Origin of the sequence: Corallincola platygyrae (genome assembly GCF_039544265.1) — a bacterium.
Lineage (GTDB): Bacteria > Pseudomonadota > Gammaproteobacteria > Enterobacterales > Neiellaceae > Corallincola > Corallincola platygyrae.
This window is the reverse complement of record NZ_BAABLI010000016.1, coordinates 1-57,671: the sequence shown is the minus strand read 5'-3', so window position 1 is coordinate 57,671 and position 57,671 is coordinate 1. Positions and strand designations below refer to the sequence as shown.

Annotated in this window: 55 protein-coding genes (1 of these 55 running past the window's edge); 12 read left to right on the top strand and 43 right to left on the bottom strand. The window is 49.8% G+C overall.

Annotation, left to right across the window (positions count from 1 at the left end; translation table 11 throughout):
• A protein-coding gene (locus ABEA14_RS14280; RefSeq protein ID WP_345340710.1) for an Lcl domain-containing protein crosses the window boundary here: on the bottom strand, nt 1-707 show its 5' portion. The gene continues 2,944 nt to the left of window position 1, outside the view; only the first 707 of its 3,651 coding nucleotides appear in the window; it begins with the start codon at nt 705-707; its stop codon lies beyond the left edge, outside the window.
• An 86-nt stretch (nt 708-793) separates the two neighbouring features.
• Nucleotides 794-1,273 carry a nuclear transport factor 2 family protein gene (locus ABEA14_RS14275; RefSeq protein WP_345340709.1) on the bottom strand — a complete coding sequence of 160 codons (480 nt, stop codon included), beginning with the start codon at nt 1,271-1,273 and terminating at the stop codon, nt 794-796.
• A gap of 380 nt (nt 1,274-1,653) precedes the next feature.
• Between ABEA14_RS14275 and ABEA14_RS14270 the strand changes: the two genes are divergently transcribed.
• Nucleotides 1,654-2,055: a winged helix-turn-helix transcriptional regulator gene (locus ABEA14_RS14270; RefSeq protein ID WP_345340708.1), complete on the top strand. Its 402-nt coding sequence runs from the start codon at nt 1,654-1,656 to the stop codon at nt 2,053-2,055.
• Nucleotides 2,056-2,259: 204 nt separating this feature from the next.
• Here ABEA14_RS14270 and rpoS read toward each other — a convergent pair whose 3' ends face one another.
• The 14 genes from rpoS to rlmD form a co-directional block, all read right to left on the bottom strand.
• Entirely contained in the window at nt 2,260-3,249 is a 990-nt protein-coding gene (rpoS, locus tag ABEA14_RS14265; protein ID WP_345340707.1) for an RNA polymerase sigma factor RpoS, read from the bottom strand.
• Between the two features lie 61 nt (nt 3,250-3,310).
• Nucleotides 3,311-3,802, bottom strand: coding sequence for a peptidoglycan DD-metalloendopeptidase family protein (locus tag ABEA14_RS14260; RefSeq protein WP_345340792.1), 492 nt, complete (start codon nt 3,800-3,802; stop codon nt 3,311-3,313).
• Nucleotides 3,803-4,189: 387 nt separating this feature from the next.
• Entirely contained in the window at nt 4,190-4,768 is a 579-nt protein-coding gene (locus ABEA14_RS14250; RefSeq protein WP_345340706.1) for a YqaA family protein, read from the bottom strand.
• Entirely contained in the window at nt 4,768-5,409 is a 642-nt protein-coding gene (locus ABEA14_RS14245) for a protein-L-isoaspartate(D-aspartate) O-methyltransferase (RefSeq protein WP_345340705.1), read from the bottom strand. Before ABEA14_RS14245 ends, ABEA14_RS14250 begins: the two co-directional genes overlap by 1 nt.
• Nucleotides 5,406-6,161, bottom strand: coding sequence for a 5'/3'-nucleotidase SurE (gene surE, locus ABEA14_RS14240; RefSeq protein WP_345340704.1), 756 nt, complete (start codon nt 6,159-6,161; stop codon nt 5,406-5,408). The genes ABEA14_RS14245 and surE overlap by 4 nt, the downstream gene beginning before the upstream one ends.
• Complete coding sequence (gene truD, locus ABEA14_RS14235; protein ID WP_345340703.1) at nt 6,158-7,192, bottom strand: tRNA pseudouridine(13) synthase TruD; 1,035 nt, start codon at nt 7,190-7,192, stop codon at nt 6,158-6,160. Before truD ends, surE begins: the two co-directional genes overlap by 4 nt.
• Complete coding sequence (ispF, locus tag ABEA14_RS14230; protein ID WP_345340702.1) at nt 7,189-7,662, bottom strand: 2-C-methyl-D-erythritol 2,4-cyclodiphosphate synthase; 474 nt, start codon at nt 7,660-7,662, stop codon at nt 7,189-7,191. The genes truD and ispF overlap by 4 nt, the downstream gene beginning before the upstream one ends.
• Nucleotides 7,662-8,363, bottom strand: coding sequence for a 2-C-methyl-D-erythritol 4-phosphate cytidylyltransferase (ispD, locus tag ABEA14_RS14225; protein ID WP_345340701.1), 702 nt, complete (start codon nt 8,361-8,363; stop codon nt 7,662-7,664). Before ispD ends, ispF begins: the two co-directional genes overlap by 1 nt.
• On the bottom strand, nt 8,353-8,649 hold the full coding sequence (gene ftsB / locus ABEA14_RS14220) for a cell division protein FtsB (RefSeq protein WP_345340700.1): 297 nt from the start codon (nt 8,647-8,649) through the stop codon (nt 8,353-8,355). The genes ispD and ftsB overlap by 11 nt, the downstream gene beginning before the upstream one ends.
• Before the next feature lie 118 nt (nt 8,650-8,767).
• Nucleotides 8,768-10,069 carry a phosphopyruvate hydratase gene (eno, locus tag ABEA14_RS14215; RefSeq protein WP_345340699.1) on the bottom strand — a complete coding sequence of 434 codons (1,302 nt, stop codon included), beginning with the start codon at nt 10,067-10,069 and terminating at the stop codon, nt 8,768-8,770.
• Nucleotides 10,070-10,152: 83 nt separating this feature from the next.
• Nucleotides 10,153-11,790 carry a CTP synthase gene (gene pyrG, locus ABEA14_RS14210; RefSeq protein ID WP_345340698.1) on the bottom strand — a complete coding sequence of 546 codons (1,638 nt, stop codon included), beginning with the start codon at nt 11,788-11,790 and terminating at the stop codon, nt 10,153-10,155.
• A 139-nt stretch (nt 11,791-11,929) separates the two neighbouring features.
• Nucleotides 11,930-12,736, bottom strand: a complete 807-nt coding sequence (gene mazG, locus ABEA14_RS14205) for a nucleoside triphosphate pyrophosphohydrolase (RefSeq protein WP_345340697.1) — start codon at nt 12,734-12,736, stop codon at nt 11,930-11,932.
• Nucleotides 12,736-14,931 carry a GTP diphosphokinase gene (gene relA, locus ABEA14_RS14200; protein WP_345340696.1) on the bottom strand — a complete coding sequence of 732 codons (2,196 nt, stop codon included), beginning with the start codon at nt 14,929-14,931 and terminating at the stop codon, nt 12,736-12,738. The genes mazG and relA overlap by 1 nt, the downstream gene beginning before the upstream one ends.
• Nucleotides 14,932-15,241: 310 nt before the next feature.
• Nucleotides 15,242-16,606 (bottom strand): 23S rRNA (uracil(1939)-C(5))-methyltransferase RlmD, encoded by a 1,365-nt coding sequence (gene rlmD / locus ABEA14_RS14195; RefSeq protein WP_345340695.1) that lies wholly within the window; start codon nt 16,604-16,606, stop codon nt 15,242-15,244.
• A gap of 103 nt (nt 16,607-16,709) precedes the next feature.
• On the opposite strand from rlmD, the gene barA reads away from it, so the two are divergent.
• Nucleotides 16,710-19,448 carry a two-component sensor histidine kinase BarA gene (gene barA / locus ABEA14_RS14190; protein ID WP_345340694.1) on the top strand — a complete coding sequence of 913 codons (2,739 nt, stop codon included), beginning with the start codon at nt 16,710-16,712 and terminating at the stop codon, nt 19,446-19,448.
• Nucleotides 19,449-19,477: 29 nt separating this feature from the next.
• Here barA and acpS read toward each other — a convergent pair whose 3' ends face one another.
• From acpS to rpoE, 11 genes are all read right to left on the bottom strand, one after another.
• The gene (gene acpS / locus ABEA14_RS14185) at nt 19,478-19,858 is read right to left on the bottom strand and encodes a holo-ACP synthase (protein ID WP_345340693.1); all 381 of its coding nucleotides are present in this window, start codon (nt 19,856-19,858) and stop codon (nt 19,478-19,480) included.
• Nucleotides 19,859-19,860: 2 nt separating this feature from the next.
• Entirely contained in the window at nt 19,861-20,598 is a 738-nt protein-coding gene (gene pdxJ / locus ABEA14_RS14180; protein WP_345340692.1) for a pyridoxine 5'-phosphate synthase, read from the bottom strand.
• A complete protein-coding gene (gene recO, locus ABEA14_RS14175) occupies nt 20,595-21,290 on the bottom strand; it encodes a DNA repair protein RecO (RefSeq protein WP_345340691.1) in 696 nt (231 codons plus the stop codon). The genes pdxJ and recO overlap by 4 nt, the downstream gene beginning before the upstream one ends.
• Before the next feature lie 11 nt (nt 21,291-21,301).
• The gene (gene era, locus ABEA14_RS14170; protein WP_345340690.1) at nt 21,302-22,204 is read right to left on the bottom strand and encodes a GTPase Era; all 903 of its coding nucleotides are present in this window, start codon (nt 22,202-22,204) and stop codon (nt 21,302-21,304) included.
• Complete coding sequence (gene rnc, locus ABEA14_RS14165) at nt 22,194-22,871, bottom strand: ribonuclease III (RefSeq protein ID WP_345340689.1); 678 nt, start codon at nt 22,869-22,871, stop codon at nt 22,194-22,196. Before rnc ends, era begins: the two co-directional genes overlap by 11 nt.
• Before the next feature lie 2 nt (nt 22,872-22,873).
• Entirely contained in the window at nt 22,874-23,791 is a 918-nt protein-coding gene (gene lepB, locus ABEA14_RS14160) for a signal peptidase I (RefSeq protein ID WP_345340688.1), read from the bottom strand.
• A gap of 12 nt (nt 23,792-23,803) precedes the next feature.
• Entirely contained in the window at nt 23,804-25,597 is a 1,794-nt protein-coding gene (gene lepA, locus ABEA14_RS14155) for a translation elongation factor 4 (RefSeq protein ID WP_345340687.1), read from the bottom strand.
• Nucleotides 25,598-25,662: 65 nt separating this feature from the next.
• Nucleotides 25,663-26,151, bottom strand: a complete 489-nt coding sequence (locus tag ABEA14_RS14150; protein WP_345340686.1) for a SoxR reducing system RseC family protein — start codon at nt 26,149-26,151, stop codon at nt 25,663-25,665.
• The gene (locus ABEA14_RS14145; RefSeq protein WP_345340685.1) at nt 26,141-27,139 is read right to left on the bottom strand and encodes a MucB/RseB C-terminal domain-containing protein; all 999 of its coding nucleotides are present in this window, start codon (nt 27,137-27,139) and stop codon (nt 26,141-26,143) included. Before ABEA14_RS14145 ends, ABEA14_RS14150 begins: the two co-directional genes overlap by 11 nt.
• Entirely contained in the window at nt 27,140-27,763 is a 624-nt protein-coding gene (locus tag ABEA14_RS14140; RefSeq protein ID WP_345340684.1) for a sigma-E factor negative regulatory protein, read from the bottom strand.
• 19 nt (nt 27,764-27,782) lie between these two features.
• Nucleotides 27,783-28,361, bottom strand: a complete 579-nt coding sequence (gene rpoE, locus ABEA14_RS14135) for an RNA polymerase sigma factor RpoE (RefSeq protein ID WP_345340683.1) — start codon at nt 28,359-28,361, stop codon at nt 27,783-27,785.
• 186 nt (nt 28,362-28,547) lie between these two features.
• Between rpoE and nadB the strand changes: the two genes are divergently transcribed.
• Nucleotides 28,548-30,167, top strand: a complete 1,620-nt coding sequence (gene nadB, locus ABEA14_RS14130) for an L-aspartate oxidase (RefSeq protein WP_345340682.1) — start codon at nt 28,548-28,550, stop codon at nt 30,165-30,167.
• Here the strand turns inward: nadB and ABEA14_RS19365 are convergent.
• A complete protein-coding gene (locus tag ABEA14_RS19365; RefSeq protein WP_377776208.1) occupies nt 30,149-30,622 on the bottom strand; it encodes a protein YgfX in 474 nt (157 codons plus the stop codon). The genes nadB and ABEA14_RS19365 overlap by 19 nt on opposite strands.
• The gene (locus tag ABEA14_RS14125) at nt 30,609-30,854 is read right to left on the bottom strand and encodes an FAD assembly factor SdhE (protein WP_377776209.1); all 246 of its coding nucleotides are present in this window, start codon (nt 30,852-30,854) and stop codon (nt 30,609-30,611) included. Before ABEA14_RS14125 ends, ABEA14_RS19365 begins: the two co-directional genes overlap by 14 nt.
• A 179-nt stretch (nt 30,855-31,033) precedes the next feature.
• Here ABEA14_RS14125 and ygfZ point away from each other — a divergent pair, with 179 nt between their 5' ends.
• On the top strand, nt 31,034-32,008 hold the full coding sequence (gene ygfZ, locus ABEA14_RS14120; RefSeq protein WP_345340680.1) for a tRNA-modifying protein YgfZ: 975 nt from the start codon (nt 31,034-31,036) through the stop codon (nt 32,006-32,008).
• 9 nt (nt 32,009-32,017) lie between these two features.
• Here the strand turns inward: ygfZ and ABEA14_RS14115 are convergent, their stop codons facing one another.
• From ABEA14_RS14115 to prfB, 7 genes are all read right to left on the bottom strand, one after another.
• Nucleotides 32,018-32,257 (bottom strand): hypothetical protein, encoded by a 240-nt coding sequence (locus tag ABEA14_RS14115; RefSeq protein ID WP_345340679.1) that lies wholly within the window; start codon nt 32,255-32,257, stop codon nt 32,018-32,020.
• Nucleotides 32,258-32,440: 183 nt separating this feature from the next.
• Nucleotides 32,441-35,587 (bottom strand): efflux RND transporter permease subunit, encoded by a 3,147-nt coding sequence (locus tag ABEA14_RS14110; protein WP_345340678.1) that lies wholly within the window; start codon nt 35,585-35,587, stop codon nt 32,441-32,443.
• A 2-nt stretch (nt 35,588-35,589) separates the two neighbouring features.
• Entirely contained in the window at nt 35,590-36,831 is a 1,242-nt protein-coding gene (locus ABEA14_RS14105) for an efflux RND transporter periplasmic adaptor subunit (protein WP_345340677.1), read from the bottom strand.
• 405 nt (nt 36,832-37,236) lie between these two features.
• Nucleotides 37,237-37,731 carry an acetolactate synthase small subunit gene (gene ilvN, locus ABEA14_RS14100; RefSeq protein ID WP_345340676.1) on the bottom strand — a complete coding sequence of 165 codons (495 nt, stop codon included), beginning with the start codon at nt 37,729-37,731 and terminating at the stop codon, nt 37,237-37,239.
• The gene (locus tag ABEA14_RS14095) at nt 37,731-39,449 is read right to left on the bottom strand and encodes an acetolactate synthase 3 large subunit (protein WP_345340675.1); all 1,719 of its coding nucleotides are present in this window, start codon (nt 39,447-39,449) and stop codon (nt 37,731-37,733) included. The genes ilvN and ABEA14_RS14095 overlap by 1 nt, the downstream gene beginning before the upstream one ends.
• A 283-nt stretch (nt 39,450-39,732) precedes the next feature.
• Nucleotides 39,733-41,220 (bottom strand): lysine--tRNA ligase, encoded by a 1,488-nt coding sequence (gene lysS, locus ABEA14_RS14090; RefSeq protein ID WP_345340674.1) that lies wholly within the window; start codon nt 41,218-41,220, stop codon nt 39,733-39,735.
• Between the two features lie 36 nt (nt 41,221-41,256).
• Complete coding sequence (gene prfB / locus ABEA14_RS14085; protein ID WP_345340673.1) at nt 41,257-42,354, bottom strand: peptide chain release factor 2; 1,098 nt, start codon at nt 42,352-42,354, stop codon at nt 41,257-41,259.
• Between the two features lie 228 nt (nt 42,355-42,582).
• Here prfB and ABEA14_RS14080 point away from each other — a divergent pair, with 228 nt between their 5' ends.
• Complete coding sequence (locus tag ABEA14_RS14080) at nt 42,583-43,644, top strand: PLP-dependent cysteine synthase family protein (protein WP_345340672.1); 1,062 nt, start codon at nt 42,583-42,585, stop codon at nt 43,642-43,644.
• Between the two features lie 62 nt (nt 43,645-43,706).
• Here ABEA14_RS14080 and ABEA14_RS14075 read toward each other — a convergent pair whose 3' ends face one another.
• A complete protein-coding gene (locus ABEA14_RS14075) occupies nt 43,707-44,468 on the bottom strand; it encodes an outer membrane protein OmpK (protein WP_345340671.1) in 762 nt (253 codons plus the stop codon).
• 264 nt (nt 44,469-44,732) lie between these two features.
• Here ABEA14_RS14075 and ABEA14_RS14070 point away from each other — a divergent pair, with 264 nt between their 5' ends.
• The 4 genes from ABEA14_RS14070 to gltS all read left to right on the top strand — a co-directional run bounded on the left by ABEA14_RS14070 (nt 44,733) and on the right by gltS (nt 49,903).
• The gene (locus ABEA14_RS14070) at nt 44,733-46,034 is read left to right on the top strand and encodes an O-antigen ligase family protein (RefSeq protein ID WP_345340670.1); all 1,302 of its coding nucleotides are present in this window, start codon (nt 44,733-44,735) and stop codon (nt 46,032-46,034) included.
• A gap of 247 nt (nt 46,035-46,281) precedes the next feature.
• The gene (locus ABEA14_RS14065) at nt 46,282-47,292 is read left to right on the top strand and encodes an O-antigen ligase family protein (protein WP_345340669.1); all 1,011 of its coding nucleotides are present in this window, start codon (nt 46,282-46,284) and stop codon (nt 47,290-47,292) included.
• Nucleotides 47,289-48,353: a patatin-like phospholipase domain-containing protein gene (locus ABEA14_RS14060; protein WP_345340668.1), complete on the top strand. Its 1,065-nt coding sequence runs from the start codon at nt 47,289-47,291 to the stop codon at nt 48,351-48,353. Before ABEA14_RS14065 ends, ABEA14_RS14060 begins: the two co-directional genes overlap by 4 nt.
• A 350-nt stretch (nt 48,354-48,703) precedes the next feature.
• Entirely contained in the window at nt 48,704-49,903 is a 1,200-nt protein-coding gene (gltS, locus tag ABEA14_RS14055) for a sodium/glutamate symporter (RefSeq protein WP_345340667.1), read from the top strand.
• 65 nt (nt 49,904-49,968) lie between these two features.
• On the opposite strand, the gene ABEA14_RS14050 is transcribed toward gltS, so the two are convergent.
• Nucleotides 49,969-50,883: an ROK family protein gene (locus ABEA14_RS14050; RefSeq protein ID WP_345340666.1), complete on the bottom strand. Its 915-nt coding sequence runs from the start codon at nt 50,881-50,883 to the stop codon at nt 49,969-49,971.
• A 285-nt stretch (nt 50,884-51,168) separates the two neighbouring features.
• Between ABEA14_RS14050 and cspE the strand changes: the two genes are divergently transcribed.
• Entirely contained in the window at nt 51,169-51,375 is a 207-nt protein-coding gene (gene cspE, locus ABEA14_RS14045) for a transcription antiterminator/RNA stability regulator CspE (RefSeq protein WP_345340665.1), read from the top strand.
• A gap of 74 nt (nt 51,376-51,449) precedes the next feature.
• Here the strand turns inward: cspE and ABEA14_RS14040 are convergent, their stop codons facing one another.
• Nucleotides 51,450-52,328 carry a LysR family transcriptional regulator gene (locus ABEA14_RS14040; protein WP_345340664.1) on the bottom strand — a complete coding sequence of 293 codons (879 nt, stop codon included), beginning with the start codon at nt 52,326-52,328 and terminating at the stop codon, nt 51,450-51,452.
• Between the two features lie 94 nt (nt 52,329-52,422).
• On the opposite strand from ABEA14_RS14040, the gene ABEA14_RS14035 reads away from it, so the two are divergent.
• Nucleotides 52,423-52,869, top strand: coding sequence for a PACE efflux transporter (locus tag ABEA14_RS14035; protein WP_345340663.1), 447 nt, complete (start codon nt 52,423-52,425; stop codon nt 52,867-52,869).
• Here ABEA14_RS14035 and recJ read toward each other — a convergent pair.
• The 4 genes from recJ to ABEA14_RS14015 all read right to left on the bottom strand — a co-directional run bounded on the left by recJ (nt 52,860) and on the right by ABEA14_RS14015 (nt 56,918).
• On the bottom strand, nt 52,860-54,593 hold the full coding sequence (recJ, locus tag ABEA14_RS14030) for a single-stranded-DNA-specific exonuclease RecJ (protein ID WP_345340662.1): 1,734 nt from the start codon (nt 54,591-54,593) through the stop codon (nt 52,860-52,862). The two genes, ABEA14_RS14035 and recJ, sit on opposite strands and share 10 nt — an antisense overlap.
• Before the next feature lie 6 nt (nt 54,594-54,599).
• Nucleotides 54,600-55,301 carry a bifunctional protein-disulfide isomerase/oxidoreductase DsbC gene (dsbC, locus tag ABEA14_RS14025; protein ID WP_377776211.1) on the bottom strand — a complete coding sequence of 234 codons (702 nt, stop codon included), beginning with the start codon at nt 55,299-55,301 and terminating at the stop codon, nt 54,600-54,602.
• Nucleotides 55,302-55,509: 208 nt separating this feature from the next.
• Nucleotides 55,510-56,397, bottom strand: coding sequence for a site-specific tyrosine recombinase XerD (gene xerD / locus ABEA14_RS14020; RefSeq protein WP_345340791.1), 888 nt, complete (start codon nt 56,395-56,397; stop codon nt 55,510-55,512).
• Between the two features lie 32 nt (nt 56,398-56,429).
• The gene (locus ABEA14_RS14015; protein ID WP_345340660.1) at nt 56,430-56,918 is read right to left on the bottom strand and encodes a methylated-DNA--[protein]-cysteine S-methyltransferase; all 489 of its coding nucleotides are present in this window, start codon (nt 56,916-56,918) and stop codon (nt 56,430-56,432) included.
• Between the two features lie 85 nt (nt 56,919-57,003).
• Between ABEA14_RS14015 and fldB the strand changes: the two genes are divergently transcribed.
• Nucleotides 57,004-57,531: a flavodoxin FldB gene (gene fldB / locus ABEA14_RS14010; RefSeq protein WP_345340659.1), complete on the top strand. Its 528-nt coding sequence runs from the start codon at nt 57,004-57,006 to the stop codon at nt 57,529-57,531.
• Nucleotides 57,532-57,671 lie beyond the last annotated feature (140 nt).

Below are 57,671 nucleotides of genomic sequence, written 5' to 3'. Positions count from 1 at the left end.
TTATCGACATAGAGAGTGCTGGAGATGTATTGCGCGTCGATAAATCGTGACCCCGTTGATGCGTACTCCATGTCGAAATAATGGGTATTGATAAACGGGATGGCATCGACTGGAACATCGGTGCTGTCATGGCTGGAAGTGCCGGTTGCGCCACTGAAGTCGATCAGAGAATAGAGCTCTTTAATCGTGGGCACTCGCCAGTCAGAATAACCTGCCAGTGTTGAACTGCTGGCTGTCGCGTCGGCATTGTAGAAACTGACATTGGTTATGGTTACTTCGGCCCAAATAAGCCCGGTGTGATTATCGGTAATGGTGCCGTCACCGTTATTGGTGTAGCTCGGTGCGTTGCTGGTGTACTCAGCATCCTGACCTGTATATCCTGAACCGCAGGCAATAGTGTTTCCATTACCGTCGTAACATTGGGTTTGGTTGGTATCTACTGCGACAAACTGGGTTGGGTTAAGCGGCACATCGCTGTTATCAGTATCGTCGCCTTCATCGCTATCATCGCCTGTTCCAGTGTCATCACCTATATCGGTATCGTCACCTGTGTCGGTATCATCTCCCGTATCGGTGCCTTCGCCTGAATCCGGATCCGGTTCGGTGACAACCGAATCATCTGCTGGGGGTAAAGTCTCATCTGAGTCTGCGTTACAACCGGTCAACATCAGCGTCAGTAACGCCGTACCAACTATCAAGCGCATCATAGTAATTCTCGAATCCATGTTGTTTTGATTAGTTTTCCTGAGTGTGAGCTCTGCAACTACTGCCCAGTAAAATTGGAGCTTCCTACTTAGAAGATTCCATTGGTATTACGAAGCTGTCCGCCCGCAAACAATGAATACAGGCGCATGGCGAAACTAATGCCTTCGACGGCATCCCAGTGTTCGACCAACTTTCCATCTTGCAGGCGCCAGGTATCGATGATGTTCATCCCCTGCGATTGATCACCCCGGTGCTTGGCTTTGAGCGTGGCGTGAGAGTGCAGAATCACATGGTCACCATCAATAAAGATCTGTCTGACGTCATAGCTGAATTCAGGTGAGTTCTTCACCAGGCTGCTGACGGTTTTCACTACCCCCTCAATGCCATCGGCGATAGTTCTGTTGTGCTGTATGTAACGCTGCCCTGAGTAACTTCTGAGCACTTCTTCGAAGTTGTGGTCGTTCATTATCAGCTGCACAAACCGAACAACGGCTTCAGCTTTCTGGCGGTCTGCTTCGCTCCAATGCGGTTTGCTGAGCGAGTCGAGATCAATGATGGGTACTGCCATTTGGGAGCCTCGAAGGTAATTCAACTGCTGCAATTTAACTTGCTTTTTGCAAGCTTATTTAATTAACTTGCACTTTGCAACATAGTTGCAACTGTTTGAGATCAACCTTTCAACCTTTTTACTGCGCAATTGATAGCGCTAATCTGGCGTTAGTGAGGTTCAATGCAAACTATGGGAAGGCGAAAAACACGCGTCATTAACGACTCTCAGACTTCAGAGCCGTTGCAATCTGATATACCGCTTGAGTTGAATATGGTAGTGTTCAGACCTGTTTATATGTTGAGAATTGTCGCTCAAGCATGAGGAAATAAGGGGCTTTGGACGGCAAGGTTCCAGAAAAATGCAGCTTCATCTTTTTCCAGGCTAACTGAAAACCAACTATGCCAAGACGCTCAGACTGCCCTATTTCTTACATACTGGATCTTGTCGGTGACAAATGGAGCCTGCTGATCCTGCGTGACTTGATGTTTTTTGGAAAAAACACTTACTCCGGCTTATTGGCGTCGGATGAAAAGATGGCAACAAACATCCTCTCCAATCGCTTGGAACGACTAGAGCAAGATCAGCTGATTACCAAACAACCTGACGAAAAAGACAAACGAAAGAAAGTCTACTCCTTAACTCAGGCCGGTATCGACATGATGCCAGTGCTGTTAGAAATGATTGTCTGGAGCACCAAGTACGAACCCGAAACCAATACTCATCCAGAGTTTGCGGAAAGAGCAAAAAACGATCGCGAAAATTTGGTTAGGGATATGCGGGCAATGTTAGAGAGCAAATAGAGCCACAATCAAATAAGGTTCCCGGCTCTACCTTCCTCAGGTTGAATATAGGCATTGTGATGGCTTACTCGATGAAGGGAACAGAGCCGAATCAAACCAGCGACAGTCAGCCGATCTTGTTTATCTTAAAAAAATGCCAGTCAGTTTAACTGACTGGCATTTCTTCATTCGAATGGCTCTTACTATCTGCCCTAGTACCTGCTTTTACACGCGGAACAAGCTTTCCACAGACAATCCTTGACTCATCAAAATATCCCTGAGACGACGCAACGCTTCGACCTGGATCTGACGAACACGCTCTCTCGTCAAACCGATCTCATGCCCTACATCTTCCAGAGTCGATGGTTCATATCCCAACAAACCAAATCGACGCGCCAGCACTTCTCGCTGTTTAGAGTTCAACTCACCTAACCAGTGAACAATACTGTCTTGGATATCTTTGTCCTGAAGATTAACTTCGGGGCCACCGTCATTTTCGTCAGCAATGATATCCAGCAACGCTTTATCTGTTTCTCCGCCGATTGGCGTGTCTACCGAGCTAATACGCTCATTCAAGCGAAGCATCTTACGAACATCATCGACGGGGCGATCCAACTCTTCAGCTATCTCATCTGGGGTTGGTTCATGATCCAGTTTGTGGGCCAATTCACGTGCCGTTCTCAGATAGACATTCAACTCTTTGACTACATGGATAGGCAAACGAATGGTACGCGTCTGGTTCATGATGGCCCGCTCAATCGTCTGACGGATCCACCAAGTGGCGTAGGTAGAGAATCTGAACCCGCGTTCAGGGTCGAACTTTTCAACCGCACGAATAAGGCCAAGGTTACCCTCTTCGATAAGGTCCAGCAGGGCTAAACCACGGTTGTTGTATCGTCTGGCTATTTTAACAACAAGGCGGAGGTTGCTTTCAATCATTCGCTTACGCGAAGCCTCACACCCTCTTAGTGAACGCCTGGAGAAATACACTTCTTCTTCTGCGGTAAGCAGGGGAGAAAAACCAATTTCGCTTAGATAAAGCTGGGTAGCATCCAGGTTTTTCTGCAGGTCTTCTTGCGTCAGGTCATCACTCATCAGGGCGTCTTTTCCTTTGCCCTCTTTATCATCACCTGATTCGGCTTTCGCCGGGCTTTCCTGATCCTCTTCCATTGGATCCATCACCATCTCTTCTTCAGAAGCATTAACACGGCCCATACGCAGTCTCCCACTCTGTCTACTAACAAGACCAAACTACGGCTAAGTAACGCTTTTGGATTTAGCGCTTTTTGGGCAAATACCGCGTCGGATTAACCGACGCTCCCCGATAACGGATTTCAAAGTGCAATTTCACACGCTCAGCACCGCTACTTCCCATATCGGCGATATGCTGCCCGGCTCGCACCCACTGCTGCTCTTTCACACGCAGCCGACTGTTGTGGGCATAAGCACTCAGGTAGTCCTCGCTGTGCTTTATTATTATTAGTTGCCCATAGCCCCTTAACGCGCTGCCCGAATAAACCACTTTGCCATCTGCGGCAGCGTAAATCGGGTCACCCTTCTTACCTGCAAAGTCGATACCTTTGGTTCCTTGCTCCTTGCTATTGAACCAGGAGATAACCTTGCCTTTAGAGGGCCAGCGCCAACGACTTACCTTCGAGGGATATTTCTCTCCGGAAGCGGGCTTGGGTTTGGCGTTTTTTTCACCGCCTTTGCCAGAGTAATCCTTGCCTTTTTTCGGATCAACCTTCGCCGGGGGTGGCTGAGTCACAGTTTTACTGGTTGCTGGAGGTTTTGTCGGCTTTCTTGACACTTGGCCGGAGCTAGTGGGAGATGGCGCACGTAATTTGAGGGTTTGGCCGGGAAAAATCGTATAAGGCGGAGAAATTTTGTTTAATTTTGCCAACTCCCTCACATCACTACCTGCAGCAAAGGCAATGGCATAGAGAGTTTCTCCCTTTTTTACCTTGTAAGTGGACGCCTTGAGACGTCCACGCTTCTCTTCTGTATATTCAGACTTTTTACTGAGTTCGCTGACTGGCGCTGGCTGATGGGTTTTCGAAGAGCAAGACGCAAGCGCAACTACCGCTATGAGCGGTAGCCACCATCCACGTCTCTGTGTTTTAACTTTCCTATGCTCTATCACAAACTACCGATATCAGCGCAATATTAGGTAAGCCCCTACCGCGGCGATGACAGTTAACCAACCAAGCAGGTCGATATTGTCCCTGAGTTTCGCTTCCATTTTCGCGCCCCCCCATCGCATCAGCGCGCTAACCAGGAAAAAGCGCATGCCTCGCCCAAATAAAGAGGCAATCACAAAGGGCAGAAACACCATCTGCATCATACCTGCAGATACTGTAAACACCTTATAGGGTATGGGGGAGAAGCCGGCGAGAAACACTACCCACACGCCCCACTCTTCAAACCAGCTCACCGCGTGGGCAAACTTATCTTGATAACCTATCGCTGCGATTGTCGGCTCAACCAACACATCAAACAGAAAGAATCCCAACCAATAGCCAACAATGCCCCCCAAAACTGAGAATACGGTTGACCAGGCGGCGTAATGCCAAGCCTTGCTGGGCTTTGCCAGCGTCATCGGGGCCAGCATGACATCGACAGGAATAGGGAAAAAGACGGATTCGGCAAAGCTCATTCCGTAGAGATAAGCCGGAGCATGGCGATGTCTGACTTTCAACATCACCCAATCATACATCGGAGAAAACAGTTTCATTAATCTGGAATTCCTTTAACCAGCGGTACAAAGCGAACCGGTTCAATTTGTTCGCTATAAAATTTATCGCCCTGACGGGTAATACGTTGTAACACCTGTTCATTACTACCAACAGGGATAATTAAGCAGCCACCATCAGCCAACTGCTCAAGCAATGCGGTGGGAACATCGTCAGGCGCAGCCGTGACTAATATGCCATCAAACGGCGCTTTTGTTTCCCATCCCTGCCAACCATCGCCGAATTTCATTGAAACATTATGAAGGTCCAACTGCCTGAGCTTTCTTTTTGCCTGGTACTGCAATGTTTGAATACGTTCAATTGAACACACTTGCGGCACGACATTGGCCAATACTGCGGTTTGATAGCCAGACCCGGTGCCAACTTCCAACACCCTTTGTGGCATCTGATTCTCAATCAGCAGCTCGGTCATACGTGCCACTATGTAGGGTTGAGAAATTGTCTGACCTACACCAATGGGCAAAGCCGTGTTGTCGTACGCTTTGTGGGCCAACGACGGATCCATAAATATCTGCCTTGGCACGGCAGCTATCGCATCTAAAACGCGGGCGTCTCTAATGCCATCTCGCTGCAAAATATCCAATAGCCGCTGCAGCCCCGGCGAATTCACTTGTTCACTCATAAACGAATTGAAGAGACCCACTGACTGAGCGCATCACGTTGCTGATGCGCGGTTAAATCGATTTGTAACGGTGTCACTGACACATAACCCTGCCCGATAGCATTAAAATCTGTGCCCTCACCTGCATCCTGTCCTTTCCCTGCCGGTCCAATCCAGAATACCTCGCGATTGCCAGGATCTCGAGCTCTTACCACGGGCTCAGACCGATGTCGCTGTCCCAACCTTGTCACCTTGATGCCTTTCAACTGTTCATATGGCAGATCCGGCACATTTACGTTAAGGATCTGGTCGCTGGGCAAAGGGTGCTCAACCAATTGCTGAACCAAAGTGACAGCTACTTTCGCTGCGGTTTCAAAATGCTCCGGATGACGAGCAACACTGGATACCGCTATAGCTGGGCGTCCAAGAAATCGCCCTTCTATCGCAGCTGCGACAGTCCCAGAGTAGATGGTGTCATCCCCCAGATTTGCACCCGCATTGATACCCGCGACAACCATGTCTGGCTCTTGCTCCAACAATCCATTGACAGCCAGGTGCACACAGTCTGTTGGCGTGCCACGAACCGAAAAAAAACCATTATCTAAACGTTGCACCCGCAACGGCTCTTCAAGGGTTAAAGAGCTGCTGGCTCCACTTCGATTTCTATCGGGTGCCATGGTAACGACTTCGGCAATTTCACTTAACGAGCGATGTAACGCTTTGAGTCCAGGTGCATACACGCCGTCATCGTTGCTTAGTAGTATTCGCATCACGTGTTTTCCTGGATCTGTATTAACTCCCTGACCACCGCAGTCGCAAAACTGCCCGTGGGCAAAGAAAACTTCAGTAGTATCTCATTGCCCTCAACTTGCCAGGATAAGCTTTCAGGCCTCAATATCAGCGGGCGCCGCTCCTGCTTCAGACCCTGCCCTTCGAGCCCTTCCATCAAAGACTCACAACCAACTAACGATGCTCGCTCGATTTCTCCAGCAGAACCAATTGAGGGCAGTTCTCCCCGCCCCCATAAAGGTGCAGACAAAAGCACATCAGCGTTAGCTAATCTTTCAGATATCTCACCATCGATCTGCTCAGCAGTAAAGAAGCTACGGCTGCCACTCAGCATCAGGCTTTCACCGTCAAGTGGTTTAAGTCCTTGGGCAACGCGCTCGGACGCAACACGATTAAACAGGAAGCTTCGCGCTGACGAGATGGCCATGCTTTTCTGGTTTCGAGATTTGATCCGCTTACCTGCAAACAAAGACTGTGCAAGCGATAAATTCTTTCCTTCCCTGCCAAAACGTTGCTCACCAAAATAATTGGGTACACCGGTTTCAATAATGTTTTCCAAGCGCTCAACACATTCTTCTGGCTGTGTCAGTTCCCTTAACCGGATCTCAAAACAGTTGGCAGCGTGAGTGCCGGGACGAAGCTTTTTGTGGTGACGAGTTTGCGCAATCACTTCGACGCCTGGCGACAACTCGCCCAGCATATCAGGTGCATCCTGCCCCGGTAGCTGCACAGACAACCACTGCTGCGTAACCGCCCAGCGGTCCTTTAAGCCCGAGTGACCAATCACTTTCGGTGATACCCCTAAGCGACCTGATAAAGACTTAATGACATCTGCCGTATTGGCATCTCGTTTTCGAACTTGAAGCCAAAGATGTTCGCCTTCGCCAGAGGGTTCGAATCCCATCACCTCATCAACAAAGAAATCTTCTGGCTGCTTTTTCAGCTGGCCACTACCTGTCGGACACTGATGAAGGTAAGCCAGACCGTGCCAGCAAGTCGCTAAATCAAAATTCATGCGACCACCAAGAGCACAACGGCGTGTGTTGCGATCCCCTCTTTTCGACCAACATAGCCGAGTTTTTCGGTCGTCGTCGCCTTGACGTTCACCTGGTCAATATCACACACCAGATCATCAGCAATCAAAGCGCGCATCTGATCAATGTGAGGCCTTAACTTAGGCGCCTGAGCAGCGACAGTTACGTCAAGATTGCCTATGGCATAGCCCTTAGCTTTAACGCGGGAGAATGCCTCACGCAACAGCACTCGACTGTCGGCCCCTTTAAATGCAGGATCGGTATCAGGAAACAACTTGCCTATATCTCCCAATGCAGCAGCCCCCAAAATGGCATCGCACACGGCATGCAAAACGACATCACCGTCAGAGTGCGCCACCAGGCCTTGGTCATAGGGGATGGTGACACCACCCAAAACCAGTGGCTGATCGCTGCCAAATTTATGTACGTCGAAACCATGGCCTATTCGCATCAGAGGGTCTCCTCCTGTAGGAAGAATGCAGCTAATTTAAGGTCGCCAGGTCGTGTGACTTTGATATTGCTATCGCAGCCTGCCACTAACTTGGGGTGATAACCGGCCCACTCCATGGCAGAAGCTTCATCGGTTACCTGTATTTCTGCAGCAAGCGCCGCGGCAATCGCATCATAAAGGGTTTGGCACGGGAACAACTGTGGCGTCAAAGCGTGCCACAAACGCTCTCGGTCAACGGTATGGGCAACGGTACCGTCGGGAGCAGAACGTTTCATCGTGTCCCTGACGGGCACTGCAAGCAAACCACCATCGGCAGCATTGCCCACGTGCTCAATGAGCGCAGCAATATCTTGGTTTAATACGCATGGCCTTGCAGCATCATGAACTAAAGCCATATCTGCCTTAATCTCAATCGCTCGCTTAAGACCATTAAGCACAGAATCCGCGCGCTCTTTTCCCCCGCTCACTCGCAGCACCCGTGGATCTTTTGCCATTGGCAGGGTATCAAACCATTGGTCTTGCTCTGAAATAGCAACAATGACGGATTCGACACCCTCGACTGTGAGCAGACGATCCAGCGTGTGCTCCAGAATGGTTCGTTCATTGAGTTTCAGATACTGCTTTGGAATGTCAGCCCCCATGCGGCTGCCCACCCCGGCTGCCGGCACAATGGCCACTAATGAGGCGTTATTACTCGTCATTTACTACTTCGTCAGAATTTTCTAATACGCGATAGAAGGTCTCGCCCTCTTTGATCATGCCCAATTCGTTGCGAGCACGCTCTTCAATCGCTTCATTACCGCTTCTCAGATCTCTAATCTCCTCGTACATCAAACGATTGCGCTCAGTTAAGCGTTCATTGGCTTTTGCCTGCGCCTGTACCTGGTCCTGTAAATCCAGGGCATCACGGATGCTATTTTTGCCAAACCACAGACGCTGCTGTAGCAGAGCAAAAACTATCAACATGACAACCCAAAGAAAGCGCATAGAGAATCTGGTGGTTAACTTTGCACGCTATTATGCGTGAGGGGATGGGGATGGAAAAGAGCAGAAAACAAAAAGCCGCCCATAAGGGCGGCTTTTTAAGAGTTTGATCAGCTATTGATTAAGCTTGACCTTTAACCTCTTTCAGACCGTTGTAAGGTGCTTTTTCACCCAGCGCTTCCTCGATACGGATCAGCTGGTTGTACTTAGCAACACGGTCAGAACGGCTCATAGAACCCGTCTTGATTTGGCCTGCAGCAGTACCTACCGCCAGGTCAGCGATAGTTGCGTCTTCAGTTTCACCTGAACGGTGAGAGATTACTGCAGTGTAGCCTGCGTCTTTCGCCATCTTGATAGCAGCCAGAGTTTCAGTCAGTGAACCGATCTGGTTGAACTTGATGAGGATAGAGTTAGCAACGCCTTTCTCGATACCTTCTGCCAGGATCTTAGTGTTAGTAACGAACAGGTCGTCACCAACCAGCTGAAGCTTGTCGCCCAGCAGTTCTGTCTGGTGCTTGAAGCCGTCCCAGTCAGACTCGTCCAGACCGTCTTCGATAGAAACGATTGGGTACTGGTTAGCCAGATCCTGCAGGTAGAAGTTGAATTCTTCAGAAGTGAAGATTTTGCCTTCGCCCTTCATGTTGTAGTTGCCAGCTTCTTTGTCGTAGAACTCAGAAGCAGCACAGTCCATAGCCAGAGTAACGTCTTTACCCAGCTCGTAGCCTGCTTTTTCTACAGCTTCTTTAATTGCAGCCAGAGCAGCAGCGTTGCTTTCCAGGTTAGGAGCGAAACCTCCTTCGTCACCAACAGCAGTGTTCAGGCCTTTTGCCTTCAGAACTTTTGCCAGGTTGTGGAATACTTCAGCACCGATACGCAGACCTTCTTTCAGAGTCTTAGCACCAATTGGCTGGATCATGAACTCTTGGATGTCTACGTTGTTGTCAGCGTGCTCACCACCGTTGATGATGTTCATCATTGGCAGAGGCATAGAGAATACGCCAGGAGTACCGTTCAGCTCGGCGATGTGCTCGTACAGAGGCATGCCTTTAGCAGCAGCGGCAGCTTTAGCAGCAGCCAGAGAAACAGCCAGGATAGCGTTAGCGCCGAAGTTTGACTTGTTGTCAGTACCGTCCAGGTCGATCATGATCTGGTCAAGCGCAGCCTGATCTTTCGCGTCTTTACCAGCCAACGCTTCAGCGATTGGACCGTTTACAGCAGCAACAGCTTTCAGTACACCTTTACCCAGGAAGCGAGCCTTGTCGCCATCACGCAGTTCCAGTGCTTCACGAGAACCGGTAGATGCACCAGAAGGCGCAGCAGCCATACCTACGAAACCACCTTCCAGGTGTACTTCCGCTTCTACGGTTGGGTTACCACGTGAATCGATGATTTCACGGCCAATTACTTTGACGATATTAGACATGGTCTTCCTCGTTAATTTACGAATGTCAATTTTAAAACCACAAAGGCCCGCCGCTAGAGCGGACCCGAGAATTCTTGGTCAAATCAGTTTAGGTGGCGCTTCTGATATTCTCCAGCGGCAGCCACAAAACCGGTAAACAGTGGATGTCCATCCCTTGGTGTCGACGTAAACTCAGGGTGGAACTGACAAGCAACAAACCAAGGATGCTCAGGGATCTCGATGATCTCAACCAGCTTCTTGTCTGCACTTAGTCCGGTCACTTTCAGACCAGCTTTTTCCAACTGCTCACGATAGTTGTTGTTTACTTCATAGCGGTGGCGATGTCTCTCTTCGACAGTCGCGTTACCGTACAGTTCACGTGCACGGCTGCCTTCTTGCAGGTGACAAAGCTGTGAGCCCAGACGCATGGTTCCGCCAAGGTCTGATTGCTCGTCACGCTGCTCTACGTTGCCTTCGGCATCGAGCCATTCAGTGATCAGGCCTACTACCGGATGTGCAGACTCAGTATCAAACTCTGAACTGTGTGCACCTTCCAAGCCGGCAACATTGCGTGCATATTCGATCAGTGCAACCTGCATACCCAGGCAGATGCCCAAGTAAGGTACACCGTTCTCACGCGCATACTTAGCGGCCAAAATCTTACCTTCAACACCGCGCTCACCAAACCCGCCAGGAACCAGGATGGCATCTACGCCAGCCAGCACATCGGTGCCTTTGGTTTCAACATCTTGCGAGTCGATGTACTTAATGGTGACGTTCTGTCGGCTTTTCAAGCCGCCATGTTTCAAAGCTTCATTCAATGATTTATATGCGTCTGGTAGTTCAACGTATTTGCCCACCATAGCGATAGTGACGTCATTGGTTTGGTTGCTTTCTTCGTAAAGTACCTGTTCCCATTCAGACAGGTCAGCGTCGGCACACTCAAGACCAAAACGCTTCGCAACCAGATCGTCCAGGCCCTGCCCATTCAACAGCGCTGGAATACGATAGATACTGTCAACATCTTTCAATGAGATAACTGCACGCTCTTCCACGTTAGTGAAGAGTGCAATTTTGGCGCGTTCGTTTGCCGGAATAGCACGGTCGCTACGGCACACCAGAATATCCGGCTGGATACCGATAGAGCGCAGCTCTTTCACCGAGTGCTGTGTCGGCTTGGTTTTCACTTCGCCCGATGCTGCCAGATAAGGCACCAGCGTCAGGTGCATATACATGGCACGATCACGGCCAAGCTCAGTTCCCAACTGACGAATCGCTTCCAAAAACGGCTGAGATTCGATATCACCTACCGTGCCACCGATCTCTACGATAGCAACGTCGTGGCCTTCAGCGCCTTTAATAACGCGAGCCTTAATTTCGTTGGTGATATGAGGGATAACCTGGATGGTCGCCCCCAGGTAGTCACCGCGGCGCTCTCGACGTAAGACGTCTTCATACACACGCCCGGTGGTGAAGTTATTACGGCGGCTCATCTTGGTGCGGATGAATCGCTCATAGTGACCCAGGTCCAAATCAGTTTCAGCGCCATCTTCCGTGACGAACACCTCACCATGCTGAAACGGGCTCATCGTGCCCGGATCGACATTGATATAGGGGTCAAGCTTCATCATAGTGACTTTTAGGCCACGCGCTTCAAGGATGGCAGCCAAAGATGCTGCAGCAATGCCCTTACCTAGGGAGGACACTACCCCGCCTGTCACAAATATATAGTTCGTCGTCATTCTGAACCTGAGAAATTGAAAGTTGAAGGGATATCAAGACGGGGCAATAGTATAACAAAGGCACCGCTTCCACTCAACGAAACGGGATTCTAACGAGCAAATTAACTGTCAGCTTTGCGCCACATCAATGTGATCGCTGTCACGTAGACTGTTCGGTTTTTGCGCTTTGCCAGGCTTTTTCTAGCTCATCAAGTGAGTAATCACTTAGGGACATAGACTCATTCACCAACTGCCCCTCTACGGAACGAAAGCGCCGTTCAAACTTATCATTGGCTAATCGCAGCAATTGCTCTGGATCTTTTTTCAAATGACGAGCCAGATTTACCGCTGTAAACATTAAATCGCCGAGCTCTTCAGCGACATGTTCCATGTCGCCAGAACTCAACGCCTCAGTCAGTTCATTCTGTTCCTCTGCCAACTTATCGATGACACCACTGACATCTGGCCAATCAAACCCTTGGTGAGCAGCCCGCTTTTGCAATTTTGCGGCGCGAGAAAGCGCTGGTAACGCCACGGGCACATCGTCCAGCGCACTGGCTTTCCCGCTTTCAGATTTGGCAGCCCTTTCCTTCGCTTTAATGTTTTCCCAATTTTGTTTTATTTCCGCTTCACCAGCGACAGTCAATTCGCCAAAAACATGGGGATGGCGACGAATCAACTTTTCCGATACAGCATCGGCGATCTCTTCAAAATCAAATAGCTGCTGCTCTTTGCCAAGCTGAGCATAAAACACCACCTGAAACAGCAGGTCACCGAGCTCATTCTTTACCTCTGGCCAATCCTGCTGCTCGATGGCATGAGCCACCTCATACGCTTCTTCCAACGTGTAAGGCACTATGGTGCTGAAGTTTTGCTTCAGATCCCAAGGGCAGCCGCCATTCGGATCTCTGAGCTTTGCCATCACATCGATCAGTTTATTGATCGCTTGATTTTCGTCGTTAGCCATTACAGACGTTTCGCTTCCATCACATCAGGGAGTTGCGTTAGGCGAGCCAGCACACGAGACAGGCTCTCCTTGTTATATATCTCCAGCTCCATATCGATAATGGCTGTCTGCTGATTTACGTCTGAACGACTCTTCACACCCAGCACATTGATTTTGTCGTTGGCCAAAATTGTCGTGATATCGCGGAGCAAACCACTGCGATCCGTAGCTAACAAGCGAATAGTCAGCGAGTAACCTGATGCATAGTTCTCGCCCCACGCCACTTCAATACCGCGTGCGGGCTGCGCTTCAAGTAGATCCGCTAGCTGCTCACAGTCTTGACGGTGAATCGAGATCCCCCGCCCCTGCGTGATGTAACCCATGATGGGATCACCGGGCACCGGCTGGCAGCAACGCGCCATATGGGTCATCAAATTGCCGACACCTTCGACCAGTAACACGTCTTTGGGCGGTTTGCGGCTGACATTAGAGGTTTGCTGCAGAACCAGCGCATCCGCTTCTTCATCAGAAGGTTTCTGCAACTTACTTTGCAGGTGATTCACCACCTGATTCATCTTAACGTCGCCGGCACCGACGGCCGCCATCAGGTCATCAACGTGATTGACGTTAAAGCGCTCTGTCGCTTCAGAAAGATCGGACAGCTTTAATCCGACACGGGTCAATTCCGTGTCCAGCATCTCACGACCGGCAGCAATGTTTTTCTCACGGTCTTGCAACTTAAACCAGTGCTGAACCTTGGCTCTGGCGCGACCTGATTTGAGGTAACCCAGATTCGGATTGAGCCAATCTCGACTGGGATTAGGCTCTTTGGCAGTAATCACTTCCACCTGATCGCCGCTTTGCAGTTCATAGGTGAACGGAACTATCTTTCCGCCAATTTTGGCACCTATGCAGCGGTGCCCTACCTGACTGTGGATGTAATAGGCAAAGTCTAATGGCGTAGAACCGGTAGGCAGGTCTACCACATCTCCTTTGGGCGTAAACACGTACACCCGATCTTCAAACACTTGGTTACGCAGTTCTTCGACCAGGCTGCCGCTCTCAGCAACATCATCCTGCCAGGCGAGGATCTTACGCAACCAGGCAATGCGTTCTTCGTAGCCGCTCTTGGCGCCACCACCACCCTCTTTGTACTTCCAGTGTGCCGCGACCCCTAACTCCGAGTCTTCATGCATCTGTTCGGTACGGATCTGGATCTCAACGGTTCGCCCTTGTGGGCCGAGCACGACGGTGTGAATTGATTGATAGCCATTGGACTTTGGATTGGCGACATAATCGTCAAATTCACTGGGCAGATGATGGAACAGGGTGTGAACCACCCCTAATGCGGCGTAACAATCCTGCAAGCGATCAACCACGATACGTACCGCGCGCACATCAAACAGTTCATCAAACGCCAGCTGCTTGCGCTGCATCTTCTTCCAGATGCTGTAGATATGCTTGGGCCGCCCCTGTACATCGGCCTTAATACCTTCTTTACCCAACGCTTTTCTGAGCGTTGACAGGAAAGTCTCGATATATTGTTCGCGGTCGATACGGCGCTCATCGAGCATCTTGGCGATCTGCTTGTAGGTATCTGGATGTTGGTAGCGAAACGCAAAGTCTTCCAGCTCCCACTTCAACTGACCGATACCGAGGCGATTTGCCAGCGGCGCATAGATGTCACTGGTCTCGCGGGCAGCCATGACCCGGGTCTCTTCATCCGCGTTTTTGACTGAATGCAGGTAACAGATTCGCTCAGCCAGTTTGATTACCACGGCGCGTACATCTTCCACCATGGCCAGCAACATATGACGCAGGTTATCGACCTGCTGCGCGGTTGGTTGGCCTGAACTCACCGTTTGCAGCGACCGGATAGCTTCCATTCGCTCCACGTTATCCAGCAGTTGTGCGACTTTTTTGCCGTACTGGCTTTCTATCTGTTCACGGTCAATCAGCTGTTCCACAAACAACGGATACAACACGGCGACTCGATAAGCTGTCAGATCCATGCCCATGGTCGCCAGGATCGCGATCATCTCACGACTACTGACTAGCAGTACTTCCTGCTCGGGATGATCCGCCAATAGTTGTTGGCAGTGCTGATAGGTATCGAGGACACCTTTTCGCGTGTCTTTGGTCAATCCTAAGTCAACCAACCAGGCATCAACGCCCTGCCCCAACTTATCTTTTTTTGTGTCACGAACTGAAACCATGAACCTAAATTCCTTATCGCAGGGCTAGGGTCTGTTGACCTTTAGTGTATGGGTATTGTTCGAATGAAACACGTTTTGAGCAAGAAGTAAGCTACGTATCTTAGCGATCTAAGAAAGTAGTGAAGGACGCAGCTCAGAACGTGTTTCAACGAACCCCATTTCCTTCAGAAGAAGGGGCAGCATGTGTTGGCGATTTATACTTCGTTATCGGCTATTTATTGAGGGCCACTCAACTTCATAGCCTCTGCCTCGTCTAAATCGCCAACATATTGCTGCAAAAACAAACAGCAAAGGTCAACAGACCCTAGTATTACGCCCTTCTTTTTCCATCTTTGCGAAACAGCAGCATAGATTCAAGGTGAGATGTGTGAGGAAACATATCTAACACACTCGCTTTTTCGATCTGGTAGCCCTGTTCATGGAGAATGGCGGCGTCGCGCACTAAGGTCGCGGGATCGCAAGAAACATAAACAATACGGGACGGTGAAAGCGTATCCATTTGTCGAGCCACGTCCATTGCTCCTGCTCTTGCAGGGTCCATTAGCACAGCGTCAATAGGACCATACTGCTCAGCGAAGTCTGATAGATTTTTTGTCAGATCAAAAGTGACAAACTGGCACGAGTCTGCAAGTTCAAGCGCCTTGGCATTTGTGATGGCACGCTCAGTCATCTCTGCGACCCCCTCAACACCCACTACTTTTGCTCCTATTTCAGCGACAGCCAAACTGAAATTACCGACGCCACAGAAAAAGTCAGCAATGGTTTCATTCTGCTGCGGCGCTAACCATAACAAAGCTTGCTCAACCATCTGCTGATTGATGTCTGCGTTAACCTGAATAAAATGCTGTGGCGCAAAACCAATCGCCAGGGACTTGTTACCAACATCGAGCGAGTAATGAAACACTGACGGCACATTGGCAGTGACAGGCGTGACCAGCCCTTCGTTGTCTTCAAAAAGCAGATGTAAGGCATTTGTTTCGGCAAACTCACGAATGAGAGCAAGATCATCATCTCTCACGCCGTCAATGTTGCGCAGGATCCAAATGGCCCCTTCATTGGCCTCGCATACTTCAAGGTGAGAAAAGACTTTCGGACGTTTCAGTTTAACTAGCAGAGAACGCAGTAAGTTAAAGCTGGTTTCTAGCGACTCAACTAACAAGGGGCAGGAATCTATCTCGACCAGTGCCTTGCTCTGCTTCTGGCGAAATCCAATTTTGAAATCTCGCTTGCCTCTGCCCCACCAAATGCTAATTCGGGCCCTGCGACGATACTGTTGCGCTTCTCCGGCAACAACAGACTGCCATTCAGTGGGTTGTAAGCTCTGCTCCTGCAGCAAGCGCGCCAGTCGCTTCTGTTTCTGCTCTCTCTGGGCAACGATTGTCATGTGTTGAAGTGCGCACCCGCCACACTGGCCATAGTGTTGACAAAATGGCTGCGTTCGCTCGGCGCTGGACTCATTTACACTCAATAGCTCTGCTCGCAAGAACCGTTTCTGCTGCTCAACCGGTTTTACCTTCACTCGCTCGCCCGGCAATGCCCCCGAAACAAAGACAACTTTGCCATCAGCACGGCCAACACCCTCACCTTTGTGGTTCAGGTCGTCAATCTGCAACGTCAGCTGTTTTGCCTTGTTTGATCTCGCTCGCACTTTGTTTGGGCGATAAATCTGCACCATGAAACGTCTTCCTCGTCACGCCTGTAAAGTTTGGGCGGTACTCATTATCTCAGTAATATGACATTATTACCCGCATTGTAATGGCAGGGGTGAAGGAAACACCATGGCAACACTGGGCTTACGCTCATGGGTGCTCATTCTGACGTTGGCGCCGACCGTGTTGATCGGGGTGCTATTGGGCAGCTACTTTACGTTCCATCGATTCCAGGAATTGGACGAGGAACTGATCGAGCGTGGCAGCAATATTGTTGAACCACTGGCGATCGCCAGTGAGTACGGCATGCTGCATAACAGTCGAGAGATGCTCAAACGCCTGGTTGGCGTGTCACACCGTCGACATTCAGAAACGGTGCGGGCCATTGCCATTTTCGATACCCGCCACAAAGTATTTGTTACCAGTAACTACATACGTAACTTCAATACGTTGCGCTTGCCGCCGGGCTCTACAGTGCCCCCAAATACCATGCTGGAGTACACCAGCAACGGCGACCTGATCCTTCGAACACCGATCCACCAGGAATCCAACCTGTATGGCCTCAAGCCCGATGAACCCACCCCCATCATCGGCTATGTGGTTGCACAGTTAAACTCTGACGGTGCTGTGCTGGAACAACATAGGTCAGCATTGGCCGCCGGTATCATCGTGTTGGTAGGTGTGATACTCAACCTGCTATTCACCTTCCGGCTGGTGAAACAGGTAACCGAACCCATCTCTGAAATGGTTGACGCGGTAGACATGATCCGCCGAGGCCGATTGGACACACGTGTAGCGGGTCCACTTATTGGAGAACTGGATGAGCTGCGCCAGGGCATCAACGCCATGGCGAAGTCACTCGACGAATCTCACCTGGAGATGCAACAAAACATCGATCAGGCCACCTCCGATCTGCGAGAAACGCTGGAACAGATCGAGATCCAGAATATTGAACTGGATATGGCGAAAAAACGGGCACAGGAAGCTAACCGGGTTAAGTCTGAATTCCTGGCCAACATGTCCCACGAACTGAGAACACCACTCAATGGTGTGATTGGTTTTACTCGCCAGCTGCTTAAAACACCGATGACACCGCAGCAGAAAGACTATTTGGTCACCACCGAGAAATCGGCCAACAATCTGCTGACCATCATTAATGACATCCTCGACTTCTCTAAACTTGAAGCCGGTAAGCTCCAGTTGGAGCAGATGCCATTTATGCTCCGTGACACCATTTACGAAGTAGCCACCTTGCTGGCGCCAAATAGTCATGAAAAAGGGTTGGAAATGGTCGTCCGGGTTGCGGATAAAGTACCGGACAACCTGATCGGTGACGCTTTCCGAATTAAACAGGTTCTGACTAACCTGGTCGGCAACGCAGTTAAGTTTACTGAACAGGGTTCGGTTGAGATCAGCAGCAAGCTGCTGAAGGAGCATGAAGATAAAGTTACCCTGAAGATCATTGTTAAAGACACGGGGATCGGGGTCAGTGAAGAACAACAGAAGTCCCTGTTCCAAGCCTTTGGTCAGGGTGACTCCAGTATTACGCGTCGCTTTGGTGGCACAGGCCTTGGTTTGGTGATCTCGCAACGCCTGGTTCACCAGATGGGTGGTGAAATGGGCTTTGAGTCCACCCCAGGGAAATCTACAACCTTCTGGTTTACGCTATGTTGCACACGCAGTCCGCTGCCATTGGGTGAGCCACTACCACTTGATGAAGTGCATGACCGCGCAGTTCTGATTTATGAACCACAGGACTCTAGCCGACGCGCATTAGCTGACCCATTAATAAACTGGCACATGAACGTGGTGAGCGTCAGCGAGCCATTCGAATGGCAACACCAACTTAACTCCGGTCAGCATTTCCTCGCCACTTTAATCAGCTGTGCGTCGTGCGAAAAAGATATGTCGCAAATGGGACAACTGATCCGTCAAGCGAAGGTGTGCAGCGACCAGGTCATCGTGCTGACCAACCATAGCGATCCCAACGTGCACGAGATGTTGCGCGAAATGGGAGCAGACAACAGCATAGCCAAACCAGTTAACCCTTCCAGAGTCTGTCGCACCATAGGACATTTCAAGCCGCTGCAAACAGTGGCCCACAAGCCACAACCGGCTAAAGCCGCCAAACATGATGCACGGATTCTGGCTGTGGATGACAATCCAGCCAACCTGAAATTAATTGCGGCCCTGCTTTCAGATCTGGTGAACGAAGTTGAGACCTGTGAAGATGGAGAGTTTGCAGTCGAAAAAGCGCTCAAACAGAGTTATGACCTGATTCTGATGGATATTCAGATGCCACGCATGGACGGGGTCACTGCGACCAAAGAGATCCGCAAAACCGAGCTTAATCGTTCCACGCCAGTGGTTGCAGTTACCGCACATGCAATGCAAGGTGAACAAGAACGCTTATTATCTCAGGGCATGGATGATTATCTGACCAAGCCTATTGATGAGGAAGCACTGCAAAGATTGATTCTGCGCTGGGTACCAAAGCTAAGTGCTGATAGCAGTGCCGATCTTGCTTCTATTGATGGAATAGACTGGGATCTGGCTCTGAAGCGAGCTGGTGGCAGGGAATCTCTGGCTCAAGAGATGTTGCAGATGTTGCTCGACAGCCTGCCGGATGTAAGCGACTCTCTGAATAAAGCCTATCAGGAACAAGATCGTGCTGAGCTTTTGCACCACGTACACAAGCTCAATGGCGCTTGTTGTTACACCGGCGTACCGGCGCTCAATAAACTTGCCAATGAACTGGAAACTCTGCTTAAACAGGGCATTGAGCTTCCAGATATTGAGCCTGAATACCTCGAGATGCTGGATGAGATAGCTTTGTTGCAACAAGCAGCTAAAGCAGTAATGGCCTGACCGACCATCGCTGCCTTTGCAGTTTTCAACTAAGACTCAAGTATCACGGTAGCCACGGCGAAGTGGCGCTCATCACTTATCGACAGGTGCAGATGACTTGCACCCATTGCTGCAGCGCGCTCGCCAGCCTTATCAGTAAGCACTAATACCGGTTTACCAGCATCGTCATTGCTCACTTCGAAATGCTGAAAGCTGATGCCAGCAGCAATCCCGGTTCCTAACGCTTTGGCTGCTGCCTCTTTGGCGGCAAAGCGCTTCGCCAGATAGCGCACCGGCTGACCAGATTGAGTAAAGTACTGATACTCTCGCTCCGTCAAAATCCGCTGAGCAAACCGTTCACCAGTGCGCTCAATCGCCTTAGCGATCCTATCCACTTCAACAATATCAGTGCCTAAACCCAGGATGGCCATAATCAGATACCCAGGCGGGCCTCTTTCATCAAACGGCGCATATCGGCAACAGCAGTCGCCAAGCCATCAAAAGCAGCGCGCGCAATAATGGAGTGACCAATGTTCAGCTCTTCCAGCTCAGGAATTGCGGCGATAGGTTTGACGTTGTGGTAGTGAAGGCCGTGGCCAGCATTAACGTTCAAGCCAATGCTATCAGCATATGCAGCTGCTTCAGCGATACGCGCTAATTCTGCTTTTTGTTCTGCTTCGTCCGTTGCATCGGCATAGTGGCCAGTATGCAGTTCAATGTAAGGCGCACCAGATGCCTTAGCGGCATCGATCTGGGCCTTATCTGCATCAATGAATAGCGATACCTTGATATTCGCTGCGGCGAGCTTAGCCACCACATCGTTCATTCGCGCCTGCTGACCCGCAACATCCAAGCCGCCTTCGGTCGTCAGCTCTTCACGCTTTTCTGGAACTAAACAGACAAAGGTTGGCTTAGTATCAATGGCGATCTGGACCATCTCATCGGTCGCTGCCATTTCCAAATTCATGCGTGTCTTCAATGTTTCTTTGAGTACAGCGACGTCACGATCCTGAATATGGCGACGATCTTCCCGTAGATGGATTGTAATACCGTCTGCTCCTGCATTTTCTGCCACAGCAGCGGCATGCACAGGATCAGGGTAGTTGGTACCCCTGGCTTGGCGAAGGGTAGCAATGTGGTCGATGTTGACGCCCAGTAAGATCTCTTTCAACGTCGTTTTCCTCTTAAAAATTGTGCGAATAGTTCACGACTTTTCAGCGGTTTTTTACCCAAAAACCCTGACAATGCCTGCCTGCATAGCTGTTTTGCAACTCGTTGATTGGCTATATTATTTAGCTGACCAAAGCCAATTTCCAGCAAACTGTCACCAGAAATGCCGTTTGCATCCGAGTCATTACGACAAAACCCCTGCTCTGAGTACCAAACATAGCGCCCCCCCGATTCAATCGGCACACCATGGGCGTCATGTTGAAAATCAAATGCCACCCCCAGCTCAGTAAGTAATATGAACTCGAACTGGCGCAGCATGGGTTCAAGAGATGCAGACGCTTTGTCAGCTAATTTAATTAACGTACTTTGATATACAGAAAATAGCTCAGGGCAGGGAACGCCAATAGGTAGCAGTCTAACCAGCAATTCATTTACGTATAGGCCGGCATACAGCCTCTCGCTTGTCAGAGTATGAGGCATACCGCGTGGCTCAGTTTGCAGCAGAGTGACCAACTCTCCCTGGCCTTTGAAAGAGAGCGTCAGCGGGTAAAAGGGTTGCATAAGTGCCGCCAGAGACTTTCTTTGTCCCCCGCGGCATACCGCTCTGATATAACCTGAGTGTTCAGTGAATAGGTCAACCAGCAGGCTGGTCTCCCGATAGGGTCGACGATGCAGCACAAATCCGAGTTGCAACGCCTACTCCTCTAGTCTTCTCCGTAGCCCAGACTGCGTAGGGCACGTTCATCATCTGCCCAACCTGACTTAACCTTCACCCATAGTTCAAGGTTAATACGGCAGTCAAACAGTTTCTGCATATCCAATCTGGCTTCACGGCCGATGGTCTTCAAACGCTCACCACCTTTACCAATCACCATGGGTTTCTGGCTATCACGTTCTACCAGAATCAAGCCATTGATCTGGGCAACACCATTGGGTTGGAACTTAAACTGCTCGATCTCCACGGTGACAGAATAAGGCAGCTCCTGCCCGGTAAAGCGCATTAACTTCTCACGGATGATCTCTGCCGCCAAGAAGCGCTGCGAGCGATCGGTGATGTAATCTTCAGGGAAGAAGTGTTCACACTCTGGTAGGGCTCCCATCACGTAATCGCGCAACTCATCGACCAACTCCCCTTTTGACGCAGAGATAGGCATCACTCGTTCAAAATTGAGCTTTTCAGACAGCATCTGAATATGGGGCAGCAGGATCTCTTTTTCTTTAATCTGGTCAACCTTATTGATCGCCAGTACTACAGGGACTTTTCGGGTCTGGCGGATCTTGTTGACCACCATTTCATCATCTTCAGTCCAATGAGTGCCATCAACAACAAAGATGATCATCTCAACATCACCCAAGGCACTCGAAGCCGCACGATTCATCAAACGATTGATCGCTCGCTTCTCTTCAATATGCAGCCCTGGCGTGTCAACGAAGACAGCCTGTACGCTGCCTTCGGTCAGAATCCCGGTAATGCGGTGTCGCGTCGTCTGGGGCTTTTTTGAAGTGATAGAAACTTTTTGCTCGAGCAACGCATTGAGCAGGGTCGATTTGCCCACATTAGGGCGGCCTACGATGGCAACAATGCCGGCACGGGTATTATCCGTCATGAGACATTTTCTCCAGAACCTGAGCAGCTGCATCCTGCTCGGCTTTACGACGACTAGGGCCGGTTGCAGTGACGGCATCATTTAGTGGGCTGACTTTGCATGAAACAGTGAACGTCTGGTTATGCGCTTCGCCCTTGATGTCCAATACAGTATATTCCGGCAGCGCCAATTTGCGGCTCTGCAGTAGTTCTTGTAACTGAGTTTTAGCGTCTTTCTGGTGCTCGCCGGGTTTGATCGCTTCCAATCGGCTCTTATACCAAGCAAGGATTAATGGACGAACCACATCGATGCCATTGTCCAGATAGATGGCGCCAATAATCGCTTCGACCGCATCAGCTAAGATGGAGGCGCGGCGAAATCCACCACTCTTTAACTCACCAGAACCCAGTCGCAGGAAATCCCCCAGCTGAAAATCACGGGCGAGTTCAGCCAGCGTGGTGCCTTTTACCAACGCCGCTCTGAGGCGGCTCAAATCACCTTCACTGGCTTTTGGGAACTGGGCGTAAAGTTGCTCAGAGATCACCAGGCTGAGGATCGAATCGCCTAAAAACTCCAAGCGCTCATTGTGTCGACTGCCAGCACTTCTGTGAGTAAGTGCCTGCTCCAGTAGCGACACATCGTCGAACTGGTATCCGAGAGCGCGACTAAGCCGTGCAATGTTATCCATGGTCACTCAATACCGCCAATGCGGCTGAAACGAACATCTGTAGGCACCCAGCTGAAGAAGCTTTTAGGATCTCGACCAAACTCGAAGCTCATCCAGATAGCCACCGCTTTACCAACCAAGTGTGATTCTGGAACGAACCCCCAGAATCGACTGTCCTGGCTGTTGTCTCGGTTATCACCCATGACGAAGTAACTCCCCTCAGGTACAACCCACTCGCCCGGACGCAAACCACGCTGACGGTAGTAGTGAACCCAAGGTTCAGGGCGTCCTCGATAAACCAAAATGTCATGGCTAACTTCACCCAGTTGCTCTGACAAGCGTTCAACGATTCCACCATGAGGGTCTTTAAACTCATCGCGGTTGACCAGATCCCTGGCGACTAGCTCAAGCTCAGGACAGGGACGCTGCTCCTTACATGCTGGCTGCAGGTAAAGGTTTTTGTCTTTATAGATCACACGGTCACCGGGGAGTCCGATAACACGCTTGATGTAATCAATCTGCGGCTGCTTCGGAAACTTAAATACCGCGATATCGCCGCGCTCTGGCTCGCCAGTCTCGAGAAACTTATTTCTGTTTAGAGGTTCACGCAATCCATAGGCAAACTTTTCCACCAGGATAAAGTCCCCCACCAGAAGCGTGGGCATCATGGAACCGGATGGGATCTGGAATGGCTCATAGATAAATGAGCGTAACACCAATACGATGGCAATGACTGGAAACAGCGATTCAGAAAACTCAAAGATGCCAGGACGTGGGGCAACTCGCTCCTGCGCTTCTTCGTCAAGAGAGGTACCTGCTGCAGCTTCCGCAGCAGCAACCGCCTCACGACGCTTGGGCGCAAACATCACAGCATCGATAAGCCAAAGCACGCCAGTGATCAGCGTGGCAAATACCAGTATCGCGGAAAAAATCCCAGCCATTTTATTTCCTTATTACTTCTTGCCTACCTGCAATACGGCGAGGAATGCTTCTTGGGGCACTTCCACGTTACCGACCTGCTTCATACGCTTTTTACCCTCTTTTTGCTTCTGCAGCAGCTTCTTCTTACGGCTCACGTCACCACCATAACACTTGGCAATAACGTTTTTGCGCAGCTGCTTCACAGTGCTTCGGGCAATAATATGGTTGCCGATAGCCGCCTGAATGGCGATATCAAACATCTGGCGAGGAATAAGCTCACGCATCTTCTCTACCAATTCACGACCACGACTCTGTGCGTTGTCTCTGTGTGTGATCATTGCCAACGCATCAACACGGTCGCCATTAATCAGTACATCGACCCTAACCATGTCAGCTGATTCGAATCGGACAAAGTTATAATCCAACGACGCATAGCCACGGCTGGTCGACTTCAGTCTGTCGAAGAAGTCCATCACCACTTCGGCCATGGGCAACTCATAAGTCACGGCAACCTGTTTACCGTGATAGGTCATATCTTTTTGTACGCCACGCTTTTCAACACACAGCGTAATAACGTTACCCAAAAATTCCTGTGGCACAAGAATGTGGGCTTCAACGATAGGCTCATGTATCTCAAGGATATTATTTACTGGAGGAAGATCTGAGGGGTTATCGATGTTGACCCGCTCATTATCTGTCGTCACCACCTCATAACCTACCGTTGGCGCGGTGGTGATCAACTCCAGATTGTATTCGCGCTCGAGGCGCTCCTGGATGATCTCCATGTGTAGCATGCCAAGGAAGCCAATACGGAATCCAAAGCCCAACGCCGTTGAATTTTCTGGCTCGTAGAACAGAGACGCATCATTCAGGCTCAGCTTTGCCAGTGCATCGCGGAACGCTTCATAATCATCTGAACTAATCGGGAACAGGCCAGCATATACCTGTGGCTTGACCTTTTGGAAGCCAGGCAGCGCTTCAGGTGCTCCACCTTTCGCCAACGTCAACGTATCACCCACAGGGGCACCGTGGATCTCTTTGATACCACAAACGACCCAACCTACTTCGCCGCAATTGAGCTCTGTCGTGTCTTCACGTTTGGGGGTAAAGATACCCAGGCGGTCGATTCCCCATACCTGACCGGTGCTCATCACCTTAATCTTGTCGTTTTTCTTCAAGCTACCGTGCTTGATACGGACCAAAGAGACGACGCCGAGGTAAGAATCGAACCATGAGTCGATAATCAGCGCTTGGGTCGGTGCGTCGGGGTCACCCTCTGGTGGTGGGATCTGGTTAACAATGGTTTCCAGAACATTTTCCACACCCAGGCCTGTTTTTGCCGAGCAGGTAACAGCGTCGGTCGCTTCAATACCGACAATGTCTTCGATCTCTTCAGAAACACGCTCAGGGTCCGCCTGAGGCAAATCGATCTTGTTGAGGATCGGTACGACTTCCAGGTCCATCTCAATGGCTGTATAGCAGTTAGCTACAGTCTGGGCCTCAACCCCCTGCCCTGCGTCAACCACCAGCAAAGCACCTTCACAGGCCGCAAGCGAACGCGATACCTCGTAAGAGAAGTCAACGTGTCCAGGGGTATCAATGAAGTTAAGCTGGTAGGTTTCACCGTCGTTAGCTTTGTAATTCAAGGTGACACTTTGCGCTTTAATGGTAATGCCACGCTCTCGCTCCAGGTCCATAGAGTCGAGAACCTGAGCCTCCATTTCGCGGTCACTCAAGCCACCACATGTCTGAATCAGTCGATCAGAAAGGGTCGACTTACCGTGGTCAATGTGGGCAATAATTGAAAAGTTGCGGATATGCTTCATCTAAACAGAAACCAGTAGCTATCGAAGGTGTGCAGTAAATAGGCGGGCAATTCTACCTTGTTTAATCAGCGCCCGCTATCCTGCATTGTGTGACTAATTGCAACCGGCAGCTGTTCGTCCTGTAAAATCTGGATACGACACGCGGGATCCTGCTCAAGTTGCCTTGCTTTTCTTCTCGCAAAAAACCAGCCGATAATTCCTCCGGACAAGGCTGCGGCAATTTGCCAACCCTCGTCAGGCTGAGCACCCAGCATCGGCTGCAGCGACGACACCGCCACCGCAAAAACAATCGCAGCGATCAGGGGTAAAAGATAAATCAAGCTGGCGCCGCTCAACAGGGTTTGCTCAGGCAAGGCGATCTTAACCTCCTGTTCCAGCTTTAGATTCCCAGGGTCAGGCAACGACAGTCGATGTAACCGACTACCAAAAGCCTTGGCCACAACACCATTACCACAACCTTTCTGGCTACAGGCATCACAAGCACTGCGTTGAATCGCTTCTACCTCGATCCAACCGTCAGCAATCTTCTTGACGACAGCCTGTTCAACCAGCATTGGGGAGCCCTTTATTACGTGGTTTTTCCACGACGGGATAAACCGTTTCAGCGATCCGCTGAGCTGTTTCTGGTGGCATTCGACCAACGACGGTAATTTCAACGCCGGAGTTAATTAAGCTGAATAGGGAAAGCGCACCACGAGTCACTAAGCTGCCTCGCTCTTCCTGGCTCTCTACCTTATTGATATAAACCGAAAACTTGATCAACCCATCGCTGAACATCATGTAATCGACGACATCATTCGTGAGCGCTAAGCGATGTTGGTCCTGATTAACCAGTTCAAAGCCCGCAGGCATCCAGCCTACATTCCACTCCACCAGGTCCTCTGTGTCGCGTCGCTCTGGCTGCGGTACGGTTTGTGGTAACTGAGATGCAGCAATTGATTGCAAATGTTCGGAAGGTTCATCCATCAGTCGTATCGAGACAACCTGCAACTGTTCGACGATGTCACCTTCTCGGCTAATAACATCGGCACGGAGCAGGAAGCCGGTTTCAACATCCGACCATACCAGCAAACCGTAGCGATCAGGCTCTGTGGGCGTGATCCTTACCAGTTGGGCTATCCGGCCAGCGGTACGGCTTTTCCCTCCCATCACAAAGCGATAATTCTCGGAAATCGCACTGATATCACCAAGAAACGGCTTTGGAATTGGGCCATCCATCTGGCGAGCTTTCAACGAATAGGCGGGGCGCTCTGATTCCAAGTAAGACACTGTGCCATCTTTGCGAACAATGTCTCTCAAAGGACCGTTTAGATAGCTGAGATGGCTTATCTCATGGCCATCAACAAAGCCATGCTCCAGTCGCAAAGGCTCGATTCGCCCGCCAAAATTTTGAACCATAGAGATGACGTATGACTCTTGCCTGAATGCATCGGACATACGCTGTAGAAGCAACTCGGGCGCCTTATCGGCGCCCTTGGCATGTGAAATCGTCAGTAAAATCAGTAGGCCACCGACGACGGACCTAAACAGAGTACGCGTCATTTAACGTTCTTCTGTCCCTTCTAAGGTGTCAGATTCCTCAACAGCTGGTTGCTCCGCCTCAACAGGCTGCAAACGGCGCTGCTGCTCATGATCCTGCAAGTACGCATTAATACGTTTGCGCTGCTCCATAATGCGCTGTTGCTGAGCAACGGCTTCATCGTTTACCTGTTCCGCCGTAGGTGCGGCCAAGCTAACTGGCGCCGCTACACCGGTCAGTGGTGTTGTCGTTAACACAGGTGTTGGAATTTCGCTTTCACCCGGCTGGTTATACTGCTGAACACCCAGTACCGCGACTGCGGCGACGGTTGCAGCGATAGCGTACTGCCCTAGCTGTTTTAACAGTGAAACGACCTTGCCCGATTCCGCAGCAGGTTTAGATTCGGTCTGCGCTGGAGCAAGCACTGTAGGCTCTTGTTCCAGTGCATCCGCTATGCGGCTGGTCAGATCAATATCAACGACCGGAGGCATTTCGCCGCGAATAGCGTCACCAATAAGTTGGTATCTGGAGTAGGTGCTCTGCAACGCTTCGTCTTCTAGCAGTGCGTCGATCATTTCGTCGCTGATAGTCTCATCCGCTTGGTTATCCATCCATGCTGAAAGACGTTGCTGGTTATCTGCAGCCATTGTTTCTCTACCTCTGGCGTTAATGTTCTATTAACGGTTTAACTCGTTTATCAATCGCTTCTCGAGCTCGGAAAATGCGGGATCTCACCGTACCTACCGGACACTCCATTACTTCAGCAATCTCTTCGTAACTTAAGCCTTCCAACTCTCGGAGCGTGATGGCGGTTTTCAAGTCATCTGGCAGTGTCTCAATAGTATCGAACACCACCTGACGAATTTCGTCTGTCAGCACCAAACCCTCTGGCGTTGACACATCCCGCAATGCACTTGCACCTTCATAATACTCAGCCTCTTCCGGCTCAATATCGTTGGCTGGCGGACGGCGCCCCTGCGAAACCAAATAGTTCTTCGCACTGTTAACGGCGATCCGATACAGCCAGGTGTAAAACGCACTTTCACCTCTAAAGCCTGGTAATGCCCGATAAGCCTTAATAAAAGCTTCCTGCGCTACGTCGGCGACATCGCCTTGGTTTTTAACGTAACGAGATATCAGGTTTATCACCTTGTGCTGGTATTTTTGTACCAACACATTAAAGGCTCGTTTATCCCCTTGCTGGACTCGCTCGACCAGCTTCTGGTCGATTTGCTGCTCGCTCATTCGAGCTTCCACTCCATCTTTATACTGCTTCCGAACTGGAGGCTCTAAGCATGCACACTTCCATAGACTGCCGTGAAATTATTTAGTTCGAAAGAATGTTAAAAAATTTTACTTGATCTCGGAAAGTGTATCTCAGGTCACAGTTCGGCTAACATAGGTCTCTGAATTAATTGCCCATGATAACGTATGCCGGAGCAAATTGAACACAGCTATGACGTGTTGATTGTTGGCAGTGGTGCAGCAGGCCTTTCGCTTGCCTTGCAACTGGGACAACAAACCACGGTGGCTGTATTAAGTAAGGGTCCTGTCAAAGAAGGCGCCACCTTCTATGCACAGGGAGGAATTGCCGCAGTTTTTGATGCCAGTGACAGTGTCGACTTTCATGTAGAAGATACGCTGACTGCAGGTGCAGACCTGTGTGATGAAGAAGCGGTCCGATATACCGCCAGTAGCGCTCGCGAAAGCATACAGTGGTTAATCGACATGGGCGTTCCTTTTGATCAGGTGAATCGCAAAAAAGGCGAAGAACCCACTTATCATCTAACCCGCGAAGGTGGTCACAGCCATCGCCGTATCCTGCACGCTGCCGATGCGACTGGAAAAGCGGTGCAGACTACGCTGGTCGATCAAGTCAAAGCCTGCCCAAATGTCACACTACTCGAGCGGTACAACGCTGTTGATTTGATAACGGGTCGTAAATTGGGTGATGACAACGATCTTTGTTACGGCGCCTATGTATGGAACCGAAACAAAGAGCAGGTCGAACTTATTCGGGCCCGCTTTATTGTTCTGGCAACGGGCGGTGCAAGTAAAGTTTACCAATACACCAGCAACCCCGATGTCTCCAGTGGAGATGGGATCGCTATGGCGTGGCGCGCCGGATGTCGCGTAGCCAATATGGAATTCAATCAGTTCCATCCCACCTGCCTGTTCCACCCGGAAGCACGGAATTTCCTGTTGACCGAGGCACTGCGTGGCGAAGGCGCCGTACTTAAACGTCCGGATGGCTCACGTTTCATGCCTGACTACGACGATCGTGCCGAATTAGCGCCCAGGGATATTGTTGCAAGAGCGATTGACCATGAGATGAAAAAGCTCGGTGCCGATTGCGTCTATTTAGATATTTCCCATAAACCATCGGATTTTGTGAAAGAGCACTTCCCAACGATTTACAAGAAGTGCCTTGAGCTGGGTATAGATATTACCAGCCAGCCGATTCCGGTGGTTCCCGCGGCCCACTATACCTGCGGCGGTGTCATGGTTGACCTTAAAGGCCGCACCGATCTTGATAACCTCTACGCGGTTGGCGAAGTGACCTATACCGGACTGCATGGGGCTAATCGCATGGCGAGCAACTCCTTGCTGGAGTGTGTGGTGTTTGCCCATGCCGCCGCAAAAGATATTCTGAATCGCTTGGACAGTCAGCCGATGGCACCTTCATTGCCAGCATGGGATGAGAGCCAGGTGACCTGTTCTGACGAAGAGGTCGTTCTGCAACACAACTGGCATGAGCTTCGATTGTTTATGTGGGACTACGTCGGCATTGTTCGAACCACAAAACGCCTCGAACGTGCACTCAGACGTATTCAGCTGTTGAAGCAGGAAATATTTGAGTACTACAGTAATTTCCGCGTAGGGAATAACCTGTTGGAGTTGCGTAATCTGGTTGAAGTAGCAGAGCTAATCGTGCGTTCAGCGATGGCAAGAAAAGAGAGTCGCGGACTGCATTACACTTTGGATTACCCAAAAACGCTGGGAAAAAGCCAGCCGACAATACTCGACCCACATCAGGCTCCAGAATCCTGAGTAGAGACTTCAGCATCCGCTAGCCGCTGCCATTGTATTAGGCAGCGGCAAAGTCTCCGATAATCCTTATCTGACATACTGTCACGCCACAACCACCGCTGGTGCCACCCTTTAGGCAATGGCTCCTTGATTTCGGTACTCTTCAGAGATAGGCGACAGCACCAATCCGTTATTAAGTGCCGACCAACTGCTGTTACCGGAATGCGGGCATTGTGAAGGGTTATTAAAACAACCGAAGTATCGTATCCAACTTCAATGGCTCGAACGCCTTGAAAGCCGCTGCGGTGATACCGGTGAGCCCAGAAAAGCAAGGCCGACACCAGAGCGATGGAAATCAGCCAACCAACAAGTGAATTGGCAACCGTAAGTAACGCGCTACAAACTAAAACAACGGCAAACCAAAAGCTCCGGCTTGCCTGTTTTGAGTGAACTAACGAAATCTCAAATCGCGCCACTATGATCGCGAACTCGCTTGATCATGGCAGCCAATTTGCCATCTTCACAGGATTCATGCCCCATAAACCAGGCAAAAAGCTCTGGGTCATCACAGCTGAGTAAACGTTCGAATGTTTGTTGGTCTTCAGCAGTAAGATTTGGAAACTCAGGCACAAATGGCTCCAAAATCACATCCAGCTCCAACATTCCGCGACGGCAAGCCCATTTCAGGCGCGCCAGCTTTTCTTTCATTTCCACTTGTCGTTATCCCATCTTCTAGACGTGAAAAGTGCCATGCTAACATAGCCTATATAGGGATTGACGACTTGAAAGCCAAACTGTGAGCCCCCAAGTAGTAGCCATCGTATGGACATCATGTCGATGGCCTACCTGCATTGGTGAACAAGCATCGGCCAATTAGGATGTAAAAAATGCACACACAAATAACCTCGCTCTCAAATACAGATACAACAAACCTGCCAGCGCTCGTAGTGATGTCATTAGAACTCGGCGTCACTCAGCTTTCAGGTGAGGACAGGGTGAGCTATCTGCAGGGGCAGACGACCTGTGACGTCACCCTACTCAGCGATAGTAAGCCGTTAAGAGGTGCTCAGTGTGATGCCAAAGGCAAAATGTTAAGCATTTTCACTCTCCTAAAACACAAAGACAGCATCGTAATGCTGCACAGCAAAGAGAGTCAGCAGGTGGCGCTGCCTGAACTAAAGAAGTTTGCTGCCTTCTCCAAAGTAAAGATTGAAGATGCTGCTGCCAAATGGCAGATGATAGGTGTGGCAGGTAAGAACGCCACCGCAGCCATTGAGAGCGCCTTTGGAAAAGCCCCGAATGATGAGGCACCAATGCTCTCCGGAGAAGGGTTTACCATTTTGTACCAGGCAGATCCTGCGCCAAGGTTTTTGGTTTTATTGGCTGCCAGCCACGCAGTGCCGGACGCGCTCACGGAGGCAGAACAGGACTCGCCTGCACTCTGGCAGTTACTAGATATTGAGGCGGGTTATCCTCACCTCTCTACCCCTTTGATTCAGCAATATGTTCCGCAGATGCTTAATTTGCAGAAACTGGATGCGGTCTCCTTTAGCAAAGGTTGTTACATCGGCCAAGAGACAGTTGCGCGCATGAAATACCTCGGGAAAAACAAACGAGCGATGTACCTACTTGAAGGTGAATTCAATAATGAAACTCAGCCGGGTGACAATCTGGAGTTAGCTTTGGGTGACAATTGGCGCCGCAGCGGCGTCGTAGTATCCGCGGTAACCGTAGACAACTTCGGCAAGTTGCTTGCTGTTCTGCCAAACGACATTGAACCGGACGCTAAGCTGAGAGTTTCAGGTCAGGAGCAAAGTTCACTGACACTGGGTCAGCAACCTTACTCCCTGCTTGAGGAATAACTGAATAGACTAGCGGTGTGACACCAGTCTACGTTTGTCTGTGTGTCGACGCCGCGCGTTTGATTGGGACACTAGCTGCACGTTTTGGCGCTTCATCAAATATTCGATGCCAAGCATAAATGCTGAGAAGAGCAGTGCTGCACCGCTGATAAAAGCAAAACTCACTTCTTGACTCGCCTGGTAAACCCAAACACCGACAACAGGCGACAGCAATAAACAACAGATAGCCAGAACAAGTGGTGAACGCATGAATTATCCTCCATGATACTGCGTTGGTCTTTTTATCCAGCCTAGACCGAAAATTGCTAAGCCCCAAATTTCTTTTTCTAATTAGCGTCTTCTTAGATAGTTAAAGCCACCTCCCTCTGACGCCAAACAAAACACGGCGTTTATACCAATCCGCATAAATATATGGTCATATTCGGATTGGTATTAATCTGTCACCTCGGCAGGCTTTTCATCACTGACATATATTCGCTTGACCCGCCCAAACAATCCTTTGATGTCACTAAGAACCAAATAAAGGCATGGGATCAGGAACAGGGTGATGACAGTTGCAAACAGGATCCCAAAGGCCAGTGAAACAGCCATTGGAATAACGATCTGTGCCTGTAGACTCTTCTCCAGAATAATCGGGATCAGACCAAAGAAAGTGGTCAACGAAGTCAGCACAATGGCACGAAAACGTTTGGCACCGGCGCTTAATACCGCATCAGTGAGGCGATACCCTTCCGCTCTGGCCTGATTAATGAAATCCACCATGATAAGGCTGTCATTCACCACCACACCCGATAGCGCGATAATGCCGCATAACGACAACACACTCATCGGTAAACCCAGCAACATGTGCCCAAAAATGGCGCCGATAATGCCAAACGGGATCACTGCCATTATCACAATTGGTTGCGCATAAGACTTTAATGGGATCGCCATCAAAGCGTAGATAGCAAACAAGGCTAAAAAAGCGCCCTTAAGCAATCCAACCAACGCCTTCTGCTCTTCCAAGGTGGCTCCCTCCAGCGCCGATTTGACGCCAGGGTACTTGGATAGAAGCTCTGGAAGAATGTTTTCTTCCACCTCTTTTGAAATCTTTGAGGGCTCTACACGTGTTTTGTCTGCTGATGCAGTCACAGTGATGGCTCGGATACCATCAACGCGTGTGATTCGGGAGTAGCCCTGCGACATTTCAATCTCAGCGACTGCAGAAAAAGGAACTTCATCACCGGTTGCGGTACGGATCCGCATATTTTCCAAGTCGGTAATTGAGCGCCGCTCTTCACGAGGATAACGCACCATGATCTTTACTTCATCGCTGCCACGCTGCACCCGTTGCGCCTCGGCCCCATAGAACCCCTGACGAACCTGGCGCGCGAGATCCAGCAAGGATAATCCCAGCGCTTCAGCCTGAGGCTTGATCGATAGCACGATCTCCTCTTTGCCACCGCTGGAGTCATCGCTGATATCATAAACACCATCAAAATCAGCCAGCCTGAATTTTAACTCCTCTGCAGCTTGCCCCAACATGACCAAATCTTTTCCTATCAGCTTAAAAGCAATGTCCGCACCAGGGCCTTGGTTGATCGAGCCATCAAACTTTAAGTCACGGACACCGCTCACCTCGGGCATCTGCTCTCGCCACAGGTTGGCGATCTCATAGCCGTCAGTTTCCCTATCCTCACCTTTGCTCAGTTCGACCCATATCACGCCCGATGTGCCGCTACTGCGTAAAAAAGCGATATTGTGTTTGACCACCCCAGAGCCTGTCTCCTGCTGAACCTCCTGATCCATGCGATACAAGGCATCGGTCATCACGCGCAATGCCGATGCTGTCGCCTCAGAGGGGGCACCATCAACCATATTCACTTCCGCACGGATAAAGTCGCTGGGCAAGTCGGGGAAGAAAACCGACCTCACATAGCCACCCGCCACCGAGGCACCAATCAACATCAATCCGCTGATAAACAGCGTCATAGTGACGTATCGATATTCAACGGCACGCGCCAGCACTGGCAAGTAGACGGATTTAACAAATCTCGCCATCCAACCACTGCAGAAAAGTCGAAAACGCGTTATCGGATTACGTGTATGGGGATTGTCTTCGGTCACCTTCATATGGACTAAGTGGGCGGGCAGGATCAACTTGGATTCCACAAGCGAAAATACCAGGCACAAGATCACCACCAGCCCGATAGTTTTCCAAATCACGCCGAACGGGCCTGCCACCATCAGCATGGGAGTGAAAGCAGCGATGGTAGTGAGTACACCGAACGTCGCTGGCATCGCAACACGTTGCGCACCGCGAATAACATTTTCGGTGTTATGCCCATACTTTTCGATTTCAGAATAGGCGCTTTCACCAATGATGATGGCGTCATCAACCACTATCCCCAGCACCAAAATAAAACCAAACAAGCTGAGCATGTTGATGGTGACACCAATGGGCTCTACCGGCATCAGTAACATGGACCCGAGGAAACAGACAGGTAACCCCATCAATACCCAAAAGGCCAGGCGCAAGCGCAAAAAAGCAGATAACACAATAAACACCAGCAAGCCGCCCCACACCATGTTGTTGACCATAAGGTCGAGACGCCCTTGCAGATAAAACGCGTTATCTCCCCAAGTCGCTATTGATATCCCCTCTGGCAACGACTCGCGTTTCTCCTCGACATACTCATTGACGACTTTGGAGATATGCAGTGCATCCTGATCCCCCACCGAGTTAACCGCCACGCTCATACTTGGCATGCGGTCAAACTCAGAAAAGCGTTCAATTTCAGTAAATCCGTCATTGATCATCGCAACATCAGAAAGCAGCAAACGACTGCCGTCAGGGCGGGTCATTAGCACGAGATCATTGAACTCATGCCCGTAATACGCTTGTCCTTTGGCACGAAGAAGAATGTCGCCCGTCCGGGTTTTGATTGCGCCACCGGGCAGATCTAAACTGGAGTTTCTTACCGCTCTGACAACATCATCAAAGGTGAGACCGTATTCACGGAGGCGCCCCTCAGAAATCTCGATAGCCACCTCATACTCTCTGGCTCCCCAAATCTCTGCCGACGTAATTCCAGGCAACGCGATGATCTCTTCTCGGACCGATTTGGTGAGTTCTTTCATCGCGATCTCATCCAGGTTGCCGTAAACCTGAACAAAAATCACCTGCTCTTCAGCCTGTTGCTTATAGATGATTGGCTTTTCAATATTCTCTGGAAACGAACTGATCGCATCTATGCGCAATTTCACTTCATCCAGCACTTCACCGATATCGAAATCATCTTCGACTTCAATGGTGAGTGAGCCGATACCCTCGCTTGCTCTGGAGGTGATCTTCTTGATGCCAGTGATATCTTCAATCGCCTCTTCGATACGGATATTGATCCCCTCTTCCACTTCCTGTGGCGCGGCACCGGGGTAAGGAACTTCTACAGATATGAGATTGAGAGTGATTTGTGGAAAGACTTCCCGCTGAATGGTAAACGCCGATACCAACCCACCAATGAGCAACACCGCCATCAACAAATTGGCTGCGACACTGTTTCGGGCAAACCAGGCGATAATCCCTTTACGCGTATCCATAGCTACTCCTGGGTATCGCCGTCGTTAGCAATAGCGATCTGCTCTGGTTCACTCTCGAGCCCTTGAGGGCCAGGAAGTGAAGGCGGGATAGTTCGTACAGCCATACCATCGAGTGGATTACTGATCGGCGTCAGCGCAACTTGTTCGCCGTCCTCGATACCCGCGCTAATATAAACCGAATCTCCATCCGTTCTAAGCACTTCCACATCACGCAATCGCAAATGGTTTTCACTGTCTACAAGCAAAATCTGATTGCCACGTCGTAACACATGGCGAGGGAATACATAGATGTTCTCGGCACGCTGCCCGGCGATATCAGCCTGAACAAAGCGACCGAACTTGAGCGGAAAGTAACCATCCGTGTTGGCAAGATTTCTACCGTAAGGATCATCCACTTCTGCGACCAGATAGATCAGACGTGTTTTTTCATCGATGACTTTTTCACTGCGTCGCAGTTGAGCCGACCATTCTGCTTTGGTACCTGCGATGTGGGCTGACAGAGTGACATCCGGGATCACTGCACTATCCCGGTCCATAACAAAGGGCAGCTCCAAATAAGCCAGGTCATTATCACTGAGTGGTAAACGCACCTCGGCAACATCTGTACCGTACACAATGCCTATCTGGGCGCCCACAGTAAGGTATTGCCCCAAATCCACATCCTTCTGATAAACCATGCCATCATAAGGCGCTCGGATCATGGTGCGTTCCAAGTCGCGATTGGCCTTTTCCAGCTCAGCTTCAGCGTATGCCACGTTAGCCATCTCTTTGGCCACTTGCGGCTTACGCAACCCCAGTTCTGGCGCGGTTTCGAGGTCAAACTGCTTCCAATCTGTCTCAGCCACTTTGGCGCGAGCTAACTCTTCTTGGAGATTGGCTTTGGCGCGGGCAACTTCGGCCTTCGCAGCTATCAATGCGGTCTGGTAGTCTGCTGGTTCAATACGAACCAGAAGGTCGCCCTTATTGAAGTAACCGCCGTTAACAAATTTGGGGGAGATTTCGATGACGCGCCCACGCACCTCTGAAATCAGGTCCGTTTCAACTTTGGGGCGCACTGTTCCCTGTGCTTTTACGGTGAAACGCACCGTTTGCGGAGACGCAGATAAGGTATCCACCAGCAAGGCTTTTTTATCGTCTTCTTTTTGCTCGGGCGGCTTTTTGCTGGCAATGATGAGCTGGGCGGCACCGGCGGCGACCACCAGGATCAGTATCGGTAAACCAGCTTTCAACAGAATTGATTTCAAAGCCATTCTCCATCTATATGACGTTTAATCTCTATTTACTCTCTCTGATATTAACTGCTTAAACGCAAAAAGAGATTAAAGCCCTTATTAAAAGTGTTACAAATTTGTAATTCTCAGATGCCAGCCAATAAGCAGCCTTTAGCACCTGAACTCTACTCCATGCAGGACGAAAGATGCTCCGTACAGCCTCTACACAGCGTGCCCCGCGAAGCGTAGTGGGTATCGCCGCTCCCGCACATTAGCATGCCCCACGCAGTGTTTTGGGTACCATGTGCCCGCGGCATACCGTACTTCCTGTACATTGCCGCTCCTGCACATCCATGTGCCCGCGGCATACCGTACTTCCTGTACATAAAAAAACCGCCCGAAGGCGGTTTTATAGGTATTCACGAGTAGAGGCAGAATCTACGGACGTAGTGCACGCTCGCCACGAGAGATCCCCGAAACGCCACTGCGAACCACTTCAATAATCTCGGTGGATTCACGTACCGCTTCGATGAAAGCATCCAGCTTATCCGAAGGCCCAGTCAATTGAACCGTGTACAGAGTCGGCGTTACATCGACGATCTGGCCGCGGAAAATATCACTGGTACGTTTGATCTCTTCTCGAGTCTCGCCAACTGCACGCAGTTTTACCAACATCAGTTCACGCTCAACATGCGCCGCTTCTGACAGGTCGGTGATCTTCAACACGTCGATCAGCTTGTTCACCTGTTTGGTGATCTGTTCAATCACCTGATCATCACCGTAAGTCGTGATGGTAATGCGCGACAGGCTACGGTCATCGGTTGGCGCAACTGTCAGCGATTCAATGTTGTAACCACGCTGGGCAAACAAACCGATGATACGACTTAATGCGCCAGGTTCATTTTCCAGCAGAATAGAAAGAATACGCCGCATTAGGTTCGCTCCGTCTTAGATAAAAACATTTCGTCCATGGCACCGAACTTAATCTGCATCGGGTAGACGTGTTCAGCTTGGTCAACATGAATGTCGAGGAAGACCAACTTATCTTTCATTGCGAACGCTTTTTCCAGCGCAGGCTCCAGCTCAGATGGCTTAGTCACCTTGATGCCTACATGGCCATAGGCCTCAGCCAACATAACCCAGTCAGGCATCGACTCCATGTAGCTGTGGCTATGACGATTGCTGTAAAACATATCCTGCCACTGCTTCACCATACCGAGCTGCGCATTATTCAGTGAGATGATTTTGACAGGCATGTCATATTGCATACAGGTAGACAGCTCCTGAATATTCATCTGGATACTGCCATCACCCGTTACACAGGCCACTTCCGCATCAGGAAACGCGCGTTTAACGCCCATCGCTGCAGGGAATCCAAAGCCCATGGTGCCAAGACCACCGGAGTTGATCCAACGGCGAGGTTTGTCGAATGGATAGTAGAGCGCAGCAAACATCTGGTGCTGGCCTACGTCTGATGTGACATATGCATCGCCACCCGTCACTTTGTATAGTGCTTCAATCACCTGCTGAGGCTTGATCACCTCATCACTCTTGGCGTAGTCCAAACAGCGAGTCTTACGCCAACCTTCGATGGTATCCCACCAGCCAGTCAACGCTTCCTGATCCAGCTTGGCACCACTGGTGTCCAACTGTGAGAGCATTTGACGCAAAACGGTATCTGCGGCACCCACGATAGGTACATGAGCCATCACTGTTTTGGAGATAGACGCGGGGTCGATATCAATATGCAGAATCGTGGCATCAGGGCAGAACTTGGCAACATTGTTGGTCACACGGTCATCAAAGCGCGCGCCAACGGCGAGGATACAATCGCTATGATGCATCGCTTTGTTGGCTTGCAGCGTACCGTGCATACCCAACATTCCGAGGAACTGATCATGGGTACCGGGGAATGCACCTAACCCCATCAGGGTGTTAGTCACAGGCAGGTTTAATCGCTCAGCTAGCTCTGTCAGTGCCTGAGCCGCTTCACCAATCACCGCACCACCACCGGCATAGAGAACCGGACGTTTGGCTTGCAACAGAATATCCAGCGCTTTTTTAATCTGACGGCCATGGCCTTTGGTCGTCGGATTGTAAGAGCGCATCTTAATTTCTGTTGGCAAGTTGTATTCAAACTTGTTGGCGGGGTTTTGACAGTCTTTTGGCAGATCAACCACAACGGGGCCAGGGCGACCGGTTGAAGCTATATAGAAAGCTTTGGCAATCGCTTCTGGAATATCTTCCGCTTTTTTGACCAGGAAACTGTGCTTAACGATTGGGCGAGAACAGCCAAACATGTCTGTTTCCTGGAACGCATCCATACCGATCAGGCTCGTTGGTACCTGGCCAGAAAGCACCACCATAGGGATTGAATCCATGTAGGCTGTCGCAATACCGGTCAGGGTATTGGTTGCACCAGGGCCAGAGGTGACCAGTGCGACGCCGACATCACCGGTAGCACGAGAATAACCATCAGCCGCATGCACTGCAGCCTGTTCATGGCGCACAAGAATATGCTCCATGTCCGGTTGTTGGAACATGGCATCGTAGATATCTAATACAGAGCCGCCAGGGTAGCCAAATATACACTTCACGCCGAGGTCCTGAAGGCTTTGGACCACCATTTCGGCGCCAGAGAGCATTTTCACCGTCTCATCCTCTTAGGTTTGAAGTAGTCAATACAACCGTTGTCAATATTAGTTATGAAATTCACTGAAATCGGATCAGTAAAGATGGCTGTACGCAGGTTGACAGACTCGGACAAATGGCCCCGAAAGTCAACCGATTATCGGCGCCAAACCGCATTAGCACCGGGATTTAAACAGCATACTTAGTAAGGATATCTGCAAATAAAAACGGGAGGCTAAGCCTCCCGTCTCTCATATTCCAAAAGCGATGGTAATGAACGCCCCGTTTAAAACGGGTGTGTAATTAGCTTTGCGCCTGGGGACGCATCGCTGGGAACAGCACCACATCACGGATAGTGTGGCTGTCGGTGAACAGCATCACCAGGCGGTCGATACCAATGCCCTGCCCCGCCGTTGGCGGCAAGCCGTGCTCCAATGCCGTGATGTAGTCTTCGTCGAAGAACATCGCTTCATCGTCACCGGCATCTTTCTGCTCTACCTGATGACGGAAACGATCAGCCTGGTCCTGGGCATCGTTAAGCTCAGAGAAACCGTTCGCGATCTCGCGGCCACCCACAAAGAACTCAAAGCGGTCAGTGATGAATGGGTCTGCATCGTTACGACGCGCCAGAGGTGATACTTCCGCCGGGTACTCAGTAATAAAGGTTGGCTGGATCAGACGGTGCTCAACGGTCTCTTCGAAGATCTCGGTGATCACTTTGCCGAGGCCCCAAGACTTCTGAACTTCAATCTTCAGGTCTTTTGCCACTTCACAAGCTGTTTCCAACGTCGCTAACTGCTCCATGGTAACTTCAGGGTTGTACTTGAGGATCGACTCTTTCATGGGCAGACGAGCAAACGGCGCGCCGAAGTCGAACTCTTCTTCACCGTACTTGACGACACTACTACCCAATACCTGTTGAGTAACGGTGCGCAACATCTCTTCGGTCAGGTCCATCAAGTCGTTGTAATCCGCATACGCCATATAGAATTCCATCATGGTGAATTCAGGATTATGACGAGGCGACAAACCTTCGTTGCGGAAGTTACGGTTGATCTCGAATACACGCTCAAAACCACCCACAACCAAGCGCTTCAAGTAAAGTTCAGGGGCAATACGCAGATACATATCGATATCCAGCGCATTGTGATGAGTGATAAACGGACGTGCAGAGGCACCACCTGGGATCACCTGCATCATAGGCGTTTCCACTTCCATAAAGTGGCGTTGATTCATGAACTGACGGATCGCTTCGATGATCTTCGAGCGAACCAAAAAGGTCTCGCGCGATTCCTGGTTCATGATCAGGTCAACGTAACGCTGACGATAGCGTTGCTCTTGATCCGTCAAACCATGGAATTTTTCTGGCAGAGGACGCAGCGCCTTCGTCAGCAGCTTGTACTCTTCCATATTGACGTAAAGGTCGCCTTTACCTGACTTATGCAGCGCGCCTTTTACACCGATGATGTCACCGATGTCTAAGCCACCGATCTCTTTCAGTTCTTTTTGAACATCTTTTGCTGCATACGCCTGGATACGACCACTCATATCCTGTACTGCCAGGAAAGGCCCTCGCTTAGCCATGACTCGGCCAGCAATAGCAACCTGCAAGCCAAGTTCTTCCAGCTCTTCTTTCGATTTATCACCATGAGCTTCCTGCAGGTCTTTGGCCAGCGCATCGCGACGCCAATCGTTAGGATGACCGTTCGCTTTACAATCGCGGCGGATCTGATCGAGTTTGCCACGCCGTTCGGCGATCAATTTGTTTTCGTCCTGTACCTGCTCAGTCATGTTTCAACCTTTGCGAATTAATAATGTTCCCGGTCTTTACAGACCAGACTTCAAACTTGCTTCAATAAATCTGTCCAGATCACCGTCCAGCACGGCTTGCGTATTGCGATTTTCAACGCCGGTACGAAGATCTTTAATACGTGAGTCGTCCAATACATAGGAGCGGATCTGACTTCCCCAGCCGATATCGCTCTTGGCGTCTTCCATCGCCTGCTTTTCAGCGTTTTGTTTCTGCATCTCCAGCTCAAACAGCTTAGCTTTTAGCTGCTTCATTGCCTGATCTTTGTTCTTATGCTGAGAGCGATCATTCTGACACTGCACTACTGTGTTAGTCGGCAAGTGGGTAATACGCACCGCCGAGTCAGTTCGGTTAACGTGCTGACCACCGGCACCCGAAGCTCGGTAAGTATCGATACGCAAGTCAGACGGATTGATATCGATCTCAATCGAATCATCAATTTCCGGGTAGATAAACGCTGATGCAAACGAAGTATGGCGACGACCACCGGAGTCGAATGGGCTCTTTCTTACCAAACGGTGCACACCCGTTTCGGTGCGTAACCAGCCGAAGGCGTACTCGCCTTGAACTCGGATTGTGGCACTTTTGATACCAGCGACATCACCATCAGACAATTCAATAATTTCGGTTTTAAAGCCTTTGGCTTCTGCCCAGCGCAAGTACATGCGCAGCATCATGTCACACCAGTCCTGGGCCTCAGTGCCGCCAGAACCAGCTTGAAGATCGATGTAGGCATCGGAGCCATCCTGCTCACCGGAGAACATACGGCGGAACTCCAGCTTGTGCAGTTTGCCTTCCAGTTCATCCAATTCGGCAACCGCTTCGTTGAAGGTGTCTTCATCTTCGGCTTCAACCGCGAGTTCAAGCAGGCCTTCGACATCTTCCAATCCCTGACGCATCTGATCGACGGTATCGACCACGGCTTCTAAACCAGAACGCTCTTTGCCTAGGGCTTGTGCGCGCTCAGGCTCGTTCCAGACATCCGGCTGCTCCAATTCGCGCGACACTTCTTCGAGACGCTCTTTTTTCTGGTCGTAATCGAGATAGCCGACCAGGGTCTCTGTGCGCTCGCGGAAATCGTTGATCTTGTTGTGAACCGGATTAATTTCGAACATGTGACTGGTTTACCGTGGAAATTTAACCGCGGGATTCTAACTGAAACTCCGCTGAAGATACAGTTATTTGAACCGGATCACAGGGGCATTTACCTCCTCGCCGTAGCCAGATCAAACTGTCTCTATATTGCTACAGACCATGATGAATTTGATAACCCCGTAGACTGGAAAAGTCACAAGGCATATCAGTATGCTTGATGTGGTCTGACACCATCAAAAGATCAAAACATGTCCTCAGAGATCCGAGCCTGGGCAAAACAGGCCGTCGCCCTTATCGATGCCGACTTCCAACGCAGCGCAGATACCCATCTAATCAAGCTGCAAATACCAGCAGCGCCCGGCGTAGACCTGTACTTAAAAGATGAATCGACCCACCCTACCGGTAGCTTAAAACACAGGCTTGCACGCTCACTGTTTTTATATGGGATTTGCAACGGTTGGATAAAACCCGGAAGGCCAGTAATTGAAGCTTCCAGCGGAAGTACAGCGGTATCAGAAGCCTACTTTGCACGGATGCTGAACCTTCCTTTTATTGCTGTAATGCCTTCATGCACATCTCAAGAGAAGATCGACAAGATCAGCTTTTATGGAGGTCAATGTCACCTGACAGATTCGGCCGGAGATATATCAGCAGAAGCGAATAGGCTGGCAAAAGAGACTGGGGGCCACTTCATCGATCAATTTACCTACGCCGAGCGCGCAACCGACTGGCGCGGAAACAACAACATTGCCGAAAGTATCTACCAGCAGATGGCACACGAGCCTCATCCTGTTCCTCGCTGGTTGGTAATGAGTGCTGGTACTGGTGGCACCTCAGCGACACTGGGCAGACACGCCAGATACCATAAAACCGATACTCAGCTCTGTGTGGTCGACCCTGATTTTTCCGCGTTTTACCCCAGCTATCAGTCTGGCGACACCAGTTTCAATACGGGCAAAGACTCCCGTATCGAAGGTATTGGCCGACCAAAGGTAGAAGCTTCCTTTGTGCCCGATGTTATCGACCGCATGATGCATATTCCTGATGCGGCATCTATCGCAACCATTCGTTTTCTGGAACAAGTGTTGGGCAGGAAGTGCGGAGGATCTACCGGCACCAATCTATATGGCAGCTTACAACTCGCCAAAGAGATGTATGAAACAGGCGAACAAGGCTCCATTGTTACCCTTATCTGTGACGGGGGGGAACGCTATCTAAACACTTACTACAATGATGATTGGTGCCAGCAACAAGACCTCGACCTGTTAAGATACCAACCGGAGCTCAATTCATTGTGGTTTGGCGACTGAGCCTCACTGTCTGAGCAATAAAAAAGGCGCCTACGGCGCCTTTTTTATTCGACAGCTAATGATTAGAAGTGATACTTCACAATAGCTGAAACAGCATCTTTCTGATCGACTTCGATAGGCAAGTCGTCACTTAAACCGTACTTGTTGCTCCAGTAGTCATACTCGATACCAATGTAAAGCTGGCCTTTGCTCTCTTCACCCCACAGGCTCATACCCAAGTCATATTTGATCTGTGGGTTGATGTGAAGGTTTTCTTCATAGTTGTCATTGTCTGACTTGAACACCCAATCAATGAAACCGTCAACAACCAACTCAGACTGACCCACGGGGAAGGTTACCTTCCACACCGGCGTCAACTGCCAGCCTTCGCTGTCATTGTTATTAGGATCACGCTTGTATAGGTTCAACTGAAAGAAATCGAAGCCAGGCAAAGCAAGGTCTACCGCAGGACCATAAAGTACACTTTCAACATCACCTTTACCGAACTCATAGGTAAAAGTTGCCAAAACGTCGGTAACGATACCGAACGACATATCATTGCCGCTAATCTTGCTAGCGCTGAAACGAGGAGAAATCTCACCATACTGGGCGTCATTATCAGGGCTATCGTGATAAGTGATGTAATCATAGAACATGAAGAAGTCACCGTACTTGTGACCATTTACATGCTCAAAGGTAACCGTGGTTTGATCTTCTGCATTAACTTCAAAGTTCGTACCGTGAAGCAGTGTCAGGCTGGTATCTGACCAGAAGAAGAAATCTTCAGCACTGGCTGGCGCAGCAAATACCAACGCCGCACCACATAAAGCGGCTTTATAGTTCATAGGTGGCCCTTTCAAGAATATTGGTTATCGACCAACGTATCTTATTTGAATTGTGTTATACGCCGGTCTTTGCGGGCGCGGATTGTACATACCCACTAACCTGACAGCCAGCAAAAATCGTCAAGTTACTGATCTAAATTAAACCACAAGGTTAAAATTTAGCCACCAATTGTAACTAACTACTAACTTGGGAAGTTGAACTTATAACAAGCCATCGAGTAAGGTAAACAACCTCAAATTACACCTTTTCAGAGTGAGGCTTCCATGCAAATCAAAAGCTTAGCTTTCGCCTCGCTTTTTCTGGTTCCATTTATCGCACTTATCCCCGACAGGAATGGCACGGTACTTACTTTGATGCTGCTCGCCATGGGACTTCTGGCTTGGGCACAAAAAGGTTTTGCTCTTCCAACCCAAAAGGCTGCTCAACTCTTCTGTATCCTGCTGGCTGTCTACCCCTTAGCACTTCTGATTAACGTTTCTCAGTTATCGGTTCAAGAGCAAATAGAGCCTTTAACACAAACCTTGAGAGCTGGAACCTACCTGGCTCCTTTGGCTGGTGTCGCTCTCGTTCTAGGACTATCAGACCATAATCTTAGCTGGCGCCAGGTTACACTGGCATTCCCCGTAGCAGCCTCTATTTCGGGAGTAGTGGCAATTGTTCAACGGCTTGTGTTTTCAATTCATCGCGCGGAGGGGTTTACTAACGCTATCCTATTTGCCGATATATGCGTCATATTGGTTGCAGTTTCATTCGCCACCAAAGGGCTCTGGCCAATAAAAGAAAGACATCGAACACTTCTCATATGGCTGACTTCCGTTCTGGGTTTAGTGGCTATAGTGTCCTCAGGGTCTCGAGGTAGCTGGGTCGCGATACCGGTATTGGCTCTTATCCTGATTCATGCGCAATTTGCTCATCGCAAAAAGCCGCTCCGTCTGAGCCTTTTGGGGCTTATGGTTGCTTTGCCTGCCTGCTACCTCTTTCCAATGGTCAACCAACGTATCAATTTGGCCATCGTTGAAATACAAAGGTTTTTTGTTGAGGGGCATATCCACTCGTCTGTAGGCGCCCGACTTGAAGTTTGGCGAATTTCTTTGACAGAGCTATTCCCTCAAGCTCCCTGGTTTGGCGTTGGCGTTCATCAGTTTAAGCCCAGCCTGGCAAAACTTGCAGCAGAGGGGCGCATAGACGAGCGTTTTACTTGGATTAGCCACCCTCACAACGAATGGTTGTATGTAATAGTAGAGCAGGGTGTTTTTGGCTTTGTAGCGCTGGCCTCATTATACGGAGGTAGCTATTGGGTCATATCCAAAACGTTGATAAATCACCCCAGTGAATCTGAACTCAGATTAGCAACCCGGCTTTTGATTATTGGAATGCTCACCTTTGGCCTAACCGATGTCATGACAGGGAACCTGATTACGGCCACTTTTTTCTGTGCACTATTGGCCTGGTTGCAAATAGCCGCGTCAAAGCCAATGGCATCAAATGCGGATCAATTAAGAACGAACAAAGCATTCACTCACCCACCTCAAACTCTCACAGGTTCTAAGCGATATGCCAACTAGCAAGAATGCTCTTGGACGGGAAGGCGGCTCGATGATGAGAAGTTCTTTTTTTCCTATCTCACTCGCTGTTTTCTTAATTTCTTTGCTTCCCGTACTTCCCGACAGAAATGGAACACTACCACTTTTATTAATACTCATTTTCGGTTTGGCGAGCTTATTAACCTCGTCACCGACTGGCTTAAGTCGACTATCCATCAACTGGATCTTAGTTCTTTGCTCTTGGCCTTTGTGGGTGATAATCAACGCGATGACCTCAGGCCATACAGAGGCATTGTTTGAAGTCGATAAAAACCTGCGCAGTTTGGCTTACCTGGCTCCTGTTGCAGCAATGCCTTTACTTTGTTTAGCTCCCTCTTTGGCTCGAAAGTTAGCTGTTTGCCTTCCGCTCGCAGCAATATGCGCGGGCGTAGTCGCCATCTATCAAAAACTAGGGTTGGACATAGAACGCGCACACGGCGGTACTCATCCCATTTTGTTTGCTGATATGACGCTGATGCTGGTGGCGCTAAGCTGGGGCACTAGGGCTTTTTGGCCATTGACTGGCAAACTAAAAAACCTGCTTCTAATCGCTTCAACACTGCTGGGAATAATAGCCATCGTATTTTCCGGTAGTCGAGGAAGCTGGATCGCCTTGCCTGTTCTAGGCTTAATAGCTCTTCATCATCAATGGCGGGGCCAGCCTAAACGATTTACTCTCGCAGTTGTTATCATGATAGCCGTGACCCCTACCCTTTATCTGGTACCACAAGTCAAACAACGAGTAGATGTTGCCGTGACGCAGGCATCTGATTTTTATGCTGGTAAAGATTTTGGCAGTTCGGTCGCTGCTCGATTAAACGTATGGCATATCACCGCGCAACAGATGCTGCCAAAAGCTCCTTGGACCGGCTTTGGGTATCAAGGGTTCAAGCCTGAGCTGAAAGCAATGGCAAAGTCAGGTGAAATCAATCGCCGTTTTAACTGGATTAGCCACCCCCACAACGAGGTACTTCACCTTTGGGTTGAGCAAGGTTTGGTGGGCCTCAGCTTGATGCTCTCAATTTGGGTTCTAGCGTATCGGAGCATTGTGCGTACCGCCCGCCAAAACGAACATGCTGACTCAGTCATATTATCTCTTCGCTTTTTGGTCGGTGGACTCGCCGTTTACGGGTTAACAGACACGATGACAGGCAATTTGATTACGCACACCTTTTTTGCTGGCATGCTGGTCTGGATTTCGAGGATGGCCATAGATGCTGAAGGAAAACCAAATAGATGAAACATGCACTAAGAGTGCTTGTTGGTGACAACGCACGAAAACAGATAGCAAACAACGGATTCGCCGCCGATGATTTCAAGGTCCTGGTAGGCGCTAGCGGAGGCCCCAAGTGGTTTGTTCTCGCCCATATCGATCAGTTTCTGGCTGAAGACTATTTTAAGGACCGTCAAACCCCGCTACACCTTCTGGGCTCCAGTGCAGGTGCTTTTCGATTCAGCTGTTTGGCGCAACATAACGCCCCTGCGGTTACCCGTCGCTTTCTGGATGGCTATACACGGCTCACTTACCCAGAAAACGCCTCGACCAAACAGATAACTGAGATCAGTCAACAGTTGCTAGACCATGTCTTCGATGACACTAGCGTTGATCAAATCCTCAACCACCCCTACATGCGTTTAAACGTGATAGCCGCACGCGCAAAACATCTTAACGCCAGCGAGAGGCGCGCTATCCAAATGCTAGGGTTGGGGCTCACTGCATCTGCAAACATGGTAAGCAGGCGTTTTCTTGGCGGCTTTTTCGAAAGAACTATCTTTTATCATCCAAAAGATCAGGCTGATTTTCTCTCAGCTAAAGATTTACCAACACAACGAGTACAGCTTACTCAACAAAATCTGATCAGTGCGGTGATGGCAAGCGGATCGATTCCACTGGTAATGGAGGGTATTCGCAACATTAAAGGTGCACGTCCTGGCAACTATCGAGATGGCGGTATCACCGACTATCATTTCGATATGCCTTTCACTGAAAAGGGGCTGGTGCTTTATCCCCATTTCTCACATCGTACAATTCCAGGCTGGTTTGATAAAAGCCTACGCTGGCGAAAGCCAAGTCCTGAGAACTTCAGCAATGTCGTTTTACTTGCGCCAAGCGAAGACTTCATACGCCGATTACCCTACGGCAAGATTCCCGACCGAAAAGATTTTCAAGCGCTAGAAGATAAAGAGCGCCTCAAGGTTTGGCAAAGAGCCATTGCGGAAAGTGAGCTGTTGCGAGATGAGCTGGCAACATTGCTAAATTCACCAGACAAATTGCAAAATGTCATGGAACCGCTTTACTAATGCTTAGGGTCTGTTGACCTTTGTTGTTTGTTTTTGCAGCAATTTGTTAGTGATTTAGACGAGGCAGAGGCTATTCATTGAGTGGCCCTCAATGAATAGCCGATAACGACGCATAAATCGCCAACAAATGGTGCCCCCTCTTTTAAAGGAAGTGGGGTTCGTTGAAACACGTTCCGAGCTACGTCATTCACTACTTACTTAGATCGCTAAGCTACGTAGCTCATTTCTTGCTCAAAACGTGTTTCATTCGAACAAATTCCAAACACGAAAAGTCAACAAACCCTAATAAACGGAACAAATTAAAACAAAACCAATCGGATATCTGATTCATCATTTTGGGAGAAGCACGAATGGGCGAAATTCAGGTACATGGATTCGTATCCTTTACCTTGGCAATTATGCTGCTGTTTATCGGTAAAGTGGCACTGATGCGGAGTGAAACGCTGCGTAAGTTCAGCATTCCAGAGCCCGTAATTGGCGGCTTTCTCTGCGCCATAAGTGTTGGCCTGATTTATTGGCTTTTCAGCATAAAAATTGGCTTCACGCTGGATGTCGCTGATTGGCTACTGCTTTATTTCTTCGCTGGCATTGGTCTGAAGTCCGACATCAAAACCCTACTCTCAGGCGGCAAGCCACTGGTGATTTTAACCACCTTGGCTGCAGTTTACATTGTTCTGCAAAATGTCGTGGGTATCAGCGTGGCGCAGGTATTTGGCATGGATCCCAAGGCTGGGATGATGGCCGGCTCAATCTCCTTGATTGGTGGCGTGGGCACCACCGTCGCCTGGGCACCGACCTTTGTTGAAGACTTGGGGATCAATAACGCCGCAGAAATCGGTATCGCGGCAAATACCATCGGCCTCATCAGCGCCTGTTGTATTGGGGGACCGATTGCGGGATACCTGATTAAACGTCATAAATTGCAGACGGGTGAACACGGCACGCTAGACATCGGTGTCACCCATGATGCCAATCACACACCCGTTGATTACTACGGCATACTTTGGGCTTGGCTCTGGTTAAATATCTGTCTGATTATAGGGCACTTTTTAGACATGGGCCTAGCTGATGCAGGCGTTAATTTACCCAAGTTCGTTAGCTGCCTTATCGCAGGTATTATCATAAAGAACGGGCTTGCACCGTTGCTCCCTAAGCTTCGCTGGCCAGGACAAGAACAGGGGTTGTCTCTCATCTCCGATATTTGCCTAGGTATGTTCCTAACCATGGCGTTGATGAGCCTTCAGTTATGGGAACTTAAAGGCGCCCTAATGTTTTTGGGTTCAGTGATGACACTTCAAATCTTAATGTCAGTGCTATTCACCATCTTTATCGTGTTCAAGGTGATGGGCAAAGACTATGAAGCCAGCGTTATCTGCTCCGGTTTTGGTGGTATAACACTTGGCTCAACAGCCACAGCCATTGTGAATATGACCGCGGTAAGTCAGCAGCATGGTGCAGCGCACAGGGCATTTATTGTGGTGCCTTTGGTATGTGGTTTCTTTATCGACATCATCAATGCACTGGTCATCAACTTCTTCGTGACGTTTTAAGCCAAAGTAAAAGGGAGCTTGGCAGCTCCCTTTTTTCTTTTCGTTTTAACATTTTCAAAAGTCGACTAACGCTCGTCATTCCAAAGCCAAGCCGCTCCTCTGACGCCACTGGAATCCCCATGCACGTTCTTCAACACTGGCGTCGCGCATTCTCCACCAAACACATAGGCAGATAACCTATCGGGCAGGTTGTCGTATATCTGTGGAATGTTTGATACACCGCCCCCCAACACGATGACCTCTGGGTCTAGCAGATTGATCACCTGAGCCAAGCCTTTCGCCAGATATTCCAAATAGTTGTCGAATACAGCGGTGACGTCAGAGTCTTGACCAATATGCTGAGCAAGTTCATTAGTAGGTAGGTGCCGTTTGTTCGCACGAAAAAGCATTTGGGATAGCCCTGGCCCACTCAAGAATTGCTCTGCACAACCTTGCTTACCGCAATAACAGGGACCTACAGCTTCTCTCTCTTTATCACTTATCCACGGTAATGGGTTATGGCCCCACTCGCCTGCCACACCATTGGGTGTCGGTAGTAACTGTTGATTTACCCATACACCAGCACCAACCCCCGTTCCCAAAATCACGCCAAAAACACTGTTGAAACCTTTACCTGCACCATCGATGGCTTCGGAACAAGCGAAACAATCCGCGTCATTGCGAACCCTGACCTCCCTTTCCAAACGCTCACTCAGATCTTGCTGCAGAGGTTGCCCAATCAGCCAAGTGGAATTCGCGTTTTTCACCAACCCCGTGCGAGCAGAAACAGTTCCGGGGATCCCAACGCCAACCGTTCCCTCTTGGCCCAATTGGTGCTCAGCAGCCTTAACAAGCTGGCAAATGCCTTCCAAAGTCGCTTTGTAGTCTCCGCGAGAGGTTGATGTTCGCTCCCTCAAAAGAATGCGACCATCATCACTTAATGCAACAATCTCTGTTTTGGTACCACCAAGATCGATTCCAAGCCTGATTTTCCCTTTCACCGCACTGCGCCTCTGGTTCTGACCACTTTTTGTACACCGCTAACATCAGGTATTACCTAAATGTAACAAAAATATGGATAAATTTTATTCATTGTTTAGTTGACACGCTCAAGGATTGCTTTAGTATCAGATTTGCGCTCGGATGCGCAGTTACATTATTTGTTACGTTAGATGCCAAGTCTGTAGACTCCTGTCCTGACACTCGTCTTGTGTTCAACTAGTGAACTTCGCAAACAAGCGGTAAGCCAAATTTGGCACTGTTAATTAATGTTCTAGGATAGATTTATGTCTACTGTTACTGGCACTGTAAAGTGGTTCAACTCTGACAAGGGTTTTGGTTTCATCCAGCAGGAAAATGGCCCGGACGTTTTCGTTCACTTCCGCGCTATCACCGGCACTGGTTTCAAAACTCTTGAAGAAGGCCAGAAGGTTGAGTTCAGCGTAACTCAAGGTCAAAAGGGTCCACAGGCCGAAAACGTAACTGTACTATAAAGCGGCATCCGCTGATTTAGTAAAAGAAGCCGGTGAGCTATTTGCTACCGGCTTTTATTTTGCCTGAAATTCGGTTACACACTGCACAGTCGGTTGATGACCCATTCCATCACGCCATCAATCCTCGCATCATGACGCCAGATAAGATCACTGGGTAATTCCCATTCAGGTGGATCTAACTTGGTTGTCAGTACAGCGAGCTTGCCCTGAGCTATCCCATCCTTTGCGGCAAAGGCTGGCACAATCGTCCAACCCACACCTGCCTTAGCTAACTCGACAGCCCCCCAAATACTGCTGACCCGCCAGCACAGAGGTGACAATTGCCATGGCGAGTTCTCTTGAATGGTGCCACTCACCAATACCTGTCGATAGCGAGCGAGTGCAATGGTATCCAATGTTCCCAACTCAGTTAACGCATGACCCGTTTCTACAATCACTACCATCTTGGTCGCACCCAAGCGCGCAAATGCAAGATCGTCATATACATCAGACATTTGTACCGTCAATCCAATATCAGCTCGGCCCTCACGCACCATGGTCGCCACATCTTTTAAAACTGGATGACATATTTCAACAGAGAGGTGAGGGAAGGTTTGAGACAACGCCAGCATCGACGGATCGAAACGCCCATCCAATGCCATCTCATCCGCTGCAATGACCAACTTTTCGCGTTGATATTCCTGCAAAGATTTGGCGACGCCCGACAGATGATCTGCCTGTTGCAGTAAAAATTTAGCCTGCTCAACAACGGCCTCTCCGGCTGGCGTCAACGTCGGGTAGCGGCCAGAGCGATCAAACAAGATGATATCCAGATCGATTTCCAGGTTTTGAATATGATGGCTCAATACCGACTGCGCCTTACCCAAATGTCTGGCAGCGGCAGAGAAAGAGCCTTTTTCGACAACAATCAACAGCGCTCTTAACTGGTCTAGTGTGAAGCGGTTTTGTTCCATACAGAAAAACCCGTACCATCTATTTTTTAGATACTATCTAACTTTATACATCAATAAATAGGCATAGTATAACGCCCTGAATAGGAGGCTTGCTATGCGCACACAATCGGATCGAATTCGTCATACTTTGGGTTATCAACTGGGATCTATTGGTGTTGTCATGCCCATGGTAAGTTACTTTACCGGGCACCCAATGTGGGCGCTGGGAGTATTGGCAGTCGTATTTGCTACTCTGTGTGCCAGCTGGAACTATCTGTTTACCGGTTGGTTTGATCGCCGACTGGCGCGCTCAGGCAGACTTAAGAGCAAAACACTGAAAGACCGGTGCCTGCACGCCATAGGCATTGAGTTGGGTATTTTGTGGATGACGACTCCACTGATCGCTTGGTGGCTATCCCTTGGGCTCTGGCATGCCTTGACCATGGATATCGCGTTGGTTGCGCTCTATATGGTTTATACCCTGCTATACAACTGGCTGTACGACAAATTGTTCCCAATTAAGCCGCAGGGCATTGAGATTGAGGGCGCCCATCATCCGTAGATGGGCGACAGGTGCTGGACTCTGAGTTGCAGGCTGATGTTGCCACGAAATTCGTTAACATCCAGCTGATAGGCAACCAATACTTTTCTCACTCCGGGGTCTGGCCAAACACTGGTATCAACATTAAACGCAATGGCATCGATTGCGGTCTGCCCATTGTCTGGCGATAAAACCATCTTCAGATGTTTACCACCAACAATTCGCTGTTGCAGTAACCAGAACTCTCCATCGAACATCGGCTCTGGAAAAGCCTGTCCCCATGGCCCCGCTTCACGCAATTGGTATGCCGTATCTAGCGTCAGTTCGTGTAACCCCAGTGCACCATCACTGAGAATAACATTGCTTAGATCATCTTCACTGAGCTGTTCGGCAATGGCTGATTCAAATGCCTGCTTAAACAATTCGTATGCGCCACGCTGAATACTTAGCCCTGCAGCCATGGCATGGCCACCAAACTTGATAATCAAACCAGGATGACGTGTATCGATAAGATCCAGTAGGTCACGCATATGCAGCCCCGGAATAGAGCGCGCGGATCCTTTTAGTTCTCCATCACCAGCATCTGCGAATGCCAATACCGGACGGTAATAGCGCTCCTTAATCCTGGAAGCCAGGATACCAATCACTCCCTGATGCCAGTCTGGCTGAAACAGGCACAAGCCCATTGGCATCTGGTTCTCAGCCAGCTCCAGCGACTCAAGTGACTTCAGCGCCTCCTGCTCCATCCCCTGCTCGATCTCGCGCCGACTTCGATTCAAGGTATCCAACTCTTCCGCCATCTCTTTGGCGCGATAAGGATCGTCACAGAGCAGACAGTTTATGCCCAGCGCCATATCATCCAAACGGCCCGCGGCATTTAGTCTCGGGCCCAGTGCAAAACCAAGATCGGTCGCTGTCATTTGTCGTTGGTTTCGCTGGGAAACGTCCACCAGAGCCTGGATCCCGGGGCGACATCGGCCACTGCGGATCCGCTGTAGCCCTTGATGCACCAAGATCCGATTGTTGTGATCCAGCGGTACCACATCAGCCACAGTGCCTAAAGCAACGATATCTAACCAATCAGCCAGGTTGGGCTCAGCTATCTGACGTTTATTGAACCAGTCATTCTGCCTAAGTGTGGTGCGCAAGGCTGATAGCAGATAAAACGCAACACCAACTCCCGCCATGGCTTTACTCGGAAAACCACAACCCGGCTGATTTGGGTTTACGATAGCGTCGGCAGCAGGCAGTTCATCACCAGGCAGGTGATGATCCGTGACCAACACTCTCATACCCAGAGCTTTAGCAGCCTCGACGCCGGCAATACTAGAAATACCATTATCTACCGTGATAATCAGCTCTGCTCCCTGCTGGTGAGCCAGGTTAGCGATCTCCGGGCTGAGGCCATAACCATAATCAAAGCGGTTAGGCACCAGAAAGTCGACATCAGCGGACCCCATGGCACGCAGTGCGAGCACACAGAGCGCGCTGGAGGTGGCTCCATCAGCGTCAAAGTCACCAACAATCAGCAATTTCTGGCGTTTGTCCAACGCATCAACCAACAGGGCTATTGCCTGATCCAAGCCCTTTAACTGCTGTGGCTTGGCCAGATGATTAGTTTGTCTTTGCAGTTGTTGGGACGAGTTAATCTGACGGCTCGCGTATATGCGCTGCAGCAAAGGAGAGAGGCTGGGATCAATAACGCCGACCTCAGGAACAGGTCGGCGCTCTATGCGAATAGACACCTGAATTTAGTTTTGGCTTAAGGTCATCAGTAACTGTTTTGGTGGCAGATAACCGCCAAGCATTTCACCGTTAGGGCGAATGATCGCTGGCGTGCCTCTTACACCAAATACGCCACCCATTTTGTAGTGTTGCTCAATGGGATCTTTACATGAAGACTTCTTCAAAGAACGTCCCGCCTTAGCGTCAGTCATAGCTTGCAAGGGGTCATCGGCACACCAAACCGAAGCAATGGTATCACCACTAGGAGAGTTTGGACCAGAACGGGGGTAAGCAAGGTAGCGCACCGTAATACCAAGGTCGTTGTACTCTTTCATCTGGCTGTGCAGCTTACGACAGTAGCCACAATCAATGTCGGTAAAAATGGTTACAGTGAACTTTTCATCCTTCGCTTTATAAACCAACATTGAATCTTCAACTTCTTGCAGACGCTTCAAACGCTCACCCGCCATCGCTTTTTCGGTCAGATCTCGGGGACGCTCAGTAATGTCATACAACTTACCCTGGATCAGATAGCTGCCATCGGCACTAATGTAAAACACGCCCATATCTGTTAAGGCCTGAAAATACCCTTGAATGGGTGATGGTGTAATACTGATAACTTCTGCATTAATCAATGCGTTGAGCTTGTCTGCCAGTTTTTGTTGCTCTGCAGGAAACTTATCAGTGGCTTCCGACGCCGTAGAAAAGACCAGATAACTGGTAGTCATTAAACCTGCGACGGCCAAAACCAGCCACCCAAAAACCTTCTTAACTGTCATCACTACAACCTGTTGCGTTTAGATATTGATTAGACCGTCAAAGCGAGAAAAAAATTCTTTACTATGGGTACCGCTACACTGGCCCCTTTGACGACATCAAGACACTTGATGAATCGCGCATCATAACGCTGACGCGCCGACGAAACCAGCAGCAAGGTTATGCTCTTGGATGATGCTCACTATGCAATGACTTAAGGCGCTCCCTGGCAACCTGTGTATAGATCTGAGTAGTTGATAGATCACTATGTCCTAACAGCATCTGCACCACTCGCAGATCCGCACCATGATTGAGCAAATGAGTGGCAAACGCATGGCGGAGTGTATGTGGAGACAGCTCGACACTAATTCCAGCAATCGACGCATATTTTTTAATTCGATGCCAAAAGGTCTGCCGTGTCATGGGGTTTCCGTACCGACCAGGAAAAACCACATCACTGTCCTGATATGTGCCCAACAATTCACCTCTGCCATTGCGAAGGTATTGTTGCATCCACTCAAGGGCCTCTTCGCCAAGCGGTACCAACCTCTCTTTGTTACCCTTGCCCTGGACCCTGACTAACCCCTGCCGTAGTGAGATTTCAGATAACCTCAGGTTGACCAGTTCAGATACCCTTAGCCCAGAGGCATAAAGCACCTCGAGCATCGCCCTGTCCCGCCAACCAATCGCCTCACTCAGGTCTGGCGCATCGAGCAATGCATCGACATCCTGTTCTGTGAGTGTCTTTGGCAGGCTTGCGGGAAGCTTAGGCCCTTCAATTAAGGCGGTTGGGTCGGCCTCAGTCCAATGACTGCGACGTGCAAACTTGTAGAAATGTTTCAAGGTACTGAGCAGACGGGCGTTACTTCTTGCTGTCAGGCCCGACTCCAGCCTGTGTCCTAGGTACTGCTGAATGGTCAGGTGCTCAATACTTAGTGGACAGAGCTTGTCTTTGGCCAACCACGCAAACCAATGATTCAAATCCGTGCCGTAAGCTGCAATGGTGTTTTTACTAAGCCCCTGCTCCAGAAGCAGGTAATCCCGGAATTCTCTGGCATATCGGGTCATCTCTGGTGTCAATGAAACGGCCTTACTCAAAATCAGATGGCTCCTTCATGTTTCAGCAACCAGCTTTTCACATCTATAAGCGCTCCATCTGTCGCACCGGCGAAGCCACCGATGCCTGTTTTCGACACAATGCGATGACATGGCACGATCCAAGGCAGTGGGTTACGCCGACAGGCGCCTCCAACCGCGCGAGCGGCGCTGCCCAACCTATCGGCCAGTTCGCTGTAACTCTGGACGCTGCCTACAGGGATTTCGCTGAGAGCCTGCCAGACCCGCAATTGAAATCGAGTGCCTTGTGGAGCCAGCGGAAGATCAAACCGAAAACCAGAAGACTCAAGGTAGGCGGTAAGTTGCGCCTTTACCTCATGGGTTAGATGAGTTGGCTGAACATCAACATCAACTTGAGGAAGATAGCTGAGTTTGTGCACCAAATGACCATCGTCGTAAATCGCTACTTGTCCGAATGGCGCCTTAAAATAGCCGGAAGGGCGAGCAAAGGGTGGTGCAATATCTGCGGGCATAGTCACTCAAGTTAGCAGAAGGTCCGGATGGTTTGATAACATTGTCGGCTAGTTAAGGTAAAGAGATATATCAAAGAAGCCTCAGATGAAAATTGGTCTCTTCTATGGCTCAAGCACCTGCTACACAGAGATGGCAGCGGAGAAGATCCGCGACCAACTGGGCGCAGACTGGGTCGATTTACACAACATAAAAGATACGCCACTGAGTGAAGCTGCCAACTACGACATCCTTATTTTTGGGATAAGTACCTGGGACTACGGCGAACTACAGGAAGATTGGGAAGCCAACTGGAGTGATATCGATACTATCGACCTTTCAGGCAAGATCATAGCCATCTACGGCATGGGAGATCAGGAAGGTTATGGAGAGTGGTTTGTCGATGCCATGGGCATGTTACATGATGCAATTTTACCGCAGGCACCCACCCTGATAGGCTACTGGCCAAATGACGGCAGCTACCAATTTCAGGGATCAAAAGCGTTGATTGCTGATGGGGAGTATTTCGTTGGATTGCCACTGGATGATGAAACCCAATATGAGCTTAGTGATGGACGTATCAGCAAGTGGTGCGCACAGCTGCTTTCAGAGCTAGAACAGCTTGGTAGCGACTAACTGTCAAAGACTGCAATAAAGGCAACACAAAAAAGCCAGCGTAATGCTGGCTTTTTAATTGTCACCTCTAAACCACCTCCTATGGAGGTGGTGATCGGCAATTCGGGGCTCTGCCCGTAGAGAGCCCATGCTACAAACAC

What these genes read in the sequence shown, in the direction of transcription:
- ABEA14_RS14275 (WP_345340709.1), bottom strand. Translation starts at nt 1,273, where the DNA reads ATGGCAGTACCCATCATTGATCTCGACTCGCTCAGCAAACCGCATTGG.
- ABEA14_RS14270 (WP_345340708.1), top strand. Translation starts at nt 1,654, where the DNA reads ATGCCAAGACGCTCAGACTGCCCTATTTCTTACATACTGGATCTTGTC.
- rpoS (WP_345340707.1), bottom strand. Translation starts at nt 3,249, where the DNA reads ATGGGCCGTGTTAATGCTTCTGAAGAAGAGATGGTGATGGATCCAATG.
- ABEA14_RS14250 (WP_345340706.1), bottom strand. Translation starts at nt 4,768, where the DNA reads ATGAAACTGTTTTCTCCGATGTATGATTGGGTGATGTTGAAAGTCAGA.
- ABEA14_RS14245 (WP_345340705.1), bottom strand. Translation starts at nt 5,409, where the DNA reads ATGAGTGAACAAGTGAATTCGCCGGGGCTGCAGCGGCTATTGGATATT.
- truD (WP_345340703.1), bottom strand. Translation starts at nt 7,192, where the DNA reads ATGAATTTTGATTTAGCGACTTGCTGGCACGGTCTGGCTTACCTTCAT.
- ispF (WP_345340702.1), bottom strand. Translation starts at nt 7,662, where the DNA reads ATGCGAATAGGCCATGGTTTCGACGTACATAAATTTGGCAGCGATCAG.
- ispD (WP_345340701.1), bottom strand. Translation starts at nt 8,363, where the DNA reads ATGACGAGTAATAACGCCTCATTAGTGGCCATTGTGCCGGCAGCCGGG.
- ftsB (WP_345340700.1), bottom strand. Translation starts at nt 8,649, where the DNA reads ATGCGCTTTCTTTGGGTTGTCATGTTGATAGTTTTTGCTCTGCTACAG.
- eno (WP_345340699.1), bottom strand. Translation starts at nt 10,069, where the DNA reads ATGTCTAATATCGTCAAAGTAATTGGCCGTGAAATCATCGATTCACGT.
- pyrG (WP_345340698.1), bottom strand. Translation starts at nt 11,790, where the DNA reads ATGACGACGAACTATATATTTGTGACAGGCGGGGTAGTGTCCTCCCTA.
- mazG (WP_345340697.1), bottom strand. Translation starts at nt 12,736, where the DNA reads ATGGCTAACGACGAAAATCAAGCGATCAATAAACTGATCGATGTGATG.
- relA (WP_345340696.1), bottom strand. Translation starts at nt 14,931, where the DNA reads ATGGTTTCAGTTCGTGACACAAAAAAAGATAAGTTGGGGCAGGGCGTT.
- rlmD (WP_345340695.1), bottom strand. Translation starts at nt 16,606, where the DNA reads ATGGTGCAGATTTATCGCCCAAACAAAGTGCGAGCGAGATCAAACAAG.
- barA (WP_345340694.1), top strand. Translation starts at nt 16,710, where the DNA reads ATGGCAACACTGGGCTTACGCTCATGGGTGCTCATTCTGACGTTGGCG.
- acpS (WP_345340693.1), bottom strand. Translation starts at nt 19,858, where the DNA reads ATGGCCATCCTGGGTTTAGGCACTGATATTGTTGAAGTGGATAGGATC.
- era (WP_345340690.1), bottom strand. Translation starts at nt 22,204, where the DNA reads ATGACGGATAATACCCGTGCCGGCATTGTTGCCATCGTAGGCCGCCCT.
- rnc (WP_345340689.1), bottom strand. Translation starts at nt 22,871, where the DNA reads ATGGATAACATTGCACGGCTTAGTCGCGCTCTCGGATACCAGTTCGAC.
- lepB (WP_345340688.1), bottom strand. Translation starts at nt 23,791, where the DNA reads ATGGCTGGGATTTTTTCCGCGATACTGGTATTTGCCACGCTGATCACT.
- lepA (WP_345340687.1), bottom strand. Translation starts at nt 25,597, where the DNA reads ATGAAGCATATCCGCAACTTTTCAATTATTGCCCACATTGACCACGGT.
- ABEA14_RS14150 (WP_345340686.1), bottom strand. Translation starts at nt 26,151, where the DNA reads ATGCTGGTTGAACAGGCTGTCGTCAAGAAGATTGCTGACGGTTGGATC.
- ABEA14_RS14145 (WP_345340685.1), bottom strand. Translation starts at nt 27,139, where the DNA reads ATGACGCGTACTCTGTTTAGGTCCGTCGTCGGTGGCCTACTGATTTTA.
- ABEA14_RS14140 (WP_345340684.1), bottom strand. Translation starts at nt 27,763, where the DNA reads ATGGCTGCAGATAACCAGCAACGTCTTTCAGCATGGATGGATAACCAA.
- rpoE (WP_345340683.1), bottom strand. Translation starts at nt 28,361, where the DNA reads ATGAGCGAGCAGCAAATCGACCAGAAGCTGGTCGAGCGAGTCCAGCAA.
- nadB (WP_345340682.1), top strand. Translation starts at nt 28,548, where the DNA reads ATGCCGGAGCAAATTGAACACAGCTATGACGTGTTGATTGTTGGCAGT.
- ABEA14_RS14125 (WP_377776209.1), bottom strand. Translation starts at nt 30,854, where the DNA reads ATGAAAGAAAAGCTGGCGCGCCTGAAATGGGCTTGCCGTCGCGGAATG.
- ygfZ (WP_345340680.1), top strand. Translation starts at nt 31,034, where the DNA reads ATGCACACACAAATAACCTCGCTCTCAAATACAGATACAACAAACCTG.
- ABEA14_RS14115 (WP_345340679.1), bottom strand. Translation starts at nt 32,257, where the DNA reads ATGCGTTCACCACTTGTTCTGGCTATCTGTTGTTTATTGCTGTCGCCT.
- ABEA14_RS14110 (WP_345340678.1), bottom strand. Translation starts at nt 35,587, where the DNA reads ATGGATACGCGTAAAGGGATTATCGCCTGGTTTGCCCGAAACAGTGTC.
- ilvN (WP_345340676.1), bottom strand. Translation starts at nt 37,731, where the DNA reads ATGCGGCGTATTCTTTCTATTCTGCTGGAAAATGAACCTGGCGCATTA.
- lysS (WP_345340674.1), bottom strand. Translation starts at nt 41,220, where the DNA reads ATGACTGAGCAGGTACAGGACGAAAACAAATTGATCGCCGAACGGCGT.
- prfB (WP_345340673.1), bottom strand. Translation starts at nt 42,354, where the DNA reads ATGTTCGAAATTAATCCGGTTCACAACAAGATCAACGATTTCCGCGAG.
- ABEA14_RS14080 (WP_345340672.1), top strand. Translation starts at nt 42,583, where the DNA reads ATGTCCTCAGAGATCCGAGCCTGGGCAAAACAGGCCGTCGCCCTTATC.
- ABEA14_RS14075 (WP_345340671.1), bottom strand. Translation starts at nt 44,468, where the DNA reads ATGAACTATAAAGCCGCTTTATGTGGTGCGGCGTTGGTATTTGCTGCG.
- ABEA14_RS14070 (WP_345340670.1), top strand. Translation starts at nt 44,733, where the DNA reads ATGCAAATCAAAAGCTTAGCTTTCGCCTCGCTTTTTCTGGTTCCATTT.
- ABEA14_RS14065 (WP_345340669.1), top strand. Translation starts at nt 46,282, where the DNA reads ATGACCTCAGGCCATACAGAGGCATTGTTTGAAGTCGATAAAAACCTG.
- ABEA14_RS14060 (WP_345340668.1), top strand. Translation starts at nt 47,289, where the DNA reads ATGAAACATGCACTAAGAGTGCTTGTTGGTGACAACGCACGAAAACAG.
- gltS (WP_345340667.1), top strand. Translation starts at nt 48,704, where the DNA reads ATGGGCGAAATTCAGGTACATGGATTCGTATCCTTTACCTTGGCAATT.
- cspE (WP_345340665.1), top strand. Translation starts at nt 51,169, where the DNA reads ATGTCTACTGTTACTGGCACTGTAAAGTGGTTCAACTCTGACAAGGGT.
- ABEA14_RS14040 (WP_345340664.1), bottom strand. Translation starts at nt 52,328, where the DNA reads ATGGAACAAAACCGCTTCACACTAGACCAGTTAAGAGCGCTGTTGATT.
- ABEA14_RS14035 (WP_345340663.1), top strand. Translation starts at nt 52,423, where the DNA reads ATGCGCACACAATCGGATCGAATTCGTCATACTTTGGGTTATCAACTG.
- dsbC (WP_377776211.1), bottom strand. Translation starts at nt 55,301, where the DNA reads ATGACTACCAGTTATCTGGTCTTTTCTACGGCGTCGGAAGCCACTGAT.
- xerD (WP_345340791.1), bottom strand. Translation starts at nt 56,397, where the DNA reads ATGACCCGATATGCCAGAGAATTCCGGGATTACCTGCTTCTGGAGCAG.
- ABEA14_RS14015 (WP_345340660.1), bottom strand. Translation starts at nt 56,918, where the DNA reads ATGCCCGCAGATATTGCACCACCCTTTGCTCGCCCTTCCGGCTATTTT.
- fldB (WP_345340659.1), top strand. Translation starts at nt 57,004, where the DNA reads ATGAAAATTGGTCTCTTCTATGGCTCAAGCACCTGCTACACAGAGATG.